We start from the raw sequence: 55,192 nt of genomic DNA on the forward strand, positions 1-55,192 counted from the left end.
GGATCGGCGTACACGGCTACGCTCGCGATCCCGGCATCCCGACAAGCACGGGCAACGCGGACAGCGATTTCGCCACGGTTGGCGATGAGCACCTTACGCATGCTCTCTCTTCCTTTTTCCGATGAGAACCATCCTTCGCGGACGGTCGGTTGCGGGTGTGCGCGCGGGATGGTCCGGCGGCTGCGGGCGCGGGGCCGTGACCGGGGCCGTCCAGCGGGCATGGGTGTAGATTGCCACCTCCGCCCGGTCCGCCGGACGGAACACCACGGTCCGGGCCATCGACTTACCCCATGGCCCGTTCGAGGAAGTCCAGTACCACGTCCGCATAGGCCTCGGGGTCGGTGCGCAGGCCCAGCAGATGCCCGGCGCCGGGCAGCACATGCGTCTCGGCCTGCGGGAACCGCTCGGCGAACGCGTCCACCGACGAGGGCGGGACGACCGGGTCCAGCTCCCCCGACATGCACAGCAGCGGAACCCGGGCGAACTTCCCGAGGGCCGGCGGCGGCCACTGGTCCGAGGACGCGCGGGCCATCGCCGGGCCCACCGCGCACAGCACCCCGGTGACGATCGAACGCGCCGGCTCGCCGCGGAGCGGTGCGGGCAGCGGCAGGTGCTCCGCGTCCAGGAAGTTCCGCAGCAGCGGCGCCACGTCATGGCCCGGGCCGCTGTCGCAGACCAGCGCGTCCACCTCGAAGCCCGGCTGGGTGAGGGCCCAGATCGAGGAGAAGCAGGAGAAGGAGAAGCCGTACACGGCGAACCGGGCGGCCCCGTAGCCCCGGGCCGATCGCAGGTGCGAGACGACCTTGACGATGTCGCTGGCGAACCGGTCGCCCAGGCCGCGCCAGGCCGGGTCCTGACTGCTGGACCCGTGGTTGCGGTGGTCGAACAGACAGACGGTGTATCCGGCGTCGTGCAGGAACTTGGCGTGCTCCAGGGTGCGCACCTTGCTCAGCCCCAGGCTGTGGCCGAGGACGACCACCCGGTCCGTGGCGCCCGGGCACAGCCAGGCGTGGATGTACTTCCGGGGCCGGAACGGGATCTTCAGCTCCTGGCTGGGGAGCCCGTACTGCCGGGGATGCCCGCGCTCGGAGCTGCGCCGCGGATGGTACGCCAGATAGGCCAGCCCGGCTCCGTACAACGGAGCCAGCGGCAGTGTGGCCAGCGACAGCGTCCTGCTGCTGAGCGAGGTATGCCGGGTCGGCCTCGACTCGGGCATCTGTCGTCCTCCATGGGTGAAGGGGCATCCGTCGGGATCCCGGGGTGCGGACCCGGGGTGCGATCCGGTGTTGCTCGTTGCGCTGGGACGGGGCGCGCGGCGGTCAGCCGCACCCCCCTTCGTGGCCCTGCTCCGCGGCGCGGGCCGCCAGGAAGCCGGGGTCCGGGCTCGCCGGCCCGGGCGCGGCGGCCGGGCCGCCGTCGCGGGCGCGTACCGCGTCGACGAAGGCCGGCAGCCGGTCGACACCCCAGAACCGGTCGTATCCGAGGGTGAAGAAGGGCACGCCGAACACTCCGTCGCGGCTCTGGTCGAGCAGTGCCGGCACGCCCTCCCGCTCCCGCAGTTCCGGGTCGTCGGCGGCGGTGGCCATCCGCTCGGGGTCCAGCCCGAGTTCCCCGGCGAGGCGGGCGACGGTGGTCCGGTCGCAGATGTCGGCGCCCTCCAGCCAGCGTGCCCGGTGGACGAGGTCGAGGTACTCCGGGCCGCGCCCGGCCCGGAGCGCCACGAAGTAGGCGTAGTGCGGGACGGACCAGTCGGGGTCCTCGTCCACCGGCCAGCTGACGGTCAGTCCGCGCTGCCGGGTGAGCCGGCGTACGTCCTGGAGGATGTACAGGTGCTTGTCCCGGGACATCGCGACGTAGCTGAAGGAGCCGCCGGCCTCCCGCAGGGAGTGTTCGTCGCGCTCGTCCGGGTCCCACCACGGCCGCCACTCGACCGCCCGGGCCACGTCCGGATAGCGGTCGAGCAGGTCGCGGTAGGCGATCCAGGAGTACGGACTCCGGAAGTTGAAATAGAAACGTGGCACCTTGGGCGCCCTGACCCGGCGTCCGGCCATAACCGTCTCCCCCTTCAGAGGACGATGCCACCGTCGACCTGGAAAACGGCGCCGGTGACGTAGTCCGCTCGGACAAGATACGCGACCATGTCGGCGACTTCCTCCGGTCGGCCGAAGCGGCGCAGCGGAATGCTCTTCGCCGCCTCGTCCCGGACTTTCTCGGGCAGGCCGGCGGTCATGTCGGTCTCGATGAATCCGGGCGCGACGACGTTCGCGCGGACCCGGTAGCGGCCGGCCTCCTTGGCGAGGGACCGGGTGAAACCGATGATCCCGGCCTTGGAGGCGGCGTAGTTGGTCTGGGTGGCGTTGCCGTACACCCCGGCCACCGAGGAGATGTTGATGATGCAACCGGACTTGCGCTTCATCATCCCGAACACCACCGCGCGGCACACGTGGTAGGTGCCGTCGAGGTTGACGTCCAGCACCTGGTGCCAGTCCTCGTCCTTCATCAGCAGCAGCGGGTTGTCCCGGGTGATGCCCGCGGAGGTGACCGCCACGTCGATGTCGCCGAGTTCCTGCTCGGTGAAGGCGACCAGTTCGCGTACCGAGCCGGCGTCGGTGACGTCGGCGCGCCGGCCGATCACCCGGCCGCCGCCGAGGTCCGCGGCCGCCTTCTCCACCGACCGGGCGGCCTCCGGATCCGCCCCGTAGCAGAAGGCCACGTCGTAGCCCTCCTGCGCCAGCCGCAGCACGGTGGCCCGGCCGATGCCGCGCGAGCCGCCGGAGACCAGGGCGACCCGCCCGCCGTCGTGTGTTCCCGATGTCCCGGGCATGTCCTCGCTCTCCCTTTCAGTCCGGTCGCCCGCTCGGGGCCGCCTGGGGCAGCTCCGAGGCCGGGCGCATGGTCATCACCAGGCGGCCCACCGTCATCGCCGGTTCGTCCCCGACGGTGCTGTCGCCCTCGAAGACGAAGGTCTCCCCGACCACGCGGGAGAGGGTGACCCGGTGCTCCACCACGTCGCCGGGGAGCACCGGGCGGAGGAACTCGATGTCGGCGACCCCGCCGAGGAGCATCGCCTGGCCGGTGAGCACGTCCGGGTTGGGGCTGTCGCGGCCGACCAGGTACCCGGCCACATGGCACCAGGACTCCAGCAGGATGGGGGACGGGTAGTGGTAGTCCTCGGGTCCGGCGTCGTCCGGGACGTGCGCGTACCAGGGCTCGTTGACGGTGACCGCCTTCAGCCCGCGGGCCCGTTCGCCGGGCACCAGTTCGGTGATCCGGTCGACGAGCAGCATCGGGTAGCGGTGCGGCAGCATCTGCTTGAACGCGTGGGTGCCGTACATCACGGGGCCTTCCGGATCTCGAAGCGGAGCCGCAGCCGGGCGGCCCTGCCGCGCTCGGTCGCGGCCTCCGCCTTGCAGCGCCAGGCGTCGCCGCCCGGCAGCCGCTGCCAGGTCAGCTCGATGGTGACGGTGTCGCCGGGGAAGACCGGCCCGACGAACCGGGTGGACTCCACGGCGGCCAGCCGCCAGGGGCCGCCCTCGGCGGGCAGCGTTTCCAGGGCGCTGAGCTGGACGTACTCGATCAGGCAGACGCCGGGGAAGATCGGGAAGCCGGGGTAGTGCCCGGCGAACACCCGCTCCGCGGGGTCGATCACGACGACGGTCCGGGCGGGGCTGCCGGCGCCGCCCGGGTCGATCACCCGGGGGACGCCGTCCACCGGTGTGGCACGCGAGACGGGCACGGTCAGCCTTCCAGCTTCTCGGCGATCAGGTCGTACGCCGCGCGCAGACAGGTGATCTTCTTCAGTTCGTCCTCGCCGAGCCGGATGGCGTACTTCTTCTCCAGGACGACCATGACCTCCAGGGCCATCAGCGAGTCCACGCCCAGGTCCTCGATGAACTCGGCGTCGTCGGTGAGATCCTCCTCGTCCACGTCGAGGACGTCGGCGATCAGGGTGCGCAGGTCGTCGAGGTCGAGGACGACGGTGGAGTCGGTCATGGGGGTCTCCTTATGGTGCGGGGGTCACGGGGGTGGACCCACGGTTGCGGTGCGGGGGGGCCCGCGGGCGTCCGGGAGCTGCCCGGACGGTCGAGCGGTCGGGGGTCAGGGGGTCGGGGGGCGGGGGCCGAGATGGCGGGTGCGGGGGTCAGCCGGTGGCGGCGACCAGCGCGGCGTAGGCGTCCACCGGGACGGTCTGCGCGTCCTTGGCGATCCGCCGGATCATGCCGATCAGCTGACGGCCGGGGCCGAGCTCCACGAAACGGGTGCAGCCGAGTTCTCCGGCGAGGGTGCGGACGCTCTCCTCCCAGCGCACCGGGCCGGTGAGCTGGCGCAGTTCCAGGGCGGGCCAGACGTCGCCGGTGGTGTAGGGGCGGGCGTCGGCGTTGGCCACCACGGGGATGTGCGCCCGGGCGAACTCGGCGGCCTTCAGGGCGGCCTCCAGCCGGTCGGCGGCGGCTGCCATCAGCGGGCTGTGGAAGGCGCCGCCGACCGGGATGCGGATCACCTTCCCGCCCGCCTCGGGGGCCAGCCCGGCGAGCGCCGCAACCCCCTCGTCGGTGCCGGAGACCACCACCGCGCCCGGGGCGTTGATGTTGGCCAGCCAGACGTCCTGTCCGCTCTCCCGGACCCGCGCGGCGAGTCCGGCCGCGGTGTCGGCGTCGATCCGCACCACGGCGGCCATGGTTCCCGGGGACCGGTCCGCGGCCTCCCGCATGGCCCGTCCCCGGGCGGCGACCAGGCGGGCGGCGTCGGCCAGCGAGACCGCTCCGGCGGCGTACAGCGCCGTGTACTCGCCCAGGCTGTGTCCGGCGCAGGCGGTGACCTCGCCGAACAGGCCGGCCGCCCGTGCCTCGTGGTAGGCGAGGACCTCGGTGGTGAAGACCGCGACCTGGGCCAGGTCGGTGCGCTTCAGCGTCTCGTCGTCGGCGTGCAGCAGCAGGTCCTCGGCGTCGGTGCCGGTGTGTTCGGAGATCTCGGCGACCAGCGGCCAGGACGCGGTCTCCCGCCATGTCTCGCCCATGCCGTGCTTCTGGGCACCCTGCCCGGGGAACACCAGCGCCGTGGGTCTGTCCGTCGTCATCTCACTGTCTCCTCGCGTGTGATGGCTCTGCCGGGCCGTCACCGGGTCCGCAGCAGCGCGGCCCCGACCACACCGTCCCGGTCGACCGAGGTGATCAGAGCGAGACCACCGGGTTCCGCGTCGCCGCGCTCGGCGAGCGCGAGCACCGCGGCGACCTGGAACGCCGCCGAGGCGGCGCAGGTGTCGCCGAGGGACTCGGCCGGAGCCGGCCGCAGCGGCCGCCGGCCGTCGAACAGCTCGGCCAGCACCTCGCGTTCGGCCTCCCCTTCGACGCCCGGCGCGTGCGAGTCGGCGACCGCCCAGACCTGGCCCGGGGTCGCGCCGGCGCCGTCCAGCAGGCGCCGCAGGACCTCGGTGAGGACCGGGCGGACCTCGGTGCCGTCCGCCGCGAAGCCGAACTCCAGACCCGCGACCTCGGCGAGGCCGCCGCGCCCGTGGGCGGCCGCGGTCTCGCCGGGCTCCATCAGCCAGAACGCCGCGCCCTCGCCGAGCACCGCGGTCTCCCGGCCCGCCGGCCGGGAGTGCCAGTCCAGCCAGGCGCGGGCGGCGGAGAACTCCTCCACCGCTCCGCACAGCACGGTATCGGCCCGGCCCGCTCGTTGCAGCCGCAGGGCGTAGCGCAGGGCGAGCAGCCCGGCCGCACGGCCCCCGGCGATGGTGGCGTTGGGGCCCTTGAGGCGGTGCCAGATGGCCGAGGTGCCGGTGGCGCAGTTCATCACCGAGTTGGGCACCCGGGCCGGGTCGACGAAGAACGGGCGGCTGCTGGTGAGGGATTCACGGGTGAGGTCCATGCTGCTCTGGGCGCTGCCGGTGCTGGTACCCAGGGCCAGCCCCGCGTACTCCCCCACTCCGGGCAGCCGCCCGCCGTCCCCGCCGGCCTCCGGTCCGCCCGCGGCGAGCAGCTGCCGCAGCGCGGTGACCGCCAGGCCGGTGGCCCGGTCCATGGTGCGGGTGCCCTTGCGGCCCAGCAGCTCCTTGATCCGGAAGTCCGGGACCAGGCAGGCGGTCGGCTGCGGGACGCTCCACTCGGCCGCGTCCACCGGCCGTTCGGTGCGGCGCGCGGTGGCGAGCCCGTCGGCGAAGTCGGCACCGTGCAGACCCCAGGGCGACACGGCGGCCCAGGCGGAGATGAGCGGTCCGCCGGGGCGGGTGGGGAAGGCCATGGTCGGGTGCGCTCCTCGGGAGGTGACGGCGGGCGGGGTGAGCGGGCGGCGGACGGGGGCCGCGGCGGGGGTGGCCGGGGCCGGCGGGGCGCCCTGGCCGGGCGGGCCGCCGGGGGCACGGGACGCCGCCGGGCGGGGCGGGGCGCCGGGGCGAGGCCCGGTCACAGGAACCACACCTGGGTGTAGGAGGGCCAGCTCGCCGCCAGTTCGCCGCTTCCGACGACCCGTACGCCGGGCAGCAGCCGGTCCCGGGCGGTGCGCCCCAGCGCGGCCAGTCCGTCCTCCTCGACCAGGACGGTCATCCCGTCGGCCAGCATCCGGCGGACCGCGGCGCGCGGGTCGGGCAGGGTGTCCAGGGTGCGGTGGCCGATCCGCACCGAGGGTTCGAAGCCGGTCTCCAGGGCGTAGCCGACGGCCGCGCCGCGCAGGGCCAGGTCGCAGCCACCGCTCTGCCGGTGCAGGTCCTGGATGAAGTTGAGGCCGTCGGCGTACTGGGATTCGACGGCGCCGCGGTAGGCGCGTTCCATCACCACCAGCCAGCGCTCCGGCGCCGCCCCGGGCACGGGGCCGGAGCGGGGATCGGGGCCGGGTTCGATGCCGGGTTCGAGGCGGTGCCCGGGACCGGGTTCGATGCCGGGGCGGGGTTCGGGGCCGGGTCCGGTCATGTCAGCACACCCCCAGGGACAGCGTCTTGCCGGCGGCCCGGACGTGCTCGGCGAAGCGGAACGGCGATCTGCGCCGCACCTGCGGGATCTGGTCGGCCATGCCGCGGTCGTCGCTGCAGGTCCGGCAGACGTACCAGTGGAGACGGCCGGGGTGGTCGGCGAGCAGCCCGGCGGCGACGGCGGCCGTGGAGGGGTAGTGGCGCTCCCAGTCGACGAGGTTCCGGGGCTTGCTGTCGCCGTGCCCGGCCCAGGTGAGACCGGTGGCGTCCCCGCAGGTCCAGATCTGCAGCCGGGCACCGCGATCGAGGACCGCGGTGGCCAGCCGCAGCGCGGACAGCACGTGTTCGTTCTGGTGCGGGGCGGCGAAGACCATCAGCAGCAGGTCGGTGCGGGGGACGGCGGCCATCTCAGTGCCACACCGCCCGTACCGCGGGTTCCAGCAGGGTGGCGGCCACCCGGTCCATGTCCACCAGCCGGGCGGCGGGGCTCAGGTCGCCGGTGGCCAGGGCGCGCTGGGCGGCGGAGAAGCCGTCCACCCACAGCTCGGCGCCCAGGCCGGCGAGCCGGTCGATCTCCGGGCAGGCGCCGGGCAGCGCGGCCAGCACCCCGTTCTCGATCAGGAGGAGGACCACGCGGTGGCCGTCCTCGGCCAGCCGCACGGCGTCGCCGAGGAAGCGGGCACAGGCCGGCCCGGACTCCGGCCCGCCGCTCTCGATCAGCAGGTGTTCCGTCGTACGGCTGTCTCCAGCGGTCATCCCGGTGCTCGTTCCCTCGCTCAGGCCGTCAGCGACTCGCCGCCGTCGACCCCGATCACATTGCCGGTGATCCAGGACGAGTCGGTGCGGGAGAGCAGCACGACGGCCTCGGCGACGTCCTCGGGCCGGGTCAGCCGCTGGTGCGGGTTGACCCGGGCGGCCACCTCGGCCAGCCGGTCGCTGCCTGGGATGCGTTCCAGCGAGGGGGTGCGGGTCACCCCGGCGAGCAGCGCGTTCACCGCGACGCCGGACGGGGCCAGCTCCAGGGCCAGTTGCCGGACGTGCGACTCCAGGGCGCACTTGGCGGCGGAGACCGCGCCGTAGCCGGCGGTCACCTTCCGGTCGCCGGAGCTGGTCATCGCGTAGACCTTGGCGCCGCGGCCGAGCAGCCCGGCGGCGAACAGGTCCTGGGTCCAGTAGACGAGGGAGTGCGCCATGACGTCGAGCGTCATGTTCATCTGGCGGGCGGCGATCCCCGGCTGCCCGGCGGCCGGCAGGAAGGGGCCGAGGGTGCCGAAGGCCAGGGAGTGCAGCAGGATCCGGACGCCCTGGCCGCCGGTGAGCTCGGCGATCCGCGGCACCAGTTCCTCCCGGGTGCGCTGGGCGGCGGCGTTCATGTTGAAGAAGTGCGCCTGGACGCCGCCGGCCCGGATCTCCCGCTCGGCGTCCGCCGCCTTCTCCTGGCCGGCGGCGGTGTCGAAGTGCACGCCCACGATGTTGACGCCGTGCCGCGCCAGCTCGTGGGCGGTGGCCAGGCCCATTCCGCTGGAGGCGCCCAGGATCAGGCTCCAGGAGCCGCTCAGTGACGTGATCATCGGTGCTGGACTCCTCCTCGTTCCGCGCCGGCGGGCTGCTCGGCGCCGGTGGGCCCGGCGGCCGGGGTGGTGACGCAGACCGCGACGTTCCCCTCCGCCGCCGCGGTGATCACCACCGACGGGGCGGTGCCGGTGCCGGCCAGGCCGCCGGCGACGTGCCGCATTGGGGTGAGGCAGCCGGCCCCGGCCGGCACGTGTCCGGCGCGGTCGCCGAGCGCTTCGGCCAGCGCCCGGCCGACGGGCGAGTCGTCGAGCACCGCGGTGACGCGCTCGCCGCCGGCCGGGTGGTGGCCCAGCGCCTCCAGGGCGTCCTGGATCCGCTCCTCGGCGCGCCGGGCGCCCTGGGCCGCGGCGGCCGTCCGCGGCGGCAGGAAGAAGGACCGGACCGCGACCCGGCCGAGGACCGTGCCGCCGCGGGCCGCCACGGTGTCCGGGCGTTCCAGCACGAAGGCGACCGCGCCCGCCTCGGAGCCGGCCGCGCCGGGCGCGGAGCCGGGCAGCGCGGCCTCGGTGGCCCCGGCCAGCAGCCAGTCGGCGCGGCCCACGGCGACCGACCGCTGCCCGGTCTCCAGGGCTTCCAGGCCGGCGATCCGCGGGCTGGTGAAGGTGATGTTGAACCCCTTGACCGACTGCTCCACGGCGAGCTTGCTGATGTAGGTGTTGATGGAGAAGTACGGGGCGGACGCCGGGCTCAGGTCGTCCGACCCGCCGTCCACGACCGTGCGGTCCATGGCCGCGTGCACCGCCACGGCGGCGCTGTTGGTGCCCACGGTGGCCGCGCGCCGCCGCGGGTCGACCGCCTGCTGGGTGTGCTCGCCGGGCCCGGCGAGCGCCTGCCGGGAGGCGGCGAGGAAGTACTGGGCGGCGGGGGGCAGGTACTTGTAGCCGCGGCGGCCCAGCGCGGTCCGGTGGTCGAAGCCGTCGGCCTCCACCACGGCGAGGCCGGTGACGACCAGGGCGTCGCTCGTCTGACTCACAGCCGGGCCTCCTGAAGGACCAGGGAGATGTTGTTGCCCCCGAAGGCGTAGGCGTTGACCAGCCCGAACCGGCCACGGGTCGGGGCGCCGGCGGTGGGCAGCGACACCGCGCACCGGGGGTCCCGCTCGCCGATGTCGACGTTCCCCGGCACCCTCCCGTGGTGCAGCAGGAGTGCCGAGGTCAGGGCGCCGAAGGCGCCGGCCGCGGAACCGGTGTGGCCGATCAGCGCCTTGAGGTTGTAGACCGGGGTCCCGGCGGCGCGGTCGCCCAGCACCGTGCCGAGGACTTCGCTCTCCACCACGTCGTTGAGCTCGGTGCCGGTGCCGTGCGGCACCACGAACGCCACCTCCTCCGGACCGGCCCCGGCCTCGGCGAGCGCCTGCCGCATGCCGTGCTCGATCTCCGCACCGGTGGGCTCGGGGGCGGTGGCGTGGTAGGCGTCGCAGCTCCAGCCGCTGCCGGCCAGCGCGGCGTACACCGTGCCGGCGCCCCGGCGGCGGGCGTGGGCGGCGGACTCCAGGACCAGGACGGCGGCGCCCTCGCCGAAGTGCGTGCCGCGGCGGTCGGCGGCGAACGGCCGGCACCGCTCGGGGTCCATGGCGCCCAGCCGGTTGAAGCAGGCCAGCGCCACCCGGGAGCAGGCCTCGGCACCGCCGACCACGACCACGTCGGCCTCTCCGGCGCGGATCTGGTCGGCGGCCACGGTGAGCGCGTAGCCGCTGGCCGAACAGGCGTTGCTGATGCTGGTGTTGCCGCCCTCGGCGCCGAGCCGGCCGCCGACCACAGCGGCCACCGGGAAGGCGGGCGCCCAGCGGTCGGTGTCCGGCGGCCCGCCCGGGCGCCACCCTTCGTGCAGGTCGGCGTCGCCCATGCCGGTACTGATCGAGACGGCGATCCGGCGCGGGTCGAGCGCGGCGAGCGAGTCGGCCCCGGCGTCGGCGACGGCCTGCCGGGCGGCCTCCAGGGCGAGCCGGGAGCCCCGGCCGATCGGCAGCCCGTCCTGCTCCGGCGGCCCGTCGGGCAGGTCCGCCTCCGGCACCAGGTACATCGACGGGTAGGGCATGTTCGCGTCCGGCACCGGGATCGGCCCGGGTGCGCTGCGCGCCGCGTTCAGCCCCCGCCAGTAGGCGTCGATGCCCGACCCGAGGCAGGAGACGGTGCCCAGCCCGGTGATCAGTACGTCGTCCATCAGGCGTTCCCCGTGTCCCGGCCGGTGCCGTTCAGGGCGTCCAGCACCCGCTGGTCGAAGGGGACCAGGCCCCAGTCGCCGCGGCCGGTGATCTCCGCGTAGCCGTGGGTGATGGTGCCGGACTGGACCAGCCGGAGCCGGCCGTCGCGGTGCACGTAGTTGTCCATCCGGGAGGTGTAGGTGAGGTCCTTGAAGACCAGTTCCACGGCGTAGACCGTGTACAGGTCCTCCTCCATCAGCGCCTCGTCGACGATCCGGACGCGGGAGGCCGGGCAGGCCGGGATCCACTTCCGCTCGTCCAGCAGGGTCTTGATGGAGATGCCGCGGTCGCGCACGAAGCGGTCCTTGGCCTCCTCCATCAGCCGCAGGTAGCCGGAGAGCTGGAGCCGTTCGGTGAAGTGGCAGTACGGGTAGCTGATGTTCCACTTCCAGGCGTGGGCGTTGCGGCCCGCGGTGAGCGCGGCCAGTACCGCCGTCTCGTCGCCGCCCGAGGCCAGCACCCGCTCGGCCGCCGCGGTGTACTCCGGGGCCGGGTCGGCCACCGGCGGCAGCTCCTCGCCCAGCCGGGCCACGGTGAACGGCCGGAACGCCGCGGGCACCCCGGGCGCCGCGGCGGGGTCGGCGCGCAGGCTCAGCCGCACCTTGGAGGTGGCCGCCTTCAGCGCCGCGCCGTCCCGGTCCACCCGGAGCGTCACCTTGAAGGTGAGCGCGTCGCCCCGCTCGCCGCGGAACCGGGCCGGCGCGATCTCGGCCTCGACCTGGTCGTCGAGGTGGAGGGCGTGCAGGATCCGGGTGTCCATCCCGGTGAACTCGCACGCCAGCCCGTGCTCGGCGTACAGCCGCCGGGACGGCCATCCGGCCCGGTCGAAGTGCACCAGAACGGCTTCCTCGACCAGGTAGTTGATGTGCTTGAAGCCGATCCAGGTGCCGATGTTGGAGCCCTCGAAGCGCGGGCGCAGGCGCACCACGGTGGTGTCACCCAGCAGATACCCGAGCCCGGGGGACGGCTCGACAGCAGCGGTCATCAGTTGTGCTCCATCGCTGGGAGGGGTGCGTCCGGCCGGGGCCGGCCGGTGAGGGTGGAGAGGAAGCCGTTGAGGACGCCGGCGAAGGCGTCGGCGCTCTCCACCATCGAGAAGTGGCCGACTCCGGGCAGGATGCCGACCCGGGCGTCGGGCAGCGCCCGGCCCAGCCCGGCCGCCTCGGCGGGGTCGGAGGCGAAGTCCTCGGCGCCGCCGATCAGCTGCACGGGGAGGGACAGCCGCTCGACGGGCAGCCGCGGGGTGTCCAGGTACTGGTCGAAGAAGCGCATCCAGCCGTACGGGCCGATCCGGTCGCGCACCTTGAGCGCCATGTCCCGCCGGAGGGACCCCTCCAGCCGGCCGCCGGAGCTGACCCGCAGGCCGTCGTCGAGGATGCGGTCGAAGTGGTTGAGGTAGTAGGCGAGCGTGTCCCAGTCGAACATCTCCTGGTGGGCCCGGTAGAACGGGGACACCAGCGCCGCGCCGCGCGGTTGGCGCCCCGCGGTCGCGGAGCGGGCCAGCCAGGCCAGTACGGCGCCGGCGCCGAAGGAGTGTCCGACGATCACGTCCGGGCGGTGCGGCAGTCGGCCGACCGCCTCCTCGATCCACTCGTGGGGCGGCCGGTCCGGCCAGCCGGGCACCCCGGCGCCGCGCCAGGGCAGGTCGGCGGTCCACAGCTCGCAGCCGGGGTGGGCGCGCTCGACGAAGCGGTCCCACACGGCGGCGCCGCCGGCCAGCCCGTGCACCAGCAGCACCCGCAGCGGGCCGCCGCCGGCCGCTGCCGGGCGGGCCAGGCGCAGCAGCACCGCTTCCTCGGGTCCGGGGATCACGGCGCCTCGTACCCCTCGACGAGGAGTCCGGCGACCGCGTCCGCGGTGTCGTCGCCGGCGGTGAGCAGGGCCGGGCCGGTGCCGCCGGCCCCGAGCCAGCCGGTGGCGGCGGCGCACTGCAGCACGCCGAGCGCGCCGGAGGCCGGGCCGAAGGCGCGGGTGAGGTCGTGCCGGGGCACGGACCGGTGCACCGGGTCCCCGTCGGCCGCGGCCGGGTGGCCTTCGGGGGTGAACCAGATGCCGGGGGCCGGGCCGGCCGCCGGCCCGGCCAGCAGCGCCGTCACGCACGCGCCGAGGCCGGCCCGGCGCTCGTAGCGGCCGAGCACCGCGGCCGGGGTGACGCCGCGGCCGCGGGCGGTGCGCACACTCTCCAGGACCAGCGCGGCCGCCCCGTCCAGCAGCCGGTCGGGGTCCCGGCCGAGCAGACCGCCGACGATGTCGTTGCGCGGCTCCACGCCGACCACCACGACCTGCCGGACCCGGCCGGCGGTGATCAGGCCGGCGCCCCAGTGGACGGCGTCCAGGCCCGAGCCGGGCCCGTTGCAGAGCATCAGGTTGGGGCCGCGCAGGCCGAAGCGGAGGGCGACGGAGGAGGCGACCACGTTGCTGGAGGCGTTGGGGGTGGCCATCGGGCTGATCCGGTCCGCGCCCTGGTCGGCGATCTCGGCGGTGATCCGGCAGACCGTGTCGAGGTTGCCGAGGTTGGAGCTGGCGACCACCCCGACGGTGTGCCCGGGTACGGACGGTTCCTCGCCGTCGGCGGGGATCAGCGCGGCGTCGCGCAGCGCGTGCACCGCGGCGCACAGCGCCAGCTGGGTGGCGCGGTCCTTGTAGCGGTGCCCGCGGCGGCCGATGACGGCCCCGGTGTCGAACAGCTCGGGGCCGGCCGGCTCGGTCCGCAGCAGCGCGGCCGGGTGGTCGGCGCCGGGCAGGGCCAGGCCGACACCGGTGACGGCGATCCGTTCGGCGCTCACCGGCCCGTCCTCTCCACGATGGCGACCGCGTTGACGCCGCCGAAGCCGTACGCCCCGATCTGGGCGACGCCGATGTCCGCGCCGCGCACCTCCCCGGTGGCGAACCGGAACCCGGCGGCCTCCGGGACCGGGTCGGTGAGGCCGGTGGTGGGCGGCACCTGGCCGGTCTCCATCGCCTTCAGCGCGACGATCAGGCTGACCAGGCCGGAGCTGCCCGAGGTGTGCCCGGTCATCGACTTGACGGCGGTCATCAGCGGTCCGCCGGCGTCGTCACCGAACACCTCGGCGATGGCCGCGGCCTCGGCCTCGTCGTTGAGGACGGTGCCGGTGCCGTGCAGCATCACCAGGTCGACGTCGCGCGGTTTGACCCCGGCCTTCCACTGCGCCTCGCGGACGGCTTCGGCGATGCCGCGGGCGTCCGGGGCGGTGACGTGGTGGGCGTCGCAGTTCATGCTGACGGCGCAGAGCCGGCCCAGGGCGGCCGGGGCGGCGGCGGTCTCCTCGCGGCGGAGCACCACGGCGGCGGCGCCGTCCCCCATGAGCACCCCGCGGCGGGCGCGGTCGAACGGCTGGACCCGGACCGGCGGTTCCAGGTGGACCCGGTCGACCAGTCCGTACATGCTCTCGGTGATGGTGTCGACGCCGGCGACGACAACGGTGTCGGCGACGCCGGCGTCGAGCAGGTCGCCGCCCATGGCGAGGGCGTGCAGGGAGGCGGAGCAGGCGCCGGCGACGGTGTAGGTGCGGTCGGCGCCGAAGCGCTCCCGCAGCGCGGTGCCGAAGTGCATCCGGTCCATGTCGAAGGCGATGCCGTCGCGGTGCGCGAGTTCGGCCGAGCGCAGCTCGCGCAGACCGGTGCCGACGAGCACCGGGACCCCGCTGAGGTCGTCGCCGAGCCCGGCCTGCGCGGCGGCCTCCTCGACCGCCCGCAGCAGCCAGCGGGTGGCGCGGCCGGGCTCGTCGCCGCCGCCCGCCCGGTCGTCGATCTCGTAGGCGTGCCGGGCCCGGTACCGGGTGCGGTCGAAGCCGCGGATCTCGTTGATTCCGCTGGTGCCGGCGCACAGGGCGCGGAACATCGCCTCGACCCCGTCGCCGACGCTCACCACCGCTCCGGCTCCGGTGATCAGCCGGCTCACGCCGGGGCTCCCGTGCGTTCCGGCTCCCACCTGCCGAAGATGACGACGGCGTTGTTGCCCCCGAAGGCCAGGCCGTTGTTCTGGACGACCCGCAGCTCGGCCTCGACGGCGTGGTTGGGCACGCAGTCCAGCGCGACCTCGGGGTCGGTCCGCTCGTGGTTGATGGTGGGCGGGATGAAGCCCTCGGTCAGGGCGAGCGCGCAGCCGACGGCGGCCAGTGCGCTGGCGGCGCCCATGGTGTGGCCGATCATCGACTTGATGGAGACGGTGCGCGGCGGGACCTCGAAGACCTGGCGGATCGCTCCTGCCTCGGTGACGTCGTTGGCCTTGGTGCCGGTGCCGTGCGCGGAGATGAAGTCCACCTCGCCGGGCTCGATCCCGGCGTTCTCCAGGGCCAGCCGCATGCAGTGGGCGACGCTGTCCTGGTGCGGGGCGACCGGGTGGTGGGCGTCGCAGTTGAGGCCGTAGCCGAGGACCTCGGCGTAGATGCGGGCGCCGCGGGCCAGCGCGGACTCCAGCGACTCCATGAGGAGCACGCCGGCGCCCTCGCCGGTGAGGATGCCCTTGCGGTCGACGTCGAAGGGCCGGCACTTCTCGGGTGCGATGGTGCCCAGCCGGTAGAAGCCGGTGAAGGTCTTGCGGCACAGCGCGTCGGCCCCGCCGCACAGCGCGTACTCCACGTCGCCGCTGCGGATGGCGTCGAAGCCGTACCCGATGGCGTAGTTGCCGGCCGCGCACGCGGTGGGCAGGGTGACGGCCTCGACCCGGCGGAGCCCGAACTCCCGGGCCACGGCGGCCGAGAGCCGCCCGGCCGGGACCCGGCGGGCGAGGGCGGGGTCCATGTGCTCGGGACCCTGCCGCACCTCGGTCTCCACCAGCTGGTCCAGGTCCCGCGCCTCCCCGTCGGTGGTGCCGATGGAGACCAGGGAGGGGGCGGCGCGCAGCCGGTCCTCGTCGAGTCCGCCGTCGGCGACGGCCATACGGGCCGCGGCGACCGAGAACTGGCTGGCGCGGCCCAGTGTCCCCGGGTCGAGGTTTTCTATCCAGTGCGCCGGATCGAAATCGGTGATCTCGCAGGCGGTGGTGTGTTCGAAGCCTTCGGTGTCGAAAGCGGTGATGGGTTTGGCGGCGCTTTTCCCGGAACGCAGTCCGGCCAGGAACTCGGCTTTGCCGATACCGATGCCGGACACCGATCCGAGACCCGTGATGACGACTCTGCGGGTCGGTTCCTCGTACATGATCGCGCGCCTCCCAGGAGTACCGCCGTGGCGGCTATTACCAGCCGGCCGCTTCGGAAACGACCTCGTAGACGCCCTGGAGGTTCACCATGCGCGCCAACTGGGACTGGTTGATGACCACGTCGAATTCCTTTTCCAGTGCCGCCAGGATTTCAATGGCACGGAGCGAGTCTGCGTCGTGCTCCTCCTTGAAAAGGCTGGTTTCCGTGACCTCGTCGGGGTCGATCTCAAGGATGTCGGTGACGATGTCCTTGATGATTTCCTGACGCTCTTCGACGATGGCGGTCATGAGCCCCGCACCTCCAGTTGGGTCATGGACTGAAGCCAGTCAGGTCATGGGCTGAAGCCAGAGAGTTACCGGCGAACGCCCCGACGCTAGGCGTCCGGCCAGGGCGCAGCAAGGTCCGAGTCCACTAGCTGTCACGGCGCACGGTGGGACAACCCGTTGGTAACCACAACTGTCATAGAGCTGCACAGATGTGACTCAGGTCACTTAAGAACCTGTCTCCATCAGGCCGGAACGCACCGCCCGCACCCCCGCCTGGAACCGGGATTCGACCTGGAGATCCCGCATGATGTCCGCGACGTAACGGCGGTAGGTGCGCACCGACAGGCCCAGCTTCCGGGCCGCGGCGTCGTCCTTGTACCCGTCCGCCATCAGCGCCAGCACCTCCCGCAGCACCCGGCCGCGCGCGCCGCCCTCGAAGGAGAGCGGACGGGTGGGGCGCTGCGCGGTGTCCCACATGCCCGACAGCAGGTGGTACGTCATGTCGGCGACGGTGGAGTTCTGGATCATCGAGGCCCGGGAGCCGCCCGGCTCGCCGGGGGTGGCGTCCGGCGCGATCACCGCGGCCGCGTCCACCACCACCAGCTCCTGGCGGACCGCGTGCGACACCCGCACCTCGACCTCGGAACCTAAGACGCCGATCGTGCGGGCCCACAGCGCGCCGCGGATCACCGGCGGCGGGCAGAGCATCCGGGTGCGCACGCCCTTCTCGGCGAGCTGCGCGAGCGTCTGGGCGATCAGCCTGCCGTGCTCCTCGGAGGCCACCTCGGGCAGGCTCCAGATCACCGCGCGCTCCGCCCGCAGCACCAGCCGGGCGACCCAGCCGGCCACCGCCTCGCCGCCGACCGGGAGGTCGGCGGTGGCGCAGGCGAGGGTGGACCTGCGGTGGTGGTGGACGGCCGTCTCCAGCAGGGTCAGCGCCTGGCCGAGCGCGGCCTCCAGATTGTCCGCGGCGACTTCCGCGGCCGGCGCCTCGGCGGCGGCCGCGTGGCCATCGCCGCCGTCACCGAATGGCGCAAAATCGCTTTGTTGAATTCCGAAATGGCTCAAAGGGCACCCCCATTGCCTTTGCCTGCACGGCTAAACCCCCGCCAATGCGCTTTCACATTATCCGTCATGCGGACTTTCCGGCAAGGAAGATCCCGCCCTTTTGGACACCGGCGAGCAACCCGGACATCAGTCCATGACGTCGCAAAAGCCCCGACTCGCGCCTCCATCCGGACATCCGGGCGGGACGCGGCCGCGCCGCGGAGCCGGCCCTCGTCCGCCGGGACGGCCGCCACCTGCGGCGATGCCCCACCACCGGACGGGCCGCGGCCACCCGCCCGACGGCCGGGGGAAAACGCGTGTTCGGCGATCAGCCCGCCCGCACGCCCACCCGGTTGATAACTTCCGAGCCGGAGCAAGCCGTCCCCCGCCGCACCACACGGAACGTCGCCCCCAGTGTCCCGAAAGGCGCTGCACCCATGGCCGCACCGAACACCGCGTCGACCGCCGCCGCCCACCCGGCCGCGGAATCCTCCTCCCCCACCGGCCGCCAGTGGCTGGCCCTCGGCGTACTCATCCTGGCCCAGCTCGCGGTATGGCTCGACAACACGGTCCTCAACGTCGCGCTCACCACCCTCGCCGACCCCGACGACGGGCTGGGCGCGGACCCCGGCGAACTCCAGTGGAGCATCAGCTCCTACACGCTGGTCTTCGCGGTGCTGCTGTTCACCGGCGGGGTACTCGCCGACCGCTACGGCCACCGCGCGCTGCTGCTGGCCGGGATGTCCGTGTTCGGGGGCGCCTCCGTATGGGCCGCCTACTCCGGATCGGCCACCGAACTCATCGTCGCCCGCGGCGTGATGGGCATCGGCAGCGCGCTGATCATGCCCGCCACCCTCGCCCTGATCGCCCAGGTCTTCGACGCACGCCACCGCGCCACCGCCATCGCCATCTGGTCCGCCTCCAGCGGACTGGCCATCGCCGGCGGCCCGCTGCTCGGCGGGGCGCTGCTGGACCACTTCTGGTGGGGCTCGGTCTTCCTGGTCAACGTCCCGATCGTGCTGCTGTGCATGGCGGGCGCGCTGATCTGGTTACCGGCCGCCGTGCGGTTCGTGGAGCACCGCTTCGACCCGCTGGGCGTGCTGCTCTCCACCGCGGGGCTGTTCGCCGTGGTGTGGGGCGTCATCGAGGGCGGCCACCGCAACGACTGGAGCGACCCGGCCGTCTGGGGCGCCATCACCGGCGGACTGGCCCTGATCGCCGTCTTCGTCGCGGTGGAACTCCGGGTCGCCAACCCCAGCTTCGACGTCCGGCTGTTCCGCAACCGCCGGTTCACCGGCGCCGGAGTCGCGGTGATGCTGGTCTTCTTCGGTCTCAACGGCTCGATGTACTACACCAGCTTCTACCTCCAGGGGGTGCGCGACCAGTCCCCGCTGACCTGCGGCCTCACCCTGGCACCGGTGGCCGCCGGGGTGATGCTCGGCGCCGCCGGATCCGCCCGGCTGGTCAAGCGGTTCGGGGTCCGCGCGGTGGTGACCGCCGCCCTGCTGACCGCCTCCGCCGGCTTCCTCTCCTACATCGTCCTCGACGAGCACACCGGGCTGCCGCTGTTCTGGGTCTTCCTCGTCGCGCAGGGCCTGGGCATGGGCGCCGCGGTGGCACCCACCACCGAGGCCATCATGGCGGTGCTGCCCCCCGACCGGACCGGCGCCGGCTCCGCCGTGAACAACTCGCTGCGGCAGATCGGCGGCGTACTCGGCGTGGCCGTGCTCGGCTCGGTACTGAGCTCCGTGTACCGGGGCGAGATCTCCGCGGAGCTGGCCGAGGTGGAGCCCGGCGCCGCCGCCACCGCCGAGGAGTCCGCCGAAGCCACCCGGCTGGTCGCCGAACGGTTGCGGCTGCCCGACCTGGCCGCCGCCGCGGACACCGGCTACGTCCAGGCCATGCACGTCGCGGCGGTCGTGGGCGCGGCCGTCGCGGCACTGGGCGCGGTCGTCTTCTGGCTCGCCTACCGGCGGGCCCGCGCCGGGCGGCACAGCGCCCACCGGCACTGACGCGTCGTCACCCGGCCCCCGACCGCTTTTGATCTTCCGCTTGCCCCACCGACCCACCGGGCATAGCCTCCGGGCACAACGTCATGTATTCGGAAGGCAGTTCCCATGCGCACAGCTGTCATCACCGCGGCGGGCCAGGTGGAGATACGCAAGATCCCGGTCCCGGACGTGGGCGACACCGAGGTGCTGATACGCGTCGCGGCCTGCGGACTGTGCACCATGGAAGGCAACCTCTACGCGGGTCGCATGCCGGTCTACCCGACCGCCGCCGGCCACGAGGTGGCGGGCCGGGTGGAGCGCGTCGGGGCCGCCGCCGCGGCACTCGAGGACGCCCCGGCCGTCGGTGACCTGGTCACCGTCGACCTGCTCACCCGCTGCGGGGCCTGCCGCCCCTGCCGCGGCGGGCAGTCCGCGATCTGCGCCTCCCCCCAGGGCGGGGTCCGCGACGACGGCGCGATCACCATGGGCGCCGGGCTCGGCGAGTACGTCCGGGTCCCCGCCGCCCAGGTCTGGCCGGTCGGCGAGATCGACCCCGCGCTCGCCGCCATGGGCGAACCGCTCGCCTGCGTGGTGCACTCGCTGCGCCGCGGCGGGCTCCGCGCCGGCGACCGGGTCACCGTCATCGGCGCCGGCTACATGGGCCACCTGCACCTCGCCCTCGCCCGCCACCGGCAGGCCGCCTCGGTGACCGTGGTCGAACTCGACGACGAGCGCCGCGCCGCCATCGAGGCCGCCGGACCGGACGCGGCCATCACCCCCGACCGGCTCGACTCGGTGCCGCGCGCGGACGTGGTCTTCGTGACCATCGCCTCCAAGGCCGCCGTCGAGACCGCGCTCCGGGCGGTCGCCGACGGCGGCCGGATCGTCCTGTTCGGCGGCTCCCCGGACGGGCCGCCCGCCGAACTCCCGGGGTACGAGGTGCACCGCCGCCAGCTGACCGTCACCGGCTCCTACAGCCAGGAGCCCGAGGACTGGCGCACCGCGGCCGCGCTGCTGCGCGGCGGCACCCTCACCCCGTACCTGGAGCGGCTGGTCACCGCCCGGTACCCGCTGGACGACGTCGAGCAGGCCCTGGCACGGACCGCGGAGACGCCCGTGTACCGCGTCGTCGTCACCCCCTGACGCCTCGCCCGCCCCGTGCCCCGGCCCGCCGCGCCGGAACAATACGAAAGGCTCTCCCATGCCCGAGCACCACCGGTCCGGCCTGCGGGTCGGCGTCCAGCTGCACCCCCAGCACACCGACATCGGCCCGCTGCGCGCCGCCTGGCGGGCGGCGGACGCACTGGGCGTGGACTCGCTGTGGACCTGGGACCACTTCCTGCCGCACACCGGCGACCCCGCCGGGCGGCACTTCGAGTGCTGGGCGCTGCTGTCCGCGATGGCGGTGGAGACCGAACACGCGGCCATCGGCCCGCTGGTCAGCTGCACCGCGTTCCGCAACCCCCAGGTGCTCGCCGACATGGCCCGCACGGTCGACCAGCTCAGCGGCGGCCGGCTGGTCCTGGGGCTGGGCGCGGGCTGGTTCGAGGAGGAGCACCGGGCCTACGGACTGCCGTTCCCCGGCCCGGCCGAGCGCATGGACAACTTCGCCGCCGCGGTACGGGCCGTGAAGGAACGTCTCGGCACCCTCAACCCGGGCCCGGCCGGCGAGCTGCCGGTGCTCATCGGCGGCGGCGGCCGCAAGCGCACCCTGGAGCTGGTCGCCCGGGAGGCCGACTGGTGGAACTGGTACGGCTGGGCCTCCGCGGACCCGGTCGCCGAGTTCCGCGAGCTGAACGAGGTGCTCGACGACCGGTGCGCCCGGGTGGGCCGCGACCCGCGCGAGGTGACCCGCACGGTGATGGTCAACCCCGACCAGCTGCCGCTGGTCGAGGGGTTCGCCGAGGCCGGCGCGGCCCATGTGGTGCTCTCCCTCCCGGCCCCGTACGACCTCACGGTGGTCGAGGAGCTGCTGAAGACCCGGGACGCGCTGAACGGATGAGTGAGGCTCCCGGGACCGGTACCGCGCCGCGCGGCGGGCGGACGTGAGCGGCGCGGCGCCGGACCGGATGGGCCGCCGCTTCACCGCCCTGATGGCCTGCCTGCTGCTGTCCAGCGCCGGCAACGGGCTGTGCTTCCCGTTCACCGCCATCTACATCAGCGAACTCCTCGGCCTGGGCCCGGGCATCGCGGGCGGCTACTTCGTCGCCATGGCCGCCGCCAGCTTCGCCGCCGCGCTGCTCGGCGGCCCACTGGCGGACCGGCGCGGACCGCACCGGGTCGGGGTGCTGGGCGCGGCCGCGCTCGCCGCCGGATACGCGCTGCTGGCCCCGGCCGGCAGCACCGTGCCGGTGCTGCTCTCGGGCGGCTGTGTCGGCGTCGGCTTCGGCCTGTTCTACGCCTCCATCGTCGGCGTGGTCGACGAGGCCGTGCCGGAGAGCCGGCGGCGCACCGCCTTCACCCTCCGGCACGTGGTCAACAACGTCGGCATCGGCGCCGGTTCGGTGATCGCCGGTCTCGCGCTGCACGGCGCGGACACCCCCACCGGCGCCCTGCGCTGGCTGTACGTGGCCAACGCGGCGGCCGCGCTGCCGCTGCTGGTGGTCACCTGGGCGGTCCGGCCGCGGACCGGGCCGGCCGGGAAGCCGGCCGGGGCGGACGGCGCCGGGCCGGGCTACCGCACACTGCTGCGGTCCCGGCCGATGGCGCTGCTGATCTGCGCCCAGGCGCTCTTCGCCATCGTCGGCTTCACCCAGATCGAAGCCACCGTGCCGCTGCTGATGCACGACCGGATGGCGGTCACCCTGGGCTGGGTGAGCGTGGTGACGGCCGTCAACTCCTTCGCCCTGGTGGTGCTCCAGCCGCTGGGCCGGCGCTGGTTCGAACGGCTGCCGGAGACCGTCTGCCTGGCCGTCGGGCCGGTGCTGTGGGCGGTGGCCTTCGGGTGCGGCCTGCTCGCCGCGGCGCTGGACGGCAGCGGCGGCCCGGCACTCCGCTACGCGCTGCTGATCTGCTTCGCGGTGGTCTTCGCCGCGCGGGCGAACTGACCTACTCGTCCGCCTTCTACCCCCTGCTGCTGCGGTGGTCCGGCGAGGCGTCGGTGGGCCGGGCGAGCGCGCTGGCCTCGCTGGCCTGGAACCTCGGCACCGCCTCCGGCCCGCCGCTCGGCCTGTTCGTGGTCACCCACCTCACGGCCCCGGGCAGCTGGGCGGTGCTCGCCGCCGGCGCCGCGGCCGCCTTCGGGGTGGCCGCGGCGGCACACCGGGTGGGACGCGGCGGCTGAGGCCAGAACCGCACGTCCGCACCGGGTGCTCGCCGGCCCCCGGACGCCGCGGGTGCGTGTGCCGCACCAGACCCGCGGCGCGGGACGAGCACGGTACGGGGGCCCGCCGCCGGATCTGCCCCGGCGCCGTGTTCGCCGGGCAGGCCCGGACCGGCGGGCGGCGCCTGCCGTAAGCCCCGCGCCAGGACGGCGCACCGGCCCCGCCGAGGTGCCCGGCCGGGGCACCCCGGACGGTCAGGGCCCTCCCTCCGGCCGGTGGCGGCGGGAGGGTGCGGGCCGTCGCCCGCCGCGCCACCCGCCATTGCACGGGGCCGTGCCGGGCCGGCCGGGCCGGGGGTGGCTCCGGGCGGGCCGGGGCGGCGCGGCGCCGCCCGGCCGGGCCGGTGGGTCAGGACTTCGGCAGGTAGTCCGCGTCGTAGCCCTGCTCGGCCGAGATCTGCTTGTCCAGCAGCCCCTGGTCGTACATCAGCTCGGCCATCCGGTCCCAGACCTGCGGGTCGATGTAGCCCAGCTCGCCGCGCTCGTTGCGCATCAGCGGCTGGGTGGCCTTCAGCACCGCGAGCGCGTTCTCCTTCTTGTCGCCGTTCAGGCCGGGGATGTGCTTCTGGCTGAGCTCGACGGCCTCTTCGGGGTGGTCGATGGTGTACTGCATGCCGCGCAGCGAGGCGTCGACGAACTTCCGGATGTCCTCGCCGCGGTCGTCCAGGGTGCTCTGCTTGGCGCCCAGCGACGGGCCGACCAGGGACTGGCCGCCGCCCTCGTCGGAGAGGGTGATGGCCCGGACCGGGGTGCCGGACTCCTTGAAGGTGACCGCGTCGTTGTTGATGTAGCCCATGACGCCGTCGACCTTGTCGCCCTTCAGCGCCGCCTGCTGGGTGAAGCCGATGTACTTCACCTTGGCGTCCTTCTCGGAGAGACCGGCCTCCTTCAGCAGGGCGAGCAGCCCGAAGTAGGTCTCGCCGTACGGCCCGGGGGTGCCGATGGTGCGGCCCTTGAGGTCGGCCGGCTTCTTGATGTCGGAGTCCTCCGGGACCAGCAGCGCCACCGGGTAACGGTGGTAGATCGTGGCGATGTCGACGATCGGCAGGTTCTTGGAACGCGCCTGCAGCATCTCGTCGCCACCCGCGTAGACCACGTCTTCGTCGCCCTGCTTCAGGGCGCCGAAGAGGTCCTCGGCCGCCCCGTGGTGGCGCAGTGTGACGTCCACCCCGGCGTCCTCGTAGTAGCCCTTCTCCTTGGCCACGTAGAACGGCGCGAACTGGATGTTGGGCGTGTACGTGAGCCCGAGGGTGATCTCGTCGCCGTTCTTGCCCCCCGACTTCCCCGGCTCCTCGGCGCACGAGGTCAGTGCGGCGAGCGCCACGACCGACAGCAGAGCCGCCCCTACCGCATGGCGTCTGGGCACCGGACGCTTGCCGGTTCCGCGTGTGGAACGCACGTACTTCTCCTCAAGGTGATGAATGAAGGTCGGCGGTCAGCGCTGGACACACCGCTCGATCAGCCGGACCGCGCCGTAGAGCCCGACGGCGAGGATGGAGAGCATCAGGATCGTGCTGAACAGGCCGACCGTGTCGCCCTCCTGGCGCTGCACGGTCAGCAGCTGCCCCAGCCCCTCCCCGCCCATCACGAACTCGCCGACCACGGCTCCGGTGAAGGAGAGGGTGAGTCCGTTGCGGACCCCGGCCAGGATGCTGGGCAGGGCCAGCGGGAGCTCGATGTACCACAGCATGCCCCACCAGGTCACCCCGTCCACCCGGGCCGCCCCCATCACCTCGGGGTCCACGTTGCGCAGCCCGAGCACGGTGTTGACCAGGATGGGGAAGAAGACCAGCAGCGCGCAGAGCACCGCGATGGGCAGCATGCCGTAGCCCAGCCACAGGGCGAGCAGCGGGGCGAGGGCCACCGCGGGGATCGCCTGGGTGGCGGCGAGGTACGGCTGGAGGGCGGCGGCGGCGATCCGGCTGCGGGCGATCAGGTAGCCGAGCGGCAGCGCCACCCCGATGCCGAGGGCGCCGCCCGCCAGCGCCTCCCACAGCGTCTCGCGGGTGTACTGCATCAGCGAACCGTGCAGCAGCTCGTCGGTGAAGTGCTCCGCCAGGCTCCAGGGGGTGGGCAGGAAGTAGGTGGAGACGGCGCCGGTGCGGGTGGCGAGGTCCCAGGCGACGAGGAGCACGATGCCGAGGACGACCGGCGGCAGCACCGCCCGGGTGAGCGCCGCCGTCCGGCTCCCGGCCGCCGGGCGGCCGTGCGGGCCGCCGGGCTGTTCCCGCCGCGGGCCGTGCCGCCCCGGGCCGGAATGGCTCCCGGTCTTCCGCGGCTGCCCCGGCCGGATGGATCGCGGGGCGCTTCCGAGCTGTGCCGGCTGTCCCGCTCCCCGTGCGTCACCGGGGGGCGCCAACGCGGCACCGCCCCTTCTGCGCCTCTCCGCCATGTCCAAAGTCCCCTTGCATTACCGGCTGTTGCCAAGTTCCGTGGCACGCCTGCGTGCAACCTATCGCCAGCACGCTCCGGTACACAATGTGATCGGGTAAGCAGGAATGAGTTGCGAGGCTGCCCTGTTCCGACCGTATTACTCGGGCGTTTGCCGGGGTGCCCGCCAGGGGTGCCGGGAGCCGCCGGCCGCGGGTGCCGGCTGCCGCCGGGGCGGGACGGCGTTGGCCCCCTCGCCGGCCGGTGCGCCGCGCCGGGCCAGCGCCACCAGCACCGCGGTGGCGGCGGCGATCTCGTCCGGGCTGGGGTTGCCGCGAATGACCTTGACCAGGGCGGGGCCCAGCGGCCCCCGGATGGCCAGGGCGTCCTCACCGGGGACCCCGGGGGCGGTGTCCTCCGGCGCGCGCGGCGCCACGGTGGCCGGGGCGGTGGCGTCCGGCACGGCCGCGGAAGGGATGGCCGCGGGGGCGGTGGCGTCCGGCACGGCCGCGGACGCGCCGGCTCCGGCGGGGCGGGCGCTCATGCGGGCTGGTTCCCGTGCTTGCGGACCGGCAGCTCGGCGTGCTTGTCGCGGAGCATCGCCAGCGACCGGACGAGCACGCGGCGGGTGTCGGCGGGGTCGATCACGTCGTCGACCAGGCCCCGCTCGGCGGCGTAGTAGGGGTGCATCAGCTCGGCCGTGTACTCCTTGACCAGCTGCCGGCGGGTGTCGTCGGGGTGGTCCGAGGCGGCTATCTGCCGGCGGAAGACCACGTTGGCCGCGCCCTCCGCACCCATCACCGCGATCTCGTTGGTGGGCCAGGCGAAGGCGAGGTCGGTCCCGATGGAGCGGGAGTCCATCACGATGTACGCGCCCCCGTAGGCCTTGCGCAGCACGATGGAGATCCGCGGCACGGTGGCGTTGCAGTAGGCGTACAGCAGCTTGGCGCCGTGCCGGATGATGCCGCCGTGCTCCTGGTCGACGCCGGGCAGGAAGCCCGGCACGTCCACCAGGGTGACCAGCGGGATGTTGAAGGCGTCGCAGAACTGTACGAAGCGGGCGGCCTTCTCCGAGGAGTGGATGTCCAGCACGCCGGCGAACGACTGCGGCTGGTTGGCGACGATGCCCACCACCTGGCCGTCCAGCCGGGCCAGGGTGCAGATCACGCTGACCGCCCAGCGCTGGTGGACCTCCATGTGGTCGCCGTCGTCGACGATCTCCTCGATGACCTCGCGCATGTCGTAGGGGCGGCTGCCGTCGACCGGCACCAGGTCCAGCAGGGTGTCGCAGCGGCGGTCGGCCGGGTCGTCGCCCCGCGCGGCCGGCGGCGCCTCCCGGTTGTTCTGCGGCAGCAGGGTGAGCAGGTAGCGCACCTCCTCCAGGCAGGACTCCTCGTCGTCGTAGGCGAAGTGGCAGACGCCGGAGGTCTCGGCGTGCACGTCGGCGCCGCCCAGCCCGTTCTGGGAGACCTGCTCGCCGGTGACCGCCTGCACCACGTCGGGGCCGGTGATGAACATCTGCGAGGTCTCGCGGACCATGAACACGAAGTCGGTGAGCGCCGGGGAGTACGCCGCGCCGCCCGCGCAGGGCCCCAGCATCACGCTGATCTGCGGGATCACCCCGGAGGCCCGGGTGTTCCGCTCGAAGATGCCGCCGTATCCGGCGAGCGCGGAGACGCCTTCCTGGATACGGGCGCCCGCGCCGTCGTTCAGGCTGACCAGCGGCGCCCCGGCGGCGAGGGCCATGTCCATGATCTTGTGGATCTTCTGGGCGTGGGCCTCGCCCAGCGCGCCGCCGAAGATCCGGAAGTCGTGGGCGAAGGCGAAGACGGTGCGGCCGTGCACGGTCCCCCAGCCGGTGACCACCCCGTCGGTGTACGGCTTGCGGTCCTCCAGGCCGAACCCGGTGGCCCGGTGCCGCCGCAGCGGCTCGACCTCGGTGAAGCTGCCCTCGTCGAAGAGCAGGTCCAGGCGTTCGCGTACCGTCCGTTTGCCCTTGGCGTGCTGGGCCTGGGTGGCGCGCGCGTCGCCCTCCCGGACCCCTTCCCGAAGCCGGTGCAGCTCGGAAACGCGGTCGTGCATGGTGGCGTTGCTCTCCGGCATTGACCCATCCCCCAAGTCCCTGTATGGCGCCGGGAGCTGCCCGCGCCTCGTTCAGCGTACGAACGGCATGTCGAGGACCGGCAGCATGGCACTGGAGGATGTCCGCAAGAGGCCAACTCGTGTATACCGCACGGCATTTGGGTGTCAGGTATTCGATACCGGCCGACAACCGGACCGGCGAACGCGTTTTCGGCTTTTCCTCACCGTTCCCGCAGGATGCCGAGTTCGGTGGCCCGCACCCCGGCCTCGAAGCGGGAGTTCGCTTCCAGGAGTTCCAGGATGCCGGTGACATAGCGCCGATAGGTGCGTACCGAAACCGCCAGTTCACGGGCCGCGGCCTCGTCGGTCACACCGTCCCGAAGCCGCTCCAGGACCCGCCGCACCATGTCCGCGCGGGCCCGGTTGTCGAAGTCGAACGGCCCGGCCACCGGTGTGGCGCCGCCCCAGATGTTGCCGAACATCGAGTGCAGCGAGCGCACCACGGCCTGGTCCTCGACGACCGAGGTCTGCCGCCCGCCGGCCGATTCGGCGCACACCAGCACGGTGGCGGCGTCCGCGATCACCAGGGCCGGCAGCGGCACCTTCGCGGTCCGCACGTCGCCGCGGGCCTCCCAGCCCGGCGGCGGCCGGTCGCACACCGCCCGCACGGTGACCGGCGGGCCGACCCGGTCGGGCAGTTCGGACAGCACGCCGTGCACCGACGCCATCCGGGTGCTGCTGCCGGGCAGGACCACGTCCAGGGTGTGCCGGGCCTGGTCGGCGACCTGCTCGGCGGCGGCCCGGATGGCGGCGTCCTCCAGCCCGACCTCGGTCACCAGCCGGTTGCTGGTCCGCCGCGCCCGGTGCTCGGCGACGGTGGACTCAAGGAGGGCACGCACCGCCCGCAGCGTCTGGTCGAGCGGATCCCCCGCGGCCCCGGCCGGGCCGGGCAGCGTGCGTTCCGTCATCCTCCCGCCTCCTGAAGCATTCGGTTCCCGGCCCCGTTCAGTGCCGGCCGGGCAGCAGGCCCAGCTCGACCGCGCGGACGCCCGCCTGGAAACGGGAGTGGGCCCCCAGCTCCCGCATGACCTCGGCCACGTACCGGCGGTAGGTGCGCAGCGAGACCTTCATCTGCCGGGCCGCCACCTCGTCGGTGTACCCGGTGCGCAGGCACTCCAGGATGCGTCTCGCCGAGCCGGGGCACAGCCGTCCGCCGAGCCGCGGGTAGTCGGTCAGGCCGACCCCGTTCGCCCAGGCCCCGGCGAACATCATCTCCATGGCCTGGACGGTCGCCGGGTCCTCGACGATCGAGCACTGCCGGTCGGCCCGCTCCTGGCCCAGCCGCACGCAGGCGGTGCGGGAGTCCACCAGCAGCGCCTCCTGGAGTTCGGTGTCGGCGACCCTGACCTCGAAGCGCGGGAAGCCGCGGGGCGCGGTGCGGACCCGGGTGGCCTCCAGGGCGGTCGGCAGGCAGAGCAGTTTGACGGCGACCTGTTCGGCGCCGGACGCGGCCAGCCGGGCCAGCGCGGCGAAGAGCGGGGCCTCCTGCTCGCCGCCGGTCACCACCGCGCTCACGCTCTGGGTGGCGCCGCGCACCAGGCGCTCCACGGCGTCGGCGGGGGCGGTACCGGTCAGGGAGGGACGGGCCAGTTCCCGCCGGTGCCGGACGACGGTCTGCTCGATGAGTCGCCGGGCGGCCAGCAGCGCGCGCTCCACCTGGTCCGGGTCCGCGGCGGCGCGCGCCGGGGCAGTGGTGTGCGGCGGCTGCCCGGCCGTCGGACCCCCCTGTTCGGGATCGGGCATCATCGGAACAGCAACCATGACTTCCCCTGGTCCGGCACGGCAGGCAATTCTCGCTCGCCGGGGCTGTGTTAACCCCGGCCGGAACCAATCCCCCGTTCGCCACCGGTCCCTGACCCGAGGAATTCATTGCCTTATTACGCGAGGCGATCATCGAGCTAAAACCGGGATGACATTAATTCGCGCACCGCGACGACGTCAACGCGCGCCGTGAGGGGCCGGATCGGCGAAGGCGCCCGTACGCTGCGGACATCTACGCCCGTCAAACTGTCCGCGGCTGACATTTGGCAGCATGCTGCCGCGCTCCGATGCCGCCGGGGGGACCTCGCGCACACAGCGGAACCGAGAGGGGACGAAGCGCGACCGGTACGGCAGGATGGTGTCCGGTTGCTGTCACCGCTGCCCGGGGGTGACCGGAGACCCCGCTCGACAGCGGTTGCTTAGCATGGATTCGATCACAGTGCACGGACAGAGCCTGAAAATTCACCCGTAAGGGGGTCGTATGACGCCGCCGTTCGGCTGGGCCACACGGCTCTCCGGCGTCCTGCCGGCCCCCTTGGCCCGCCGCCTCCGGCCGGCCCTCGCCTCCCTCGCGGTGCTCTCGGTACTCGCGGTGCTCTCGGTGCTCTGCGCTTCCGCCCGGACCGGGGGCGCCCCGCCGGCCGCCGGCCCCGCGCCCGCCGCGAACGCCGTCCGGTCCGCCGCCGCGGTGCCGGCGGCCGGGGTGGCGGCCGCCCCGGCGGACACCGCCCCGGCCGACACCGTCCCGGCCGCCGGCGCGTCGCTGCTCCGGCACCGGCCGGCGGCGGAGCCGCGGCGGGCCGCCGCCGGGCACACCGCGGACGACCGGGACCCCGCGCGGTGCGCGCCGCTCGGACCGGCCGCGCCCGGCGGCACCCTGGCCGGGACGCCCGCCCCGCCGCACGCCCACCCGCTGCCGCACCCCACCCCCACCCGGATCGCCGCGCCCCAGGCCGGCGGCGTGCGCACGCTGCCGACCCGGGCGCCGCCGCGACCGCCGGCCGACTGCGCCGAACTCCTCCCGGTGCTCCGGATCTAGGCCGCCGTCCGACGGTCACCGCACCCCGGGCCCTGCTCGACGGGCCCCGGCCGGCCACCCGCGGGTGGCCCGCCGTGCGCCGGCGACCGTCCACGACCCCGGGACCCGCGACCCCGGCCCGCGCCACCCGGCGACCGGCCGGACCGCGGCACGCCCCGCCCTCTTCCGAACCGGACACCGGACCCCCTGGAGCACACCCATGCCCGCACGCGGCACCACCACTCAGCGGCTCGCGGCGATCGGCGCCGTCGTCGCCTTCGTCCTCGCCGTCTTCTTCACCGTCCTCGCCGTCAACGACAGCGGCGAGCGGGACCGCGGCGACCGCGCGGGCGGCACCGCGGCCCGCACCGAGGACACCGAACAGCGGCGGCTCCAGGAGCGGCTGGCCCGGGAGACCGCCCGCCGCACCGAGGGCGACCCGCTGGCCGTCGGCCGCCGGGACGCGCCGGTGGTGCTGGTCGAGTACGCCGACTACCAGTGCTCGTACTGCGGGCGGTTCGCCCGCGAGACCAAGCCCGAGCTGATCGAGAAGTACGTCGAGCGCGGCCTGCTGCGCATCGAGTTCCGCAACTTCACGGTGTTCGGCGAGGACTCCGAGCGCGCCGCCCGGGCTTCCTGGGCGGCCGGCCGGCAGGGCCGGTTCTGGGAGTTCCACGACGAGCTGTTCGCCACCACCCGCAAGGGCGACGCGCTCGCCGAGGACGAGCTGACCGAGGTGGCCCGCCGGGTCGGGGTGCCGGACCCGGACCGGTTCCGCCGGGACATGAACGGCGACGCGGCCGCGGCGGCGCTGAAGGAGGACCAGGAGCAGGGCTACCGGCTCGGCGTGCAGAGCACCCCGTCGTTCCTCATCAACGGGCGCCCGGTGGCCGGCGCCCAGCCCACCTCGGTCTTCGCGGAGACCATCGATGAAGCCGCGGCAGCCGCGGCAGCAGCCGACGCGGCCGGCCGGCCCGGCGGCGCGGACCGGCGGTGACCGGCGTGTCCGACATCGGCTACCTCGCGGCGTTCCTCGGCGGGGCGCTGGCCCTGCTCAGTCCGTGCAGCGCGCTGCTGCTGCCCGCCTTCTTCGCGTACTCGCTGGCCTCGCCCGGCCGGCTGCTGATCCGTACCGGGGTGTTCTACCTGGGACTGGCCACCACGCTGGTGCCGCTGGGTGCGGCGAGCACCGCGGCCAGCCGGCTCTTCAACGGCCATCGCGACCTGCTGGTCTCGGTCGGCGGCTGGACGGTGGTGGCCCTGGGCGTCGCGCAGATCCTGGGGTTCGGCTTCGCCTCACGGCGGGCCCAGCGGACCGCGGGGCGGGTCACCCCGCGGTCCGCGGCGTCCGCGGCGGCCACCTTCGTGCTGGGTTGCGTCTACGGGCTGGCGGGGTTCTGCGCGGGTCCGATCCTGGGGGCGGTCCTGACCGTGACGGCGGTCAGCGGGAACCCGGTGTACGGGGCGTCGATGCTCGCGGTGTACGCGCTGGGGATGGCGCTGCCGCTGTTCCTGCTGGCGCTGTGCTGGGACCGTTTCGAGCTGGGCCGGCGGGGCTGGCTGCGGGGACGGGAGTTGCGGGCGGGGCGGCTGCGGCTGCACACCACCTCGCTGGCGTCGGGGGCGTTCTTCATCGGGATCGGAGTGCTGTTCCTGAAGTACAACGGCACCGCCGCGCTGCCCGGGGTGCTCGACGCCGACCAGGAGTTCGCGCTGGAGCGGTATGCGCGGCGGATCGGCGACGCGGTGCCCGACGAGGCGCTGCTGGCCGTGATCGCGCTGCTGGTCGCGGGGGTGCTGGCGCGGGTCGCCCTGCGCGCGCCGAAGGAATAGCGGTGGGGGGTCGCGGGTGCCGTTCCCCCGGCGCGGGCGGACTCACCGGCGCCCGGCCCGGAGCGGTCGGCGCCGGGCGGGGCGCGGTGGGGTCAGAACTGGACGTCGGAGCAGGCGTAGAAGGCGTTCTGGGTGTCGGCGATCGTCCAGACCGCGACGATCACATGGTGGCCGCTCTTGCCGCTGGGCAGCCGGCCGGTGTGGGAGAAGGTGAACGGGGGCCGCTGGCCGTTGTAGGGGACGGTGAGGAAGGGGGCGAGTTCCAGGTTGGCCCGGGTGATCCGCTGGCTGGGGTCGTAGCCGTCCTTGGTGATGTAGTACCGGAAGTCGGTGGTGGCGTGGGCGGCGGTGAACCGCCAGGTGAAGGTGTGGTTCTGCCCGGCGGTGAGCTTGGTGGTCGGCCAGCTGCCGCCCCGCGGGTCGTCGAGCTGGGCGAACTCCTGGTGGCCGCCGGAGCAGATGGAGCCGTCGGCCGGTCCGCCGTTGGGGAAGCCCTTGAGGCCCTCGACGGACTGCGGTTCCCACTGGATGGGGCCGCAGTTCTTGACGGTGCCGTTGGCACACAGCTTCTGGCGGCTGATGGGGGAGTCGGTGTAGCCGTGACCGGTGGCGGTGCCGCCGGTCGCGAGGACCGAGGCGGCGGCGATGCCGATGCCGACCACGGCCGCGCTGATCTTCTTACGCATGCTTCGCTCCTGGGAGAACGTGGGGGAAGTTCCGGGGCCGGCGCGCTGCGGTCTAGACCAACACGGAGGTTAGCCCCGGCCCATAGTCATGTCCAGACCAATGACACCCAGGATCCGGTCGCATCGTTCCCGGGTCCGCTCCACCAGTTCTCCGTTGGGCCGATCGTTTCCGGCCACCCAGGCCTGCGCCCGCCGCGCGTCCCGCCCGCCCGCGAGCTGCCGCTCCACCAGCCGCCGGTGCCGCACCCGGTCCGGCGCGTCCAGGTACCACAGGGCGTCCATCAGCTCCCGCGCCTCCCGCCAGCCCGGCTCGTCGCAGCCGAGGTAGTTCCCCTCGGTCACCACCAGCCGGGCGCCCGGCCGTACCCGGTGCCGCGCGGCGACCGGCTCGTGCAGGCTCCGGTCGTAATCCGGCACATAGATCTCCTGGTCCGGGGTGTGCACCACCCGGTGCAGCAGCGCCGCGTAGCCGTGCACGTCGAAGCTGGGCGGGGAGCCCTTGCGCGCGGTCAGCCCGAGCCGCTCCAGCTGCGCGTTGGACAGGTGGAAGCCGTCCAGCGGCAGATACGCGGCCGCGCCGGCCCCGTACCGCCGGTCGGCCTCGGCCACCAGCGCCCTGGCCAGGGTCGACTTCCCCGCCCCCGGCGGCCCGGCGATGCCCAGCACCCGGCGCCCGGGGCCCGCGCCCAGCCGCCAGGCGTCTTCCACCAGCTCAGCGATGTCCATGCGGCACAGCATGGCGCGGAGCACCCTGTTCCGTCAGGTAGAGTTTCCTCTGTCAGCGCGCGCCGCTAGCTCAGTTGGTTAGAGCAGCTGACTCTTAATCAGCGGGTCCGGGGTTCGAGTCCCTGGCGGCGCACGTCATATCAGGGGCCTCCTCGCCGTTCGGCGAGGGGGCCCCTGGTCTTTCGCCCCACGGGCCCGCGGCGCGGCCGCCGGAGTCCGGGGGTCCGCCGGTCGTGCCGCTGGTCAAACGGGGAGGTCGCGGTGCACAGTCGCGGAATGGCACGCGATATCCAGGAGCGGATCAAGAAGCTGATCGTCGACCGGCGACTGCCCTCCGGCGCCCCCCTGCCGACCGAGACGGAGCTGATGGAGCTCCTCGGCGTCAGCCGCAACTCGGTGCGCGAGGCCCTCAAGGCCCTGCAGGCCATGGGCATCGTGGAGATCCGGCACGGTTTCGGCACCTACGTCGGCCCCATGTCGATGGCCCCGATGATCGAGGGCCTGATCTTCCGCACCGTGGCCGGCCACTACCGCGGCGAGGACAGCCTGCTCCAGCTCCTGGAACTGCGGGAGGCGGTGGAGACCGGCCTGGTGGCGCGGCTGGCCGGGCGGATACCCGACGCCGACCTGGCGGAGCTGGAGGCGATCGTGGCCCGGATGGAGGAGGAGGCCGCCGCCGGGGCGGTCGGCGCCGACACCGACCGGGCCTTCCACGCCGCGCTCTACCGGCATCTGGACAACCTGCTGCTCAGCGAGGTGCTGGCGGCGTTCTGGGACGCCTTCCACCGGGTCCGTACCGATCTGGTCGACGTCCACCAGAACCCCAGGGTCACCTGCGAGCAGCACCGCGAGATCCTGGCCGCGGTGCGGTCCGGGGACGCGCAGCGCGCCGAGGCCGCGGTCCGCGACCATTTCGGGAACATCCGCGCCCGGCTGCGTTCGGTACGCCTCTCGTCCTGACGGCCGGCCCGGGCCCCGGCCGGAGCCCGGTCGCGGCCCGCCCGCCCGGCGCCGGGCCGATCGCCGGCCGCGACGGCCTCCCCTTGAGGCGCCCGGGCGGGCAGCCCTGCCGCAACGGGCCCGGGCAGGCTGTTTCCGGCCACCGGCCGGATGAGCCCGGGGCACTTGCGCGCTGTCCGATATGCGAGGCGTTCGCACCGCGTGACCAAGCACGAGGCCCCGGAGGTCCATGCGGGACGCCCGGCGGCGTTCTATGTGCATTTGTTCTTTTTTCCGGTCTTCGGCGGGTCGCTCGCCTCCTCCTTCCGCTTCGGCCACAGTCGTCCAGCGATGACGGTATGGGCCGGTCCGGCACTCGTGATCACGGCGGCCCCGGTCATCGTCTGGCACCGGAGCGCACGCCAGGAGCAGAGGAAGCCGAGGACCGCCCTCGACGAGGGGACGTGAGCTGTGAAGTACCGACCGAGTCGACGTACCCGCCGCTATGCGCTCGGCACCGCCGCCGTGCTCGTGCTGGCCGGGCTGAACGGCCCGGCTCTCTACCGGTTCGGCACGGACCGATACCACCGGTACGAGATCAACCAACCGGAGTACAAGGCCGGCAACGGCCACTGGGACGTGGTCGACGTCCCCCGGGAACACCGCATCAACACCATTCACGCGGCGCTGCTGCACACCGGCAAGGTGCTGCTGATCGCCGGTTCCGGGAACAACGCCAGGAACTTCGCGGCGAAATCCTTCCGGTCGGTGCTCTGGGACCCGGAGAAGAACACGTTCAAGGACATTCCCACGCCGAAGGACATGTTCTGCGCCGGGCACACCCAGCTGCCGGACGGCCGGCTGCTCGTCGCCGGCGGAACCCAGCGCTACGAGAAGCTGGAGGGCGACGTGGAGAAGGCGGGCGGTCTGATGTTCGTGCACAACGAGGACCCGGACAAGCCGAGGACCTTTCCCGCGGGCACCCGGTTCACCGGCAAGAAGAACGGCAAGACGTTCGAGTCCCAGGACCCCGTCCTGGTCCCCCGCGCCACCAAGACACAGGACCCGCGGACCGGCAGGGTCACCGTGCGGGCCAGCACGGCGCGCGTCTACGTCGAGGCGCTGCACAAGGGCGAGCGCCACCAGACCGGCACCGAGGACAACTACCGGATCGCCGGACTGAAGGGGTCGGACCGGCGGAATTTCTACGGCATCGCCCAGAAACTCTCCTTCGACAAGAAGGACTTCCAGGGAATCAGGGATTCCTGGGAATTCGACCCGGTCGCCGAACGCTACATCACGGTCGATCCGATGAACGAGGCCCGCTGGTACCCCACGCTCACCACCCTGCAGGACGGCAAGGTCCTCTCGGTCTCCGGGCTGGACGAGATCGGGCAGGTGGTGCCGGGCAAGAACGAGATCTACGACCCGCGCACCGGGAAGTGGAGCTACCTGCCGAAGGAGCGGTTCTTCCCGACCTACCCGGCGCTCTTCCTCACCGACCGGGGCAAGATCTTCTACACCGGCTCCAACGCCGGCTACGGCCCGGCCGACAAGGGCCGCAAGCCCGGTATCTGGGACGTGGAGCGCAACACCTTCGACGTGGTGCCGGGCATCAGCGACCCGGAGGCGCTGGAGACCTCGATGTCCGTCCTGCTGCCGCCCGCCCAGGACCAGCGGTACATGGTGCTCGGCGGCGGCGGGGTCGGCGAGAGCGAGACGTCCACCGCGAAGACCCGGATCGTGGACCTGCACGCCGACGAGCCGCGCTTCCGGGACGGCCCCGACCTGTACGGGGCGGTCCGCTACCCGAGCAGTGTCATCCTGCCCGACGACACCGTGCTGACCACCAACGGTTCGGGCGACTACCGGGGCCGCGGCGCCAGCAACGTCCTCAAGGCCGAGATCTACGATCCCCGGACGAACACCTCACGCCCGGTGGCCGACCCGCTGGTGGGGCGGAACTACCACTCCGGGGCGCTGCTGCTGCCGGACGGCCGGGTGATGACCTTCGGCTCCGACTCGCTCTTCGCCGACGAGGCCAACACCCGGCCGGGCGACTTCCAGCAGCAGATCGACCTGTACACCCCGCCCTACCTGTTCCGGGGCGAGCGGCCGCGGCTCACCGGCCCGGCCCGGACGGAGGTGGAGCCGGGCGGCAGGGCCACCTTCCGGACCGCCGGCACCACCAGGATCGCCAAGGCCCGGCTGCTCCGGCCCGGCTCGTTCACCCACGTGACCAACGTGGAGCAGAAGTCGGTCGCGCTGAAGTTCCGCCGGACCGCACACGGCGTGACGGTCACCGTCCCCGACGACCCCTCACTGGTGCCCCCGGGGTGGTACATGCTCCATGTCGTCGACCCCCGGGGCGTCCCCTCCGAGGCAGTGTGGGTGAAGGTGGCGGTGGACGAGGACGCCGACACCTTCTGAGGCCGCGGGCGGCGGCCCGGACGGCTGCTGGTAGGGGGACGGCCGGTGGTGCGTGGAGCGGCTGGTGGTGCCGGAGCGGCTGGTGGTGCGTGGAGCGGCCGCGGGCGGCGGACACCGGGTCACCGGGGCACCGGGTCACCGGTCAGGGCACCGGGGCACCGGGTCACCGGGTCACCGGGGCACCGGGTCACCGGGGCACCGGGTCACCGGGGCACCGGGTCACCGGGGCACCGGGTCACCGGGGCACCGGGTCACCGGGGCACCGGGTCACCGGTCAGGGCACCGGGGCACCGGGTCAGGGCACCGCCGCCGCCCGGTCCCCGGCCGCGCCCGGCGCCCCGGCGGCACCCCGGGCCGGGGCGGTGCCCGGTGCCCGCGCCTCGGCCGGGCCCGGCGGCGCCGCCTGCCGCGGGGCGGGGGGCGCGTCCGGCGGCCGGCGCACCCCGGTGAGGTAGGCCGAGACGACGACGTTCGCGGTGTAGTGCTGCCGGGCCCGGTCGTACCGCCCGCCGCAGGTGATGAGCTTCAGTTCGGCCCGGCCGGGCGACCGGGTGCCGTAGACCCGGTGCGCGTCGAAGCGGTCGCGCGGGACCACCTCCACGTCCTCCACGGTGAACTCGGCGACCGAGCCGTCGGCCCGCTCCACCCGCACCCGCCGGCCCGGTTTCACCCCGCTCAGCCCGTGGAAGACCGCGGGCCCCGCGTCGGTGTCGGCATGGCCGACCAGCAGGGCCGCCCCCGCCTCGCCGGGCCGCGGACCCGCCCGGTACCAGCCGACCACTCCGGGGCGGTCGTACGGCGGCGGGTCCACCGCTCCCGCCGCGTCCAGCCCCCGGCCCACGACGGGGGCCACCACCCCGGCCGACTCGATGACCAACCGCTGCGGGCGCGCCCCGGGCAGCGGTTGCCGGGCGGCGGGCAGGCCGTGCGCGGGCGGGCGGCCGACCGCGGCCACGTCCCCCGCGGTGGTGGCCGGCCCCGGGTCCGTTCCGCGCCCCCACAGCCACAGGCCGAGCAGCAGTACCGCCCACGTCACCCCGGTGATCAGCCGGGTGTCGCCGCCCCGTGCGCGGTCGCCGGACACCGCGGTCAGCCGGCCGTCGGGTAGCGGGAGGGGCGGGCCGCGCGGGCGGTGCGCCGGCGGTGCACGGCCCGCGCGCCGACAGTGAGGACGGCGCCACCGGCGAGCGCCAGTCCGTACGCTTCGGCGGGGCCCACCCGCCCGTCGGCGTCCCTCGGCGCGCTCCCTCCGCCGCCCGCGCTCACCGGTGCGACGGGTGCGCCGGGCTCACCGCCGGGACCGGCCGACCGGGAGTCGGGGGCGGCGGGAGGGGCGGCCTCGGCCGGCCCCCGTACGGTCAGCGGGGCCCGCGCCGCGATGGTGGCCCCGGCCCGCCCCGGTTCCTTCGCGCCGCAGGTCACATACACCGTGTGGGTGCCCTCGGCGGAGTCGCGGAGCACCGTCGCCGGTCCGGACAGCACCGCTCCGGACCCCTCCCCGGGCGGGCCCGGCGGAGTCAGCCGCGCCATGGTGGCGAACGCCGTGGACGTCGCCGTGGCCACCGTTCCCGGGCAGCCGGCGACCGTCAGGTCCACCCTTCCCCCGGCGGGCACGGCGGACGGGGACACCCGGATCGCCGCGGTCCCGGCGCCGGGCGACTCGGCGGCGGCCGGTGCGGCAAACACACCCATCCCGGCGGTGACGGCGGCGGCACAGACCGCGGAGCGAAGGGAACCCATGGTGAACCTCCCGTACTCCAGAAGGCTCTGGCCTCCGTGCCGCGGCCGCATCCGCTGCGGGCCGGTGCTGCTCCGAGCGGGTGAGCCGGTGCCCGCCGCGGCGGCGCGGCGGGCCCCGGCGCCGGTCAGACCAGGTCGACCAGGTCGGCGATGGAGTCGACGACCCGGGACGGGCGGAACGGGTAGCGGTCGACCTGATCGGTGCGGGTGAGTCCGGTGAGCACCAGGAAGGTCTGCATGCCCGCCTCCAGTCCGGCCAGCACGTCGGTGTCCATCCGGTCGCCGATCATCGCGCTGGTCTCGGAGTGCGCGCCGATCGCGTTGAGCCCGGCCCGCATCATCAGCGGGTTGGGCTTGCCGACGAAGTACGGCTCGCGGCCGGTGGCCTTGGTGATCAGCGCGGCGACCGAGCCGGTCGCGGGCAGCACGCCCTCGGGGGACGGCCCGGTCTCGTCCGGGTTGGTGGCGATGAACCGGGCGCCGTTCTTGATCAGCCGGATGGCCTTGGTGAGCGCCTCGAAGCTGTAGGTCCGGGTCTCGCCGAGCACCACGTAGTCGGGGTCGGAGTCGGTGAGCACGTAACCGATGTCGTGCAGCGCGGTGGTGAGCCCGGCCTCGCCGATGACATACGCGGTGCCGCCGGGCCGCTGGTCGTCCAGGAACTGCGCGGTGGCCAGCGCCGACGTCCAGATGTTCTCGACCGGCACGTCCAGGCCCATCCGGGCCAGCCGGGCGTGCAGATCACGCGCGGTGTAGATGGAGTTGTTGGTGAGCACCAGGAACGGTCTGCCCGACTCCCGGAGCCTCTTGATGAACGCGTCCGCTCCGGGCACCGGGACGCCCTCGTGGATGAGCACCCCGTCCATGTCGGTGAGCCATGACTCGATCGGCTTCCGCTCTGCCATCTGCCGCACTCCTGACGTACGCCGCTGTGACCTGGGGGCGTCGGCGGCACGGCGCTGTGCTGTGCCGACGCCCCCAGCTTAGGGGCGGGCCGCGCGGTCCCCGCCGGGCGGTGGCGGGGACCGGCGGATCCGGGCGGCGGCGCCGGGTCAACTGCCGGTGGCTTCCTTCCAGGCGTCCACGTAGTCGGCGAGGTTGGCGCTGACGGCCTGCCAGTCCGGGGTGAAGATCTCCACGCCGGAGAGGATCTTCCGCAGGGCGACCGCGTCCTCGCCGGCGGCCTCGACGTCCCGGCGCACCGGGAAGCCGCCGGCCACCGGGCTGACCTGCTCCTGCACCTCCGGGGAGATCAGGTAGTCGAGGAACTTCCTGGCGTTCGCCTCGTGCGGCGCGTTCTTCACCAGGCCCGCCGCGTACGGCAGGGCGAACGTCGTCGGCTTCCGGCCCTCGGCGGCGGCCGGGAAGAAGATCTTGTTGTTGGGGTAGGAGGCCTTGGCGTCGGCGTAGTTCATCTGCACGTCGCCGTTGGCGACCAGCAGTTCGCCCTTGTCGACCTTGGGCTCCAGCGCCCCGGTGGACGGCGAGGGGCCGACGTTGTTCTTCTGCAGCTTCTTCAGGTAGGCCATGGCCGGCTCTTCGCCGCCGAAGTCGTGGATGGCCTTGATGACCAGCGCGGTGCCGTCGCCGGCGACGCCCGGGGTGGAGTACTGGAGCCGGTTGCGGAACTTGTCGTCCAGCAGGTCGTCCCAGGTCTTGGGGGCCTCCGGCAGCTCCTTGGCGTTGTGGATGAAGGAGAAGTAGTTGTTCACGATCGGCGTCCAGCTGCCGTCCGCCGACCGGTCGCTCGCGGAGATCTTGTGGGAGCCGGCCGGGCGGTAGCGCTCCAGCAGCCCGCGCTCGTTCGCCTGCTGGATGAACGGCGGCAGGGTCACCACCACGTCCGCCTTGTTGTTGGACTTCTCCCGGGTCAGGCGCTGCACCATCTCGCCGGACCCGCCCTCGACGTACTTCACCTTGATGCCGGTCTTCTTCTCGAAGTCCTCGAAGACCTTGTTGTAGAAGCCCTTGCCGTCGGTGGTGTGCAGACCGTCCGCGCTGTAGACGGTGATCTCCTTGGCGTTGCTGTCGTTCGAGCCGGCCGAGCACGCGGTGAGCGGACCGAGCAGCAGGGCGGCACCGGCGGCGGTGACCGACCGGACGGGGATGCGCAGGGACATGGCAGGTACAGCTCCTCGGGAAAAGGGCGCGCGAGGTCACGGGACGGGTACGCGCGGGTGACGGGAGAGGCCGTGCGGAAGGGGTACGCGGGTGGGCCGGCAGGGGGTCAGGGGGTGGCGGGCGGGAGGCCGGGGGTGGCGGGCGGGAGGCCGGGGGCGGCCCGGGTCAGCGGTAGGAGGCCCGGGTGCGGATCCGGGACACCGCGAACAGCACCAGCAGAGTGGTGGTCATCATCACCGCGGCCAGCGCGGCGCCGGTGAACAGCGCGCCCCGGTCGGTGGCCCCGAAGATCTTCACCGGCAGCGGCAGCCAGTCCGGCGGGTAGAGCATCATCGTCGCGCTCAACTCGCCCATGGAGAGGGCGAAGCAGAGGCCGGCGGCGGCGGTGAGGGACGGCAGCAGCAGCGGTAGCGTGACCCGCCACAGCACGTGTCCCGGGCGGGCGCCGAGGCTGGCGGCGGCCTGCTCGTACACCGGGTCGAGCCGGGTGATCGCCGCCGACACCGACTGGTAGGCGAAGGCGGTGACCAGCACCGTGTGCGCCATCACGACGATCTCCCGGGTGCCGTTGAGCAGCAGCGGCGGCTTGGAGAAGGCGACCAGCAGCGAGAGCCCGACCACCACCGAGGGGACGGCGACCGGCAGCATGAACAGCCCGTCCACCACCCGCCGCCCGCGGTCGCGCAGGCCGCGCGCCGCGAGCGCCGCCCAGGTGCCCGCGGCGAGCGCGAACAGGCTCGCGGCGAGCGCGGTGAGCAGGCTGGTGGTGAGCGCGTCCATCGACTCGCCGTGGGTGATGTCGCGGTAGTGCGCCAGCGTCGCCCCGGAGGGCAGCGCGCCGCTCCAGTTGGTGGCGAACGACGCGGCCAGGATCACCAGGAACGGCATCGCGAACAGCGGCAGGAAGAGCAGGAAGAAGAGCACCCAGATCGCCCAGCGGGCCCTGCGGTCATGCACCAGCACGGCGGGCACCTCCCGTGGCGCGGCCGATCAGGACCCGGTACAGGCCGTAAAGGCCCACCGACAGCGCGATGTTGACGACGGCCACCACACAGGCCCCGGTGTAGTCACCGTCGAAGATGGCCTTGCCGTAGACGAGCATCGGCAGGGTGGTGACGTCCTTGGCCCCGGTGAACAGCACGATGCCGAACTCGTTGAGGCACATGACCAGTACCAGGCTGCCGCCGGCCGCGAGCGCCGGCAGCGCCTCCGGCAGGATCACCCGCCGGATGATCCGCGCCGGGCGGGCGCCCAGCGAGGCGGCCGCCTCCAGCTGCGCGGTGTCGATCTGGGAGAACGCCGCCAGCAGCGGCCGCATGACGAACGGGGTGAAGTAGGTGATCTCGGCCAGCAGTACGCCCCAGGGGGTGTGCAGGAAGGTGAAGGGGCCGCTCGCCGCGCCGGTCGCCTCCGTCCACAGCCCGTTGGCCATGCCGACCGTGCCGTAGATGAACAGCAGCGCGAGGGTGATCAGGAAGGACGGGAAGGACAGGAAGACGTCGATGAAGCGGCTGAGCGCCTTGCCGCCGGGGAACGGGACGAACGCGATGACCAGCGCCAGCAGGAAGCCCAGCACCAGGCAGCCGACGGTGGAGCCGACCGCGATCCACACCGTCGTCCACAGCGCCTCGCGGAACGCCTCGGACGCGAACGTCTCCCGGTAGGGCTCCAGCGAGGTGCCGCCGTCCGCCGGGGACACCGACTGCTCGACGACCAGCACCAGCGGGTAGAGGAAGACCAGCCCCAGCGCGGCCACCGGCGGCAGCGTCCACACCCAGCGCGGGACGCCCCGGGCGCGCCGCGCGCCGGCCCGCGGCGGTCTCCCCGCCGGCGCGCCGCGCGCCGGGCCGCTCTGCTCGGGCAGCACGGCGCTAGTCATCACTCACCCCGGCCCCGAGCAGCACCCCGTCCTCGGGGGCGAAGTGCAGCACCGCCTCGTCGCCCAGCGCGGGCGCCTCCCGCAGTTCCCGCACGTCGGCCATGACCTGGTGGCCCTCGACCGAGACGTACAGCCGGTGCGTGGAGCCGCGCCACTGGACTTCGGTGACCCGGCCGCGCAGGGTGTTGGGGCCCGCGCCGAGGCCGACCAGGTGCGGCCGGACGCACAGGGTGGCCGCCGAACCCGGTACCGCGGTGCCGGTGTCCAGCGCCAGGCCGGTGGAGCCGAGCCGCACGCCGTCCTCGGCGACGGTCACCGGCAGCAGGTTGGCGTTGCCGACGAAGGAGGCGGTGAACTCGGTGCGCGGCCGCCGGTACAGCTCCTGCGGGGTGCCGACGTCCCGCAGCCGGGCCCGGTCCATCACCGCGATCCGGTCGGCCAGGGTGAGGGCCTCCACCTGGTCGTGGGTGACGTAGAGGATCGACACGTCGGGCAGTTCCCGGTGCAGCCGGGCCAGTTCGGCGAGCATGCCGGAGCGGAGCTGGGCGTCGAGCGCGGACAGCGGCTCGTCCAGCAGCAGCACCCGCGGCCGGATGGCCAGCGCGCGGGCGATCGCCACCCGCTGCTGCTGCCCGCCGGACAGTTCGCGCGGATAGCGCCGGGCGTACCCGGCCATCCCGGTCATCTCCAGCGCCTCGGCGACCCGGGCCGGGATCTCCCGGCGGGGGGCCTTCTGCGCCTTGAGGCCGAAGGCCACGTTCTGCTCCACCCGCAGATGCGGGAAGAGGGCGTAGCTCTGCACCACCATGCCGATGCCGCGCCGGTGCGGCGGCAGGGCGGTGACGTCCTCCCCGCCGATCAGCACCCGGCCGGCGGCCGGGCGGACGAATCCGGCGACCGCGCGCAGTGCGGTGGTCTTGCCGGAGCCGGACGGGCCGAGGAGCGCCATGACCTCGCCGGTTCCGACGGTCAGGTCGAGCCGGTCCAGGACCGTGGTGCCCCCGTAGGCGACCGAGACCCCGTCGAAGCGGATGCCTCCGGCGGGGCGGGCCGCGGAGGCGGGGGCGCCCGGGCCGGGCCCCCCGCCCCGGCCGGGCTCGCGCCCGGCCGGGGCGGGGGAACCCGCCGTCGCCGGCCCCGCCGCGGCGGGGCCGGGGCGCGCCGGGGCGCCGGTGGTGTCCCGTCGGGTCACGGCCGGGCCCCCGCCCCGGAGTCCGTGTCCGCCGCGCCCCGCTCCCACGCGGCGATGGCGTCCGGCAGCGCCGCCACCGACGGCAGCACCCGGGTGGCGCCGGCCGCGCGCAGCGCCGGTTCCCGGTGGGCGCCGGTGAGCACACCCGCCACGATCCCGGCCCCGGCCCGGCGGCCGGAGAGCATGTCGTAGGAGGTGTCGCCGGCGACCGCGATCTGCCGTACGTCGTCGGCGGCCCGGGTGCGCAGCAGCGCGGTCAGCACCATGTCCGGGTACGGGCGGCCGCGGCCGCCCGCCGTCGTTCCGAGGCCGATGTCGCCCGGGCACAGCGTCAGCTCCACCAGCCCCCGGTCCCATCCGAGGGCGGCGAGGATCGCGTCCTGGGTGGTGCGGGCGAAGCCCGTGGTGAGGACCACCGTGCGGTCCTCGCCGCGGAGCCGTTCGATCGCCTCGCGGGCGCCGGGGACCGGGGCGCACCGCCCGGCGGCCACCAGCTCCGCGTAGGCGCGTTCGAAGGCGGTGTTGGCGTGTTGCGCCCGCTCCTCGTCTCCGAACAGGTGCCGGAACACGGAGATCTTGGACTCGCCCATGGTGGCGCGTACGTACTCCAGGTGACCGGCGTGCTCGGCGGACCCGGGCAGCACGCCCAGCTCCGCCGCGGCGGCGCCGAAGGCCTGTTCCACCAGCCCGTCGTCGGCGACGGTGGTGCCCGCCATGTCCAGCACGACCAGGCGGATGCGGTCGGTGTTCGTCTCGGTCATCTTCCTCACCAGCCCAACGTGTCCGCGGTGGTCTCACCGATCGCCGGGGAGCAGGTCATGCCGCGCCCGCCGGGCCCGGTGACCAGCCACACCCCCTCGCGCACCTGCTGCCGGTGCACCACTTGGCGGGGGTCGGCGCACTGGGCGTAGACCCCGGCCCACCGGCGCCGGATCCTCGGCAGCGGACGGCCGAGGAAGCCCTCGGCCACCGCGGCGAGGTGGTCGTAGGGGTCCTCGACGACGTCGAACGCGAAGGGGTGCTCGTACTCGTGGGTGTCGCCGATGGTCAGCCCGCCGTCCCGGCGCTGCACCATCAGCAGCTGCATCCGGTGTTCGGCGGCGGTGGCGGGCTGCGGCTGTCCGGCGTTGAGCGCGTCCAGCGCCTCGCCGGCGTACGCCGGGTAGTAGCGGAAGGAGTCGGCGTCGGCGACGGAGGTGGTGAGCGGCTCGCCGAGCGGGTCGGTCTGCATCATCTGCAGCCGCACCCGGCGCACCGGCAGGTCGGGCACCAGCTCGCGGACGAGTCCGCCGAGCCAGGCGCCGGTGCACAGCACCACCGCGTCGCCCCGGTGGATCTCCCCGCGGTCGTCGCGGACGGCGTTCTCGCCGATCACCTCGCGCACCTCGCGGTCGGGCAGGAAGGTGTACCGGCCGGAGGACAGCAGCGCCCGGCGCAGGGCGAGTTGCGCGGTGCGCGGCTCCACGGCGGCGTCCCGCTCGCACCACAGGGCGGCGGTGAACCCGCCGCGGAGCGCCGGGTTGAGCTGCCGGGCCTCGTCCGCGGTGAGCAGCTTCATGCCGCGGGCGGCGGCGTCCGGCCGGGCGGCGGCGGCCTCGGCGACGGCCCGCTCCCGCTCGGTCCGCACCAGGGTGAGCGACCCGCTGGGCCGGAAGCCCAGTTCCGGCACCCGGGCCCCGATCGCCTCCCACAGCTCACGGGCGCGCAGCGCGGTCTCCACCTCCGGCCCGTCGGCGCGGCCGCCGACCCAGATCAGACCGAAGTTCCGCAGACTCGCACCGCGCGCCTCGGCCTCGCGCTCGATGTGGACGACCTCGTGGCCGCGTTCCAGGGCGTGCCAGGCGTGCATGGTTCCCACCACGCCGGCTCCGACGACTATGACTCTCACGGCGGCAACGCTCCTTTTTCTCGGTGACCCGCACGGGACCGTGCGGCAACGCCATGGTGAACAGCCGAGCAAGCTTGGACTAGACCCGTTATCGTCTCGTGACCAAAAGGGAGCCGTCGTGAGGGTTGTGCGAGGGCTTTCGTCCGGATCTATTCGCGATTGTCCAGATGGACCGAGAAGCTGAAGCGGTCCCCCCGGTACAGCGAGCGCACCCGCTCCAGCGGACGCCCCCGGGTGTCCCGGGAGACGCGGTGGATCAGCAGCATGGGCAGCGCGGGCGGGGTGCCGATCAGCAGCGCCTCCCGCGGCGTGGCCAGCACCGTCTCCAGCCGCTCGTCCGCGTCGCCGAAGCGCAGCCCCAGCTTCTCGCCGAGGTAGGAGTAGAACGACGAGTCGGGCTCGAAGTCGGTGTCCAGGCGGGGTGCCCGCGCCACCGGCACGTAGGTGCTCTCCAGGCCCACCCGCTCGTCATCGGCGAGCAGCACCCGCTCCATGTGCCAGACCGGGTCGCCGGCCTCCGCCCCGATCTCCGCCGCCAGGGCCGGCGGACACGGGAAGCGGTCGAGCCCGATGAGGTTGCGGCCCGGCCGGCGTCCCTGCCGCCGCACCCCCTCGGTGTAGCTGGCCAGCGCCAGCGGCTGCTCCAGCTTGGGCCCGGCGACCACGGTGCCCCGCCCGTGCCGCCGCAGCCTGCCCTCCAGCAGCAGCTCCCGCAGCGCCTGCCGCACGGTCTCGCGCGACACCTCGTAGGCCACGGCCAGGTCGCGCTCGGTGGGCAGCAGCCCGCCCTCGCCCAGCTCCTCCAGCAGGCCCGCGATCCGCGCCTTGACCGCGTAGTACTTCGGGACCCGGCCGTGCTCGGGGATTCCGGAACGGAACGGCGCGCCGGGTGTCTGGTCGTAGGGGTTGTCCACCCCGTGATCCTCGCACCTCCGGGGTCCCCCCGGCGGGCACCCCCGGCCCGCCGGGGGCATGGGGGCACCCCCGGCCCGCCGGGGGTGCGGGGGCGCAGGGGCACGCGCGGGCGCCACCGCCCGGCAGGGCACGGCGGCAGGGCCCGGACGGACAGCGCCCCCGGCGGAGGCGACGGGGCCGGCGGCGGGGGCGGGCCCGGCGGCGGCACGTCGCAGGGAGGACGGGGTCAGCGGCGGCGCACCGCGCGAGGACGGGGCCGGCAGCGGCGCACCGCGGCGGGACGGGGCAGCCGGCGGCGCACCGCGCGAGACAGGATCAGCGGCGGCGCACCGCGCGGGCGACCGCCATCAGCGCCGAACCGCCGATCAGGAACCCCACTCCGGCCAGGGTGAGCGGCAGCAGGCTGCCCCGGTCCGTCCGCTCGGCCCGGCCGGTGTCGGCGAGCGCGGGCGGCGGGAAGGGGTCGCTGCCGGGCAGTCCGTCCCGTCCGGCGCCGGTGGCCCGGTCGCCGTCCGGGCCGCCTCCGTCCGGCGCGTCGCCGTCCGGGGTACCGCGGTCCGGGCCGCCGGAGGGGCCGTCACCGGGGTCGGACCCCGGCTCCTGGCCCCCGGAGCCGGGGTCGTCCGCGTCCGGGTCGTCCCGGTCCCGGCCGTCCCCCGGGCCGCCGTCCGCGTCCCGCTCCGGCCCGCTCCGCGCGGTGATCCGGAACGAGACGTCGGCGGACTGGCCCACCCAGTCGCCGTCGTCCGCCCGCCGCTGCACGGTGGTGACGCTCGCGGTGACCGGTCCGATCGGGGCGTCACCGGTGAACCGGGAGCGCAGCGCCGTGGTGACGGTACGCCCCGCCGGCACCGTGAACCCGGCGAACCCCTTCCCCGCGAAGACACCCACGTTCTCGTCCTCGTCGGTCGTCTCGAAGCGCACCGGCCGCCAGCGGTCGGCCCGCTCGTCGTAGAACTCGAACCGGATGTGGGCCGGGCGCAGCGCGCGGTTCCGGTCGGTCAGCACCACGACCGGGTGGATCGCCCGGCAGGCCGCGCGGGTGGTGTTCGCCACCTTCAGGTGCCAGGCGCGCCAGTACCCGCCGCGCGGGAACCGGCTCGGCCCCTCGTCGAGTTCGGCGCGGAGCGGGAGGTCGGGGCTGCCCCGGTCACCGCAGACCGGGGCCGGCGCGTACGCGGCACCGCCGGCCCGGTCCCGGTCGGGCGCGGCCGGCGGGGCGGCGCGGGCGGGGACGACGGACACGGCCGTGGCCAGGACCACGGCGCCGCAGACTGCGGGGGCGCTGGGCAGACGCATGAGGAACCTTTGCTGCCGTGTTTTCCGGGCTACCAGCGCCCTTCCCCGGCAGGGCCGCGACACCCGGCGCGAACCGCCGGCTACCTCCGACCGGCCGTCATGATTGCCCCCGTTCAGCCCAGTCGGCACCCGCCGGCCCGGCCCGCAGCCGGCAGCCCGGCCCGCACCTGGCCGCCCGGCCCGCACCTGGCCGCCCGGCCCGCACTCGGCAGCCCAACCCGCACCCGCCCCGGGCGCCCCGGCCGGAGGCCCGCCGCCGGGCCCGACCGGACGGCCGGGGCCGCCCCGGCCCGGTTCACCCGGTGTCCGCGGGCCGGTCGCCCTGCCGTATCCGGCGGGCGAACAGCGGGGCCAGCACCAGTTGCGCCGCGCCCGCCACCACCACCCGGCCGTCGCCGGGCCCGGCCACCTCGACCGGCACCGCCCGGGCACCGCGCCGCACCGCGTCCTCGGCGAGCACCTCGCGCACGCCGCGCAGGAACGTGTCCGGTCCGGCGAGCACCGTCCGCCCGCCGAGCAGCACCCGGTCGATGTCGAGCAGCCGCACCAGGTTGGCCGCCCCCACCCCCAGCAGCCGCGCCGCCCGCGCCGGGCTCCCCTCGGCGACCGCCGCCAGGCACAGCGCCTCCAGGCACCCCCGGTTGCCGCAGCCGCACCGCGGCCCGCCGAGCTGGATCACCTGGTGGCCGAACTCCCCGGCGTCGGTGCGCGCCCCCCGGTACACCTCGCCCCCCAGCACCAGCCCGGCGCCGAGCCCGGTGCCCAGGTGCAGATAGCCGAAGGAGCCGGTTCCGTCCGGCCCGGCGGCGTCGCGCAGCGCCAGCCCCAGGGCGGCGGCATTGGTGTCCTTGTCCAGCACGACCGGCAGCCCCAGCCGCTCGGCCAGCGCCCGCCGCAGCGGGTAGCCGTCCCAGTGCGGGGCACCGGTGACCCGGTGCAGCACCCCCGAGCGGTGGTCCAGCGGCCCGGGGGCCGCGACGCCCACGCCGAGCACCGGCCCGCCCTCCGCCGCCAGCAGCGCGCCGACCGCCGCGGTCGCGGTGTCCAGTACGTCCTCCGCCGGCGCGCCCAGGTCCAGCGGCGCCTCGCGCACCGCGAACGGCTCGCCGGTCAGGTCCGTCCGTACCGCGGTCAGCCGGTCCCGGTCCAGATGGAGCCCCACCGCGCCACGGGCGCCCCGGGCCAGGCGCAGCACCGTGCGGGGTTTGCCGCCGGTGGACGGGCGCCGCCCGGCCTCTGCGGCCAGCCCCTCGGCCCGCAGCCGAGCGGTGATCTTGCTGACCGCCTGCGGGGTGAGGCCGGTCCGCCCGGCGATCTCCAGTCTGCTCAGCCCCTCCGGGCCCGCGTCGCGCAGCAGTCCCAGGACGAGGGCGGCGTTGTGGCCGCGCAGCGCGGACAGGTTGGCCCCGGAGGGACCGGCGCCGGCCGGGCCGGTCGGGCCGGTGGAGCCGACCGGGTCGGCGGGACCAGGGCCGGTGGGCGGTGGGCCGGCCGGGCGGGGAGGCCGGGCCGGGCCGTGGTGAGGGTGGGGCACGGCGACCATTCTGCCCCGCGCTTGCGCTTTGGCAACAGCGTTGCCAAAGTGGCGGGCATGGATGGCACCCCTGGCACCCCCGACCCGTCCGGCACCTCCGGTCCACCGGCCCCGTCCGGCACCCCGGCCGCCCCGTTCCGCGTCGGGCTGATCGGTTTCGGCCTGGCCGGCTCCGTCTTCCACGCCCCGCTGATCGCGGCCTCCGAGGGCCTGGTCCTGGACACCGTCGTCACCGGCGACCCCGGCCGGCGCGAGCGGGCGCTCGCCGAGCATCCGGACGCGGGGTGCGTGGCCTCGGCCGACGACCTGTGGAAGCGGGCCGGCGACCTCGACCTGGTCGTGATCGCCTCCCCCAACCGCACCCATGTGCCGCTCGCCCGCGCCGCGCTGGAGGCCGGGCTGGCCGTCGTCGTCGACAAGCCGCTGGCCGCGACCGCCGCCGAGGCCCGGGAGCTGGCCGCGACCGCCGAGGCGCGCGGTCTGCTGCTGAGCGCCTTCCAGAACCGCCGCTGGGACAACGACTTCCGCACCCTCCGGCAACTGCTCGACGAGGGCGCACTCGGCGAGGTGTTCCGCTTCGAGTCGCGGTTCGAACGGTGGCGGCCGCGACTCAAGGGCGGCTGGCGGGAATCCGGCGACCCGGCCGAGATCGGCGGACTCCTGTACGACCTCGGCAGCCACCTCGTCGACCAGGCGCTGACCCTGTTCGGCCCGGCCTCCTCGGTCTACGCCGAACTCGACGTGCGGCGGCCCGGCGCCCAGGCCGACGACGACGCGTTCATCGCCCTCACCCACGCCGGCGGGGTCCGCAGTCACCTGTGGATGAGCGCCACCACCGCCCAGCTCGGCCCCCGCTTCCGGGTGCTGGGCAGCCGGGCCGGCTATGTGAAGTACGGGCTCGACCCGCAGGAGGACGCGCTCCGCGAAGGCCGGCGGCCGGACACCGAGGGCGCGCGGTGGGGCACCGAGCCGGAGTCCGCCTGGGGACGGCTCGGAGCCGGGGAGTCGCCGCGGACCGGCGGCGGCACGCCGGTGCCCACCCTGCCCGGCGACTACCCGGCGTACTACGCGGCGGTGGCCGCCGCGCTCCGGGACGGCGGGCCGCCCCCGGTCACCGCCGCGGAGGCCGCGGCGGCCCTGCGGGTGCTGGAGGCCGCCCGGGTGTCCGCCGCCGACGGACGCCCGGTCCGGATCGAGGCGGCGGCGTGAGCGGCCGGCGGGCGGGCACCGGGCCCGGCCCGGCGGCGGCCGGCGGGGCCGGGCCGGTCACTCCGGCGGCCGGCGACCCGCGGGCGGTCGACTGGCGGGCACTCGTCGCCGAACTGGAGGAGCAGGAGCGGCGGCTGCGGCTGCCGCGCTTCGGCAACGACGACGCCTGGCGGCTCGGCTGCCTGATCGCCGAGCTGGCCCAGGCCCGGGGCGCCGCCGTCACCATCGGCATCCGGCGGGCCGGGCAACTGCTCTTCCACCGCGCGCTGCCCGGCACGTCGGCGGACAACGACGCCTGGCTGGACCGCAAGTGCCGGGTGGTCGACCGGTACGCGGCGGCCTCGTACCTGGTCGGCGCGCGGTTCCGGGCCAAGGGCACCACCTTCGAGGCGTCCTCCCGGCTCGACCCGGACCGCTACGCCGCGCACGGCGGCGCGTTCCCGCTCCACATCCGGGACGTCGGGGTGGTCGGCACGGTCGCGGTCTCCGGCCTGCCGCAGGCCGAGGACCACGCCCTGGTGGTGGAGGCGCTGGAGCGCTTCCTCGCCGAACTCCCCGGGGCCACCGGGCACCCCGCCCCGCCCACCGGGGCCGCGTAATACGACCGGCCCCCGGCCCCCGGCGGGGGCCGGCCCGGCGGGCAGCGGTCACGGCAGGCAGCGGTCACGGCAGGCACCCGGACCCGGCAGGCGCCGGGTCCGGGCCGGACCGGCCCGGCGGTCCCCGTACTCGGAGTCCGGCGCGGCGCCGCGCCGGACGCTAGGCGTCCTTCAGCTGCTGGCGCTGCCGGCCCAGGCCCTCCACCTCCAGCTCGACCACGTCCCCGGCCCGCAGGTACGGCTTGGGCTCCGGGTGGCCCATCGCCACTCCGGCCGGGGTGCCGGTGTTGATCACGTCCCCGGGGTACAGCGTCATGAACCGGCTGACGTAGCGGACCACCTCCGCCACCGGGAAGATCTGGTCCGCCGTCGTCCCGTCCTGCCGCAGCCGGCCGTTGACCCACAGCCGCAGCCGCAGGTCCTGCGGGTCGGGTACCTCGTCGGCGGTCACCAGCCAGGGGCCCAGCGGGTTGAACGTCTCGCAGTTCTTGCCCTTGTCCCACTGCCCGCCGCGTTCGAGCTGGAACTCCCGCTCCGAGATGTCGTGGGCGACCGCGTAGCCGGCGACCGCGGCGAGCGCGGCCCGGTCCGACTCCAGGTACCGCGCGGTGCGGCCGATGACCACGGCCAGCTCCACCTCCCAGTCGGTCTTCTCGCTGCCGCGCGGCACCAGCACGGTGTCGTCCGGGCCGACCACCGTGTCGGCGGCCTTGAGGAAGACGATCGGTTCGGCGGGGATCGGCGCCCCGGTCTCGGCGGCGTGGTCGTGGTAGTTCAGCCCGATGCACACCACCTTGCCGATACGGGCCACCGGCGGGCCGATCCGCAGCCCCGCCGGGTCGAGGGCGGGCAGGCGCCCCGCCTCGGCGGCGACCCGGATCCGGTTCAGCGCCGCCTCGTCGGCGAGCAGCCCGCCGTCGATGTCCCGCACCGAATCGGAGAGGTCGCGCAGAACTCCGTCACCATCCAGCAGCGCCGGGCGTTCCGCACCCGCCGGTCCGACACGCAGCAGCTTCATGGGCACAACTCCCCTGGTCGAAGCGTTGGCCCAGGGGACGGCCCAGACCGATTTGTTCGATCCTCCAAGAGGAGTCCGCACTCTGCAAGACCCGGCTCACAGACTGGACCGTCACCAGGCGGAGCGCCCCGATACGCCCGAAAAAAACCCGTACATTCGCGGCAAATCCCTCTAGCGCCCCATAGCGGGTGGAGTTAGGCTTTCTAGTAAGCCTGTGGGGCGAGCGAGGGAGCTGGACCGGCAGGTCGAACCGGAAGAGGCCGAGTGTCTCGACGGGAACGACCGAAAGATCCGGCTGAGAGGCCCGAAAGTCGGAAGACGGGAGTCGGACGACCGGAAGGCGACCTCCATCACCTGATCCGGACAATGCCGGCGAAGGAAGCCCACCTCGCAGGCGCTGAGCCGACAGCAGGAAACCCGTACAGGGATCGCAGGAGCCCGGACCGCACGGCCCGGGCTTCCGCCTGTTCCCGGCCGGCCCCGGTCACGGGCCCGGCCTCGGGCCCCGGCCCGTGCGGCACCGCGCCTCAGACCCCCAGCCCGCGCGACACCGTGTGGATGCACAGCCCGGCCAGCGCGCCCACCACCGTGCCGTTGATCCTGATGAACTGCAGGTCCCGGCCGATGTGCGCCTCGATCTTCCGTGAGGTGTGGTCCGCGTCCCAGCTCGCCACGGTGTCGGTGATCAGCGCGGTGATCTCGTCGCGGTAGGTGCTCACCACGTACACCGCCGCGTCCTCCAGCCAGCCGTCGACCTTCGCCCGCAGCCGCCGGTCGGCGGACATCCGCGCCCCCAGAGACAGGATCGAGGCCCGCGCCCGCAGCCGCAGCTGGCTCCGCTCGTCCTCGGCCGCCGCCACCACCATGCCGCGCACCGCTGCCCACGCCGAGGCGATCAGGTCCTGTACCTCGGCCCGCCCCAGCAGCTCCGACTTCAGCCCCTCCACCCGCGCCCGGGTGTCGCCGTCGGCCCGCAGGTCCTCCGCGAAGTCGGCGAGGAACCGGTCCACCGCGCCCCGCGCCGGATGGTCCGGCATGTCCCGCATCTCGGTGACGAAGCGCAGCAGCTCCCGGTAGACCCGCTCCCCCACCTTCCGGTCGACGAACCGGGGCGTCCAGCCCGGCGCACCGCCCACCACCGCGTCCATCACCGAGTCCCCGTGCAGCACCAGCCAGTCGTGGGCCCGTACGCACACCAGGTCCACCAGCCGGTGGTGACCGCCGTCCGCGACCACCCGCTCCAGCATGGCGCCCAGCCCCGGCGCGATCTCCTGGGCATCCGCCCGCCGGGTGATCGCCTCCCCCACGACCGCCTGCACATCGGAGTCGCGGAGCACGGTGAGCGCCCCGCGCAGCGCCGTCGCCAACTCGGCCGTCACCCGGTCGGCGTGGGCCGGCTCGGCCAGCCAGGCGCCCAGCCGGCCACTGATCCCGACCGCCCGCAGCCGCTCCCGCACCACGTCCTGGGAGAGGAAGTTCTCCCCCACGAACTCGCCGAGGCTCACCCCCAGCTGGTCCTTCTTGGTGGGGATGATCGCGGTGTGCGGGATCGGCAGGCCCAGCGGCCGCCGGAAGAGCGCGGTGACCGCGAACCAGTCGGCCAGCGCACCGACCATCCCGGCCTCGGCGGCCGCCGCCACATAGCCGGCCCAGGCGCCCGCACCCGCCGCCTGCGCCCACGACGCCAGGGCGTACACGACGGCCACCGCGAGCAGCAGCCCGGTCGCGAAGGTCTTCATCCGGCGCACCCCGCGGCGCCGCTCGGCGTCGGCGGCGCTGTCCGGGACGAAGCCGCCCGCCGGCCGCCGGCCGCTCATCGCACCGCCGGTCTCAGCGGTCGCGTCCGCACTGCTGCGTTCCATGCGCTCCACCCGGTCCAACCGTTCCCCTGGACATCGTCCACACCTGACCTACTCCCCAAACCCGGCACGAGTTCCCGGAGTACCCCTTCCCCCCTTCCCCTGACTTCCCCCGATCCGGCCGGGCAGTGATCCACCGGCGCCTCCCCGGCCCGGCCTCCCGGCCCGGCCGGCCCACCGCCCACCGGCCCCGCCGCCCCGGCCCACCCGGTCGGCCCAGCGGCCCCCGCCTCCGCGCGGCGGCGCCCCCGGCGGTCACCGCACCGCCACCACCCCGTCCGGCACCTGCGGGCCCACCATCCGAACGGGCGGCCCCGCCGGGCCGGGGCACCGCCGGTGTCCGGCCCGTGGGATCATGGAGGGCCGGTTCGGACGACCACGGCGGCCGGTGCTCTCCCGTGGCTCGACCGCACCCGTCCGCCGTCCGCCCGGAGCCGAGAGGGGCTCCGCCCGCCCGAGGAGACCCCCGCAGATGACCGTGCCCCCCATGCCCAGGCGTACGGCCTTCGCCGTACTCGCTGCGCTGGCGGCCGTGGTGGTCCTCGTCTCGACCGCGATCTTCCTCGGGGTCGGCGGCAGCCGGAGCGATCTGTCCCCCTCCGCCCGGCAGGCCCGCGGCTCCGCGGCCCCCGCCTCCGCCGGCACCTGGGTGGGCACCTGGTCCGCCGCCGCCTCCGCCGCCGAGCCCAACACCTACGACGGCTACGCGGGCATGTCGATACGGAACGTGGTGCACACCAGCGTCGGCGGCAGCAGCGTCCGGATCCACCTGTCCAACCTGTACGGCGCCCGGCCGCTGACCCTCACCCATGTCTCGGTGGCGGTCGCCGCCGCCCCCAGCAACCCCACCGCGGCGGCCGGCACGATGCGCCGGCTGACCTTCGGCACCCGCACCTCGGTGACCGTCCCGGCCGGCCAGGCGACGGTCAGCGACCCGGTGCGGCTCACCGTGCCGGACGCCGCCGACCTGCTGGTCACCACGTACTCCCCCAGCCCGTCCGGTTCGGTCACCTACCATCCGCACGCCCGTCAGACCTCCTACCTGGCACGCGGCGAACGCACCCAGGACACCCTGGGCACCGCCTACACCGAGCAGAGCCCGTACTGGCGCTACATCACCGCCGTGGACGTGTGGTCCAAGGAGGCCCAGGGCTCCGTCGCGGTGCTCGGCGACTCGATCACCGACGGCATCACCTCGACGGCGGGTGCCAACCACCGCTGGACCGACTTCCTCGCCGCCCGGCTGCGCACCGAGCCCGGCGCACCGCGCTACGGCGTGCTCAACGCCGGCATCAGCGGCAACCGGGTGCTCAGCGACGGCAACCGCTTCCGCCGGTACAACCCCAGCGGACTGAGCCGGATCGACCGGGACGTCCTCGCCCGCACCGGCGTACGGGCCGTCGTCATCGAACTCGGCATCAACGACATCCTGCGCAGCCCGCACGTCACCGACCCGGAGGCGATCCTCACCGGCCTGCGGCAGCTCACCGAGCAGGCGCACGGCCGCGGACTGCGGGTCGTCGGCGGCACCCTGATGCCCTTCCAGGGACACCGCCGCTACACC

The 55,192-nt window shown here is 74.4% G+C and carries 58 protein-coding genes and 1 tRNA gene (1 of these 59 cut by a window edge); 15 read left to right on the forward strand and 44 right to left on the reverse strand.

Annotated features, from left to right (window positions below; translation table 11 throughout):
- The 22 genes from ACH4B3_RS25655 to ACH4B3_RS25760 form a co-directional block, all read right to left on the reverse strand.
- The coding region (locus ACH4B3_RS25655) for a biotin carboxylase N-terminal domain-containing protein (protein ID WP_158786612.1) at positions 1–101 on the reverse strand (101 nt) is incomplete at its 3' end.
- 182 nt (positions 102–283) lie between these two features.
- Positions 284–1,216, reverse strand: a complete 933-nt coding sequence (locus ACH4B3_RS25660) for an alpha/beta hydrolase (protein WP_398466487.1) — start codon at positions 1,214–1,216, stop codon at positions 284–286.
- 103 nt (positions 1,217–1,319) lie between these two features.
- Complete coding sequence (locus tag ACH4B3_RS25665) at positions 1,320–2,051, reverse strand: 2-hydroxychromene-2-carboxylate isomerase (RefSeq protein ID WP_398466489.1); 732 nt, start codon at positions 2,049–2,051, stop codon at positions 1,320–1,322.
- A 14-nt stretch (positions 2,052–2,065) separates the two neighbouring features.
- Positions 2,066–2,824, reverse strand: coding sequence for a 3-oxoacyl-[acyl-carrier-protein] reductase (gene fabG, locus ACH4B3_RS25670; RefSeq protein WP_398466491.1), 759 nt, complete (start codon positions 2,822–2,824; stop codon positions 2,066–2,068).
- A 16-nt stretch (positions 2,825–2,840) separates the two neighbouring features.
- Positions 2,841–3,335, reverse strand: a complete 495-nt coding sequence (locus ACH4B3_RS25675; RefSeq protein ID WP_398466493.1) for a 3-hydroxyacyl-ACP dehydratase FabZ family protein — start codon at positions 3,333–3,335, stop codon at positions 2,841–2,843.
- Positions 3,335–3,736, reverse strand: coding sequence for a 3-hydroxyacyl-ACP dehydratase FabZ family protein (locus ACH4B3_RS25680; protein WP_398466495.1), 402 nt, complete (start codon positions 3,734–3,736; stop codon positions 3,335–3,337). The genes ACH4B3_RS25675 and ACH4B3_RS25680 overlap by 1 nt, the downstream gene beginning before the upstream one ends.
- A gap of 2 nt (positions 3,737–3,738) precedes the next feature.
- A complete protein-coding gene (locus tag ACH4B3_RS25685) occupies positions 3,739–3,993 on the reverse strand; it encodes an acyl carrier protein (protein ID WP_398466497.1) in 255 nt (84 codons plus the stop codon).
- Positions 3,994–4,141: 148 nt separating this feature from the next.
- Positions 4,142–5,077, reverse strand: a complete 936-nt coding sequence (locus ACH4B3_RS25690) for an ACP S-malonyltransferase (RefSeq protein WP_398466499.1) — start codon at positions 5,075–5,077, stop codon at positions 4,142–4,144.
- 38 nt (positions 5,078–5,115) lie between these two features.
- Positions 5,116–6,240: a beta-ketoacyl synthase N-terminal-like domain-containing protein gene (locus ACH4B3_RS25695; protein WP_398466501.1), complete on the reverse strand. Its 1,125-nt coding sequence runs from the start codon at positions 6,238–6,240 to the stop codon at positions 5,116–5,118.
- Between the two features lie 161 nt (positions 6,241–6,401).
- Positions 6,402–6,905, reverse strand: coding sequence for a hypothetical protein (locus tag ACH4B3_RS25700; protein ID WP_398466503.1), 504 nt, complete (start codon positions 6,903–6,905; stop codon positions 6,402–6,404).
- A 1-nt stretch (position 6,906) separates the two neighbouring features.
- Positions 6,907–7,311, reverse strand: a complete 405-nt coding sequence (locus ACH4B3_RS25705; protein WP_398466505.1) for a hypothetical protein — start codon at positions 7,309–7,311, stop codon at positions 6,907–6,909.
- A 1-nt stretch (position 7,312) separates the two neighbouring features.
- Positions 7,313–7,660, reverse strand: a complete 348-nt coding sequence (locus ACH4B3_RS25710) for a hypothetical protein (RefSeq protein WP_398466507.1) — start codon at positions 7,658–7,660, stop codon at positions 7,313–7,315.
- 20 nt (positions 7,661–7,680) lie between these two features.
- Positions 7,681–8,475 carry an SDR family oxidoreductase gene (locus ACH4B3_RS25715; RefSeq protein WP_398466509.1) on the reverse strand — a complete coding sequence of 265 codons (795 nt, stop codon included), beginning with the start codon at positions 8,473–8,475 and terminating at the stop codon, positions 7,681–7,683.
- On the reverse strand, positions 8,472–9,452 hold the full coding sequence (locus ACH4B3_RS25720; protein ID WP_398466511.1) for a beta-ketoacyl synthase N-terminal-like domain-containing protein: 981 nt from the start codon (positions 9,450–9,452) through the stop codon (positions 8,472–8,474). Before ACH4B3_RS25720 ends, ACH4B3_RS25715 begins: the two co-directional genes overlap by 4 nt.
- Positions 9,449–10,642: a beta-ketoacyl-[acyl-carrier-protein] synthase family protein gene (locus tag ACH4B3_RS25725; protein ID WP_398466513.1), complete on the reverse strand. Its 1,194-nt coding sequence runs from the start codon at positions 10,640–10,642 to the stop codon at positions 9,449–9,451. The genes ACH4B3_RS25720 and ACH4B3_RS25725 overlap by 4 nt, the downstream gene beginning before the upstream one ends.
- A complete protein-coding gene (locus ACH4B3_RS25730; RefSeq protein WP_398466515.1) occupies positions 10,642–11,667 on the reverse strand; it encodes a hypothetical protein in 1,026 nt (341 codons plus the stop codon). The genes ACH4B3_RS25725 and ACH4B3_RS25730 overlap by 1 nt, the downstream gene beginning before the upstream one ends.
- Entirely contained in the window at positions 11,667–12,494 is an 828-nt protein-coding gene (locus ACH4B3_RS25735) for an alpha/beta fold hydrolase (protein WP_398466517.1), read from the reverse strand. The genes ACH4B3_RS25730 and ACH4B3_RS25735 overlap by 1 nt, the downstream gene beginning before the upstream one ends.
- Complete coding sequence (locus ACH4B3_RS25740) at positions 12,491–13,468, reverse strand: beta-ketoacyl synthase N-terminal-like domain-containing protein (RefSeq protein ID WP_398466519.1); 978 nt, start codon at positions 13,466–13,468, stop codon at positions 12,491–12,493. Before ACH4B3_RS25740 ends, ACH4B3_RS25735 begins: the two co-directional genes overlap by 4 nt.
- Positions 13,465–14,604, reverse strand: a complete 1,140-nt coding sequence (locus ACH4B3_RS25745) for a beta-ketoacyl synthase N-terminal-like domain-containing protein (RefSeq protein ID WP_398466521.1) — start codon at positions 14,602–14,604, stop codon at positions 13,465–13,467. Before ACH4B3_RS25745 ends, ACH4B3_RS25740 begins: the two co-directional genes overlap by 4 nt.
- A complete protein-coding gene (locus tag ACH4B3_RS25750; RefSeq protein WP_398466522.1) occupies positions 14,601–15,842 on the reverse strand; it encodes a beta-ketoacyl-[acyl-carrier-protein] synthase family protein in 1,242 nt (413 codons plus the stop codon). The genes ACH4B3_RS25745 and ACH4B3_RS25750 overlap by 4 nt, the downstream gene beginning before the upstream one ends.
- A gap of 37 nt (positions 15,843–15,879) precedes the next feature.
- Positions 15,880–16,131, reverse strand: a complete 252-nt coding sequence (locus tag ACH4B3_RS25755; protein ID WP_398466524.1) for an acyl carrier protein — start codon at positions 16,129–16,131, stop codon at positions 15,880–15,882.
- 204 nt (positions 16,132–16,335) lie between these two features.
- Entirely contained in the window at positions 16,336–17,178 is an 843-nt protein-coding gene (locus ACH4B3_RS25760; RefSeq protein ID WP_398466526.1) for a response regulator transcription factor, read from the reverse strand.
- A 416-nt stretch (positions 17,179–17,594) separates the two neighbouring features.
- Here ACH4B3_RS25760 and ACH4B3_RS25765 point away from each other — a divergent pair, with 416 nt between their 5' ends.
- The 5 genes from ACH4B3_RS25765 to ACH4B3_RS25785 all read left to right on the forward strand — a co-directional run bounded on the left by ACH4B3_RS25765 (position 17,595) and on the right by ACH4B3_RS25785 (position 22,431).
- Positions 17,595–19,169: an MFS transporter gene (locus ACH4B3_RS25765; RefSeq protein WP_398466528.1), complete on the forward strand. Its 1,575-nt coding sequence runs from the start codon at positions 17,595–17,597 to the stop codon at positions 19,167–19,169.
- Positions 19,170–19,274: 105 nt separating this feature from the next.
- Entirely contained in the window at positions 19,275–20,291 is a 1,017-nt protein-coding gene (locus ACH4B3_RS25770) for a zinc-binding dehydrogenase (protein ID WP_398466530.1), read from the forward strand.
- A gap of 58 nt (positions 20,292–20,349) precedes the next feature.
- Positions 20,350–21,150, forward strand: a complete 801-nt coding sequence (locus ACH4B3_RS25775) for an LLM class F420-dependent oxidoreductase (RefSeq protein WP_398466532.1) — start codon at positions 20,350–20,352, stop codon at positions 21,148–21,150.
- A gap of 43 nt (positions 21,151–21,193) precedes the next feature.
- The gene (locus ACH4B3_RS25780; RefSeq protein WP_398466534.1) at positions 21,194–22,195 is read left to right on the forward strand and encodes an MFS transporter; all 1,002 of its coding nucleotides are present in this window, start codon (positions 21,194–21,196) and stop codon (positions 22,193–22,195) included.
- 53 nt (positions 22,196–22,248) lie between these two features.
- Complete coding sequence (locus ACH4B3_RS25785) at positions 22,249–22,431, forward strand: hypothetical protein (RefSeq protein ID WP_398466536.1); 183 nt, start codon at positions 22,249–22,251, stop codon at positions 22,429–22,431.
- Between the two features lie 388 nt (positions 22,432–22,819).
- Here ACH4B3_RS25785 and ACH4B3_RS25790 read toward each other — a convergent pair whose 3' ends face one another.
- The 6 genes from ACH4B3_RS25790 to ACH4B3_RS25815 all read right to left on the reverse strand — a co-directional run bounded on the left by ACH4B3_RS25790 (position 22,820) and on the right by ACH4B3_RS25815 (position 28,743).
- The gene (locus ACH4B3_RS25790; protein WP_398466538.1) at positions 22,820–23,869 is read right to left on the reverse strand and encodes an ABC transporter substrate-binding protein; all 1,050 of its coding nucleotides are present in this window, start codon (positions 23,867–23,869) and stop codon (positions 22,820–22,822) included.
- Between the two features lie 36 nt (positions 23,870–23,905).
- Complete coding sequence (locus tag ACH4B3_RS25795) at positions 23,906–24,487, reverse strand: ABC transporter permease (protein WP_398466803.1); 582 nt, start codon at positions 24,485–24,487, stop codon at positions 23,906–23,908.
- A 513-nt stretch (positions 24,488–25,000) separates the two neighbouring features.
- Complete coding sequence (locus ACH4B3_RS25800; RefSeq protein WP_398466540.1) at positions 25,001–25,384, reverse strand: acyl-CoA carboxylase epsilon subunit; 384 nt, start codon at positions 25,382–25,384, stop codon at positions 25,001–25,003.
- Complete coding sequence (locus ACH4B3_RS25805; protein WP_398466542.1) at positions 25,381–26,943, reverse strand: acyl-CoA carboxylase subunit beta; 1,563 nt, start codon at positions 26,941–26,943, stop codon at positions 25,381–25,383. Before ACH4B3_RS25805 ends, ACH4B3_RS25800 begins: the two co-directional genes overlap by 4 nt.
- 200 nt (positions 26,944–27,143) lie before the next feature.
- The gene (locus ACH4B3_RS25810; RefSeq protein ID WP_398466544.1) at positions 27,144–27,890 is read right to left on the reverse strand and encodes a DNA-binding response regulator; all 747 of its coding nucleotides are present in this window, start codon (positions 27,888–27,890) and stop codon (positions 27,144–27,146) included.
- Between the two features lie 37 nt (positions 27,891–27,927).
- Complete coding sequence (locus ACH4B3_RS25815) at positions 27,928–28,743, reverse strand: response regulator transcription factor (RefSeq protein WP_398466546.1); 816 nt, start codon at positions 28,741–28,743, stop codon at positions 27,928–27,930.
- Positions 28,744–29,224: 481 nt separating this feature from the next.
- Here ACH4B3_RS25815 and ACH4B3_RS25820 point away from each other — a divergent pair, with 481 nt between their 5' ends.
- From ACH4B3_RS25820 to ACH4B3_RS25830, 3 genes are all read left to right on the forward strand, one after another.
- On the forward strand, positions 29,225–29,782 hold the full coding sequence (locus tag ACH4B3_RS25820) for a hypothetical protein (protein ID WP_398466548.1): 558 nt from the start codon (positions 29,225–29,227) through the stop codon (positions 29,780–29,782).
- A 199-nt stretch (positions 29,783–29,981) separates the two neighbouring features.
- Complete coding sequence (locus tag ACH4B3_RS25825) at positions 29,982–30,758, forward strand: DsbA family protein (RefSeq protein ID WP_398466550.1); 777 nt, start codon at positions 29,982–29,984, stop codon at positions 30,756–30,758.
- Between the two features lie 5 nt (positions 30,759–30,763).
- Complete coding sequence (locus ACH4B3_RS25830) at positions 30,764–31,594, forward strand: cytochrome c biogenesis CcdA family protein (RefSeq protein WP_398466805.1); 831 nt, start codon at positions 30,764–30,766, stop codon at positions 31,592–31,594.
- 92 nt (positions 31,595–31,686) lie between these two features.
- Here the strand turns inward: ACH4B3_RS25830 and ACH4B3_RS25835 are convergent, their stop codons facing one another.
- Together ACH4B3_RS25835 and ACH4B3_RS25840 are read right to left on the reverse strand one after the other, a co-directional pair.
- Positions 31,687–32,280, reverse strand: a complete 594-nt coding sequence (locus tag ACH4B3_RS25835; protein ID WP_398466551.1) for a lytic polysaccharide monooxygenase — start codon at positions 32,278–32,280, stop codon at positions 31,687–31,689.
- 69 nt (positions 32,281–32,349) lie between these two features.
- On the reverse strand, positions 32,350–33,006 hold the full coding sequence (locus ACH4B3_RS25840) for a nucleoside/nucleotide kinase family protein (protein ID WP_398466553.1): 657 nt from the start codon (positions 33,004–33,006) through the stop codon (positions 32,350–32,352).
- Positions 33,007–33,065: 59 nt separating this feature from the next.
- On the opposite strand from ACH4B3_RS25840, the gene ACH4B3_RS25845 reads away from it, so the two are divergent.
- From ACH4B3_RS25845 to ACH4B3_RS25860, 4 genes are all read left to right on the forward strand, one after another.
- A tRNA-Lys gene (locus ACH4B3_RS25845) sits at positions 33,066–33,139 on the forward strand.
- 143 nt (positions 33,140–33,282) lie between these two features.
- Positions 33,283–33,966 carry a FadR/GntR family transcriptional regulator gene (locus ACH4B3_RS25850; protein ID WP_398466555.1) on the forward strand — a complete coding sequence of 228 codons (684 nt, stop codon included), beginning with the start codon at positions 33,283–33,285 and terminating at the stop codon, positions 33,964–33,966.
- Between the two features lie 201 nt (positions 33,967–34,167).
- Complete coding sequence (locus tag ACH4B3_RS25855; RefSeq protein WP_398466557.1) at positions 34,168–34,413, forward strand: hypothetical protein; 246 nt, start codon at positions 34,168–34,170, stop codon at positions 34,411–34,413.
- 3 nt (positions 34,414–34,416) lie between these two features.
- On the forward strand, positions 34,417–36,375 hold the full coding sequence (locus ACH4B3_RS25860; protein WP_398466559.1) for a galactose oxidase-like domain-containing protein: 1,959 nt from the start codon (positions 34,417–34,419) through the stop codon (positions 36,373–36,375).
- A 295-nt stretch (positions 36,376–36,670) separates the two neighbouring features.
- Here the strand turns inward: ACH4B3_RS25860 and ACH4B3_RS25865 are convergent, their stop codons facing one another.
- The 12 genes from ACH4B3_RS25865 to ACH4B3_RS25920 all read right to left on the reverse strand — a co-directional run bounded on the left by ACH4B3_RS25865 (position 36,671) and on the right by ACH4B3_RS25920 (position 48,952).
- Complete coding sequence (locus ACH4B3_RS25865; protein ID WP_398466807.1) at positions 36,671–37,468, reverse strand: class F sortase; 798 nt, start codon at positions 37,466–37,468, stop codon at positions 36,671–36,673.
- Complete coding sequence (locus ACH4B3_RS25870) at positions 37,465–38,115, reverse strand: hypothetical protein (protein WP_398466561.1); 651 nt, start codon at positions 38,113–38,115, stop codon at positions 37,465–37,467. The genes ACH4B3_RS25865 and ACH4B3_RS25870 overlap by 4 nt, the downstream gene beginning before the upstream one ends.
- Positions 38,116–38,240: 125 nt before the next feature.
- Positions 38,241–39,020 (reverse strand): HAD-IIA family hydrolase, encoded by a 780-nt coding sequence (locus tag ACH4B3_RS25875; RefSeq protein WP_398466563.1) that lies wholly within the window; start codon positions 39,018–39,020, stop codon positions 38,241–38,243.
- A 147-nt stretch (positions 39,021–39,167) separates the two neighbouring features.
- Complete coding sequence (locus ACH4B3_RS25880; RefSeq protein ID WP_398466565.1) at positions 39,168–40,235, reverse strand: 2-aminoethylphosphonate ABC transporter substrate-binding protein; 1,068 nt, start codon at positions 40,233–40,235, stop codon at positions 39,168–39,170.
- A 166-nt stretch (positions 40,236–40,401) separates the two neighbouring features.
- Positions 40,402–41,199: an ABC transporter permease gene (locus ACH4B3_RS25885; protein WP_398466567.1), complete on the reverse strand. Its 798-nt coding sequence runs from the start codon at positions 41,197–41,199 to the stop codon at positions 40,402–40,404.
- A complete protein-coding gene (locus ACH4B3_RS25890; protein ID WP_398466569.1) occupies positions 41,186–42,115 on the reverse strand; it encodes a 2-aminoethylphosphonate ABC transporter permease subunit in 930 nt (309 codons plus the stop codon). Before ACH4B3_RS25890 ends, ACH4B3_RS25885 begins: the two co-directional genes overlap by 14 nt.
- On the reverse strand, positions 42,108–43,148 hold the full coding sequence (locus ACH4B3_RS25895) for an ABC transporter ATP-binding protein (protein WP_398466809.1): 1,041 nt from the start codon (positions 43,146–43,148) through the stop codon (positions 42,108–42,110). Before ACH4B3_RS25895 ends, ACH4B3_RS25890 begins: the two co-directional genes overlap by 8 nt.
- A gap of 155 nt (positions 43,149–43,303) precedes the next feature.
- Positions 43,304–44,068 carry an HAD family hydrolase gene (locus ACH4B3_RS25900; RefSeq protein WP_398466571.1) on the reverse strand — a complete coding sequence of 255 codons (765 nt, stop codon included), beginning with the start codon at positions 44,066–44,068 and terminating at the stop codon, positions 43,304–43,306.
- Positions 44,069–44,073: 5 nt separating this feature from the next.
- Entirely contained in the window at positions 44,074–45,195 is a 1,122-nt protein-coding gene (locus ACH4B3_RS25905; protein WP_398466573.1) for a TIGR03364 family FAD-dependent oxidoreductase, read from the reverse strand.
- 149 nt (positions 45,196–45,344) lie between these two features.
- The gene (locus ACH4B3_RS25910; RefSeq protein ID WP_398466575.1) at positions 45,345–46,109 is read right to left on the reverse strand and encodes a GntR family transcriptional regulator; all 765 of its coding nucleotides are present in this window, start codon (positions 46,107–46,109) and stop codon (positions 45,345–45,347) included.
- A 316-nt stretch (positions 46,110–46,425) separates the two neighbouring features.
- A complete protein-coding gene (locus ACH4B3_RS25915) occupies positions 46,426–47,409 on the reverse strand; it encodes a hypothetical protein (protein ID WP_398466577.1) in 984 nt (327 codons plus the stop codon).
- A 295-nt stretch (positions 47,410–47,704) separates the two neighbouring features.
- Positions 47,705–48,952: an ROK family protein gene (locus tag ACH4B3_RS25920; RefSeq protein ID WP_398466579.1), complete on the reverse strand. Its 1,248-nt coding sequence runs from the start codon at positions 48,950–48,952 to the stop codon at positions 47,705–47,707.
- 48 nt (positions 48,953–49,000) lie between these two features.
- Here ACH4B3_RS25920 and ACH4B3_RS25925 point away from each other — a divergent pair, with 48 nt between their 5' ends.
- Together ACH4B3_RS25925 and ACH4B3_RS25930 are read left to right on the forward strand one after the other, a co-directional pair.
- Positions 49,001–50,152, forward strand: coding sequence for a Gfo/Idh/MocA family oxidoreductase (locus ACH4B3_RS25925; protein WP_398466581.1), 1,152 nt, complete (start codon positions 49,001–49,003; stop codon positions 50,150–50,152).
- Positions 50,149–50,751 carry a heme-degrading domain-containing protein gene (locus ACH4B3_RS25930; RefSeq protein WP_398466583.1) on the forward strand — a complete coding sequence of 201 codons (603 nt, stop codon included), beginning with the start codon at positions 50,149–50,151 and terminating at the stop codon, positions 50,749–50,751. Before ACH4B3_RS25925 ends, ACH4B3_RS25930 begins: the two co-directional genes overlap by 4 nt.
- Before the next feature lie 160 nt (positions 50,752–50,911).
- Here the strand turns inward: ACH4B3_RS25930 and ACH4B3_RS25935 are convergent, their stop codons facing one another.
- Both ACH4B3_RS25935 and ACH4B3_RS25940 read right to left on the reverse strand, forming a co-directional pair.
- Positions 50,912–51,769 (reverse strand): fumarylacetoacetate hydrolase family protein, encoded by an 858-nt coding sequence (locus ACH4B3_RS25935; protein ID WP_398466585.1) that lies wholly within the window; start codon positions 51,767–51,769, stop codon positions 50,912–50,914.
- Positions 51,770–52,296: 527 nt separating this feature from the next.
- Positions 52,297–53,631, reverse strand: coding sequence for a DUF445 domain-containing protein (locus ACH4B3_RS25940; protein ID WP_398466587.1), 1,335 nt, complete (start codon positions 53,629–53,631; stop codon positions 52,297–52,299).
- A 484-nt stretch (positions 53,632–54,115) separates the two neighbouring features.
- On the opposite strand from ACH4B3_RS25940, the gene ACH4B3_RS25945 reads away from it, so the two are divergent.
- Positions 54,116–55,192, forward strand: partial view of an SGNH/GDSL hydrolase family protein gene (locus tag ACH4B3_RS25945; protein WP_398466589.1) — the 5' portion only. It continues 231 nt past the right edge of the window; only the first 1,077 of its 1,308 coding nucleotides appear in the window; its start codon is at positions 54,116–54,118; its stop codon lies beyond the right edge, outside the window.

Source organism: Streptomyces sp. NPDC018031, assembly GCF_044327625.1.
Classification (GTDB): Bacteria; Actinomycetota; Actinomycetes; order Streptomycetales; family Streptomycetaceae; genus Streptomyces.

Bases quoted from the DNA above. Each gene is read 5' to 3' on its own strand.
- ACH4B3_RS25800 (WP_398466540.1), bottom strand. From the start codon at position 25,384: ATGAGCGCCCGCCCCGCCGGAGCCGGCGCGTCCGCGGCCGTGCCGGAC.
- ACH4B3_RS25795 (WP_398466803.1), bottom strand. From the start codon at position 24,487: ATGCAGTACACCCGCGAGACGCTGTGGGAGGCGCTGGCGGGCGGCGCC.
- ACH4B3_RS25820 (WP_398466548.1), top strand. From the start codon at position 29,225: ATGACGCCGCCGTTCGGCTGGGCCACACGGCTCTCCGGCGTCCTGCCG.
- ACH4B3_RS25725 (WP_398466513.1), bottom strand. From the start codon at position 10,642: ATGGACGACGTACTGATCACCGGGCTGGGCACCGTCTCCTGCCTCGGG.
- ACH4B3_RS25925 (WP_398466581.1), top strand. From the start codon at position 49,001: ATGGATGGCACCCCTGGCACCCCCGACCCGTCCGGCACCTCCGGTCCA.
- ACH4B3_RS25840 (WP_398466553.1), bottom strand. From the start codon at position 33,006: ATGGACATCGCTGAGCTGGTGGAAGACGCCTGGCGGCTGGGCGCGGGC.
- ACH4B3_RS25890 (WP_398466569.1), bottom strand. From the start codon at position 42,115: ATGACTAGCGCCGTGCTGCCCGAGCAGAGCGGCCCGGCGCGCGGCGCG.
- ACH4B3_RS25765 (WP_398466528.1), top strand. From the start codon at position 17,595: ATGGCCGCACCGAACACCGCGTCGACCGCCGCCGCCCACCCGGCCGCG.
- ACH4B3_RS25805 (WP_398466542.1), bottom strand. From the start codon at position 26,943: ATGCCGGAGAGCAACGCCACCATGCACGACCGCGTTTCCGAGCTGCAC.
- ACH4B3_RS25685 (WP_398466497.1), bottom strand. From the start codon at position 3,993: ATGACCGACTCCACCGTCGTCCTCGACCTCGACGACCTGCGCACCCTG.
- ACH4B3_RS25915 (WP_398466577.1), bottom strand. From the start codon at position 47,409: ATGCGTCTGCCCAGCGCCCCCGCAGTCTGCGGCGCCGTGGTCCTGGCC.
- ACH4B3_RS25700 (WP_398466503.1), bottom strand. From the start codon at position 6,905: ATGACCGGACCCGGCCCCGAACCCCGCCCCGGCATCGAACCCGGTCCC.
- ACH4B3_RS25870 (WP_398466561.1), bottom strand. From the start codon at position 38,115: ATGGGTTCCCTTCGCTCCGCGGTCTGTGCCGCCGCCGTCACCGCCGGG.
- ACH4B3_RS25660 (WP_398466487.1), bottom strand. From the start codon at position 1,216: ATGCCCGAGTCGAGGCCGACCCGGCATACCTCGCTCAGCAGCAGGACG.
- ACH4B3_RS25775 (WP_398466532.1), top strand. From the start codon at position 20,350: ATGCCCGAGCACCACCGGTCCGGCCTGCGGGTCGGCGTCCAGCTGCAC.
- ACH4B3_RS25710 (WP_398466507.1), bottom strand. From the start codon at position 7,660: ATGACCGCTGGAGACAGCCGTACGACGGAACACCTGCTGATCGAGAGC.
- ACH4B3_RS25900 (WP_398466571.1), bottom strand. From the start codon at position 44,068: ATGACCGAGACGAACACCGACCGCATCCGCCTGGTCGTGCTGGACATG.
- ACH4B3_RS25730 (WP_398466515.1), bottom strand. From the start codon at position 11,667: ATGACCGCTGCTGTCGAGCCGTCCCCCGGGCTCGGGTATCTGCTGGGT.
- fabG (WP_398466491.1), bottom strand. From the start codon at position 2,824: ATGCCCGGGACATCGGGAACACACGACGGCGGGCGGGTCGCCCTGGTC.
- ACH4B3_RS25850 (WP_398466555.1), top strand. From the start codon at position 33,283: ATGGCACGCGATATCCAGGAGCGGATCAAGAAGCTGATCGTCGACCGG.
- ACH4B3_RS25940 (WP_398466587.1), bottom strand. From the start codon at position 53,631: ATGGAACGCAGCAGTGCGGACGCGACCGCTGAGACCGGCGGTGCGATG.
- ACH4B3_RS25875 (WP_398466563.1), bottom strand. From the start codon at position 39,020: ATGGCAGAGCGGAAGCCGATCGAGTCATGGCTCACCGACATGGACGGG.
- ACH4B3_RS25825 (WP_398466550.1), top strand. From the start codon at position 29,982: ATGCCCGCACGCGGCACCACCACTCAGCGGCTCGCGGCGATCGGCGCC.
- ACH4B3_RS25715 (WP_398466509.1), bottom strand. From the start codon at position 8,475: ATGATCACGTCACTGAGCGGCTCCTGGAGCCTGATCCTGGGCGCCTCC.
- ACH4B3_RS25880 (WP_398466565.1), bottom strand. From the start codon at position 40,235: ATGTCCCTGCGCATCCCCGTCCGGTCGGTCACCGCCGCCGGTGCCGCC.
- ACH4B3_RS25770 (WP_398466530.1), top strand. From the start codon at position 19,275: ATGCGCACAGCTGTCATCACCGCGGCGGGCCAGGTGGAGATACGCAAG.
- ACH4B3_RS25835 (WP_398466551.1), bottom strand. From the start codon at position 32,280: ATGCGTAAGAAGATCAGCGCGGCCGTGGTCGGCATCGGCATCGCCGCC.
- ACH4B3_RS25690 (WP_398466499.1), bottom strand. From the start codon at position 5,077: ATGACGACGGACAGACCCACGGCGCTGGTGTTCCCCGGGCAGGGTGCC.
- ACH4B3_RS25695 (WP_398466501.1), bottom strand. From the start codon at position 6,240: ATGGCCTTCCCCACCCGCCCCGGCGGACCGCTCATCTCCGCCTGGGCC.
- ACH4B3_RS25750 (WP_398466522.1), bottom strand. From the start codon at position 15,842: ATGTACGAGGAACCGACCCGCAGAGTCGTCATCACGGGTCTCGGATCG.
- ACH4B3_RS25665 (WP_398466489.1), bottom strand. From the start codon at position 2,051: ATGGCCGGACGCCGGGTCAGGGCGCCCAAGGTGCCACGTTTCTATTTC.
- ACH4B3_RS25705 (WP_398466505.1), bottom strand. From the start codon at position 7,311: ATGGCCGCCGTCCCCCGCACCGACCTGCTGCTGATGGTCTTCGCCGCC.
- ACH4B3_RS25815 (WP_398466546.1), bottom strand. From the start codon at position 28,743: ATGGTTGCTGTTCCGATGATGCCCGATCCCGAACAGGGGGGTCCGACG.
- ACH4B3_RS25935 (WP_398466585.1), bottom strand. From the start codon at position 51,769: ATGAAGCTGCTGCGTGTCGGACCGGCGGGTGCGGAACGCCCGGCGCTG.
- ACH4B3_RS25920 (WP_398466579.1), bottom strand. From the start codon at position 48,952: ATGGTCGCCGTGCCCCACCCTCACCACGGCCCGGCCCGGCCTCCCCGC.
- ACH4B3_RS25810 (WP_398466544.1), bottom strand. From the start codon at position 27,890: ATGACGGAACGCACGCTGCCCGGCCCGGCCGGGGCCGCGGGGGATCCG.
- ACH4B3_RS25755 (WP_398466524.1), bottom strand. From the start codon at position 16,131: ATGACCGCCATCGTCGAAGAGCGTCAGGAAATCATCAAGGACATCGTC.
- ACH4B3_RS25675 (WP_398466493.1), bottom strand. From the start codon at position 3,335: ATGTACGGCACCCACGCGTTCAAGCAGATGCTGCCGCACCGCTACCCG.